Raw genomic sequence first — 56,096 nt, forward strand, 5'->3', positions numbered from 1 at the left:
TGCCTGGGCACCATGACCTTCGGCGGCGATGAGGACATCTGGGGGCTGATCGGCCAGTTGCAGCAGGAACAGGCCGACGAACTGGTGAAGATCGCTCTGGAGGCGGGAATCAACTTTATCGATACCGCCAACATCTATGGTTTCGGCGCCAGTGAGCGCATTGTTGGCCAGTCCCTGAAGAACCTGGGCGTTCGCCGGGAAGATGTCGTGCTGGCCACCAAGGTGCTCGGCCCGATGGGCGAGGGCCCCAATGCCCGTGGTGCTTCCCGCGGCCACATCATGAGCGAATGTAAGGCGAGCCTGGGGCGCCTGCAAACGGATTATATCGACCTGTACCAGATCCACGGGTTTGACCCGGCTACGCCGATCGAGGAAACCCTGGAGGCACTGAACACCCTGGTGCAACAAGGCCATGTGCGTTATGTGGGTCTGTCCAACTGGGCCGCCTGGCAGGTGATGAAAGCCATCGGCATCAGCCAGGCCCGCAACCTGTGCCCGATCATATCCCTGCAGGCCCACTATACCCTCGTGGGTCGCGACCTGGAGCGGGATATTATTCCGATGCTGGAATCTGAAAACGTCGGGCTGATGGTGTGGAGCCCCCTGGCAGGCGGTTATCTGTCCGGTAAATATGAGGGGCCGGACGTGTCCGAGGAAAACCGGCGTGCCAAGTTTGACTTTCCGCCCGTCGACCGTGAGCGGGGCAGCAAAGTCATCAAGGTGATGCGGGAGATTGCCGACGGAAAGCAGATGGACGGCGAGCCGGTTACCGTGGCACAGATCGCCCTGGCGTGGCTGTTGCACCAAAACGTCGTGAGCAGCATTATCGTTGGCGCCAAGCGGCCGGAGCAGCTGAAAGCCAATATCCAGGCAGCGCAGATCCGGTTGTCTGGCGAAGAACTTAATGCGCTCGACGAGGTGAGCCGTATACCGGAGGAGTACCCAGGCTGGATGATGAAAATGATGGCCGGGTACCGAGACTCTACCGAGTCCTGATTCCGAAACCAACCCAATCGTCACAGCGTGCTGCGCCCCGGCGGCGCAGCGAAGCTATTCAACTGGAGAATCCGTTTATGTTGTCGAAACCAGAACGTCGGTGGCTACTGGCCGCTTCCACGACTCTGTTGGTCGTTTCAACCCCGAGCCTGGCAAACACGCAGTGGGATGCCAGCCTGGGAGCCGGTGTGCTCTATGCTCCGGACTACCTTGGCAGCGACGATTATGAAACCAGGGTCTGGCCGACGATCAATGTGAGCTATGGTGACCGTTTCTACTTTAACATTCGCGATGGTCTTGGCTGGAACCTGATTCGCCACGGCAACTGGAAGCTGTCGCCCTTTATTGGATACACTCCGGGGCGCGATAATGATGAGGATCTCGAACGCCTGGACAAGATTGATGGCGGCGCGATCGCCGGCTTGCGCGTTGCTTACACTCACGACGCATGGTCGTACAGCGCAGCTGTCCAGTCTCCCTTCACCGGCGATGTCGATGGCTATCAGGTGGTGCTTAAGGCGCGATGGCGGAACCAGCTCAGCGATCAATGGTCTGCCTCCCTGGGTCCAAACCTGACCTATAGCAGTGATGACTGGACGGACGATATGTTTGGTATTTCCGATACGGAAAGTGCCCGCTCCGGCTTGGCCTCCTATAGCCCTGATGGCTATGCCCGGTATGGCCTGACAGGCAGTTTAACCTATTCGTTGTCTGCGCAATGGTCGGTCACCGCGACCGCTGGGGTGTCACAATTAACCGGCGATGCAGAGGATAGCCCGATTGTCAGTGATATCGGGGAGGCTACCCAAGCCTACACCGGTGTTTTTATGAGTTACCGATTCTGACTGTCTCCGGGTCCTTATCCTGCCCTGTCATGGTCGCCACCAGATCAAGGTCGCGCCTGGCCAGTGCTGTGTTGCAGGGGGCGGCTGAACCCGATTGCGTGAGCAGCAAGATAAAGGGTGTCAAGCGCACAGCACATGCAGGTGTCCCGATCGGCAAAATCCAGGTGTGGTTATCAGTTCCCGCGCCATCCAGACAAAGCAAGCTGCAGGATGGCATCGCGAACGGTGTTGTTCTGCTCCATGGGCAGAAAATGGGTTGTACCTGCAACCACCCTCACGTCAGCCGAAGGCAGCAGGGTCTGCAGGCGTTTTTGCGCCGCCGGCGAGAAGGTTGACCCGTGTTCCGCAGCCAACGCGATAACCGGGCACCGCAACTGACGAATACCCGGCCACGGGTTGTGTTCGGTATGGGCAAACGTCGTACTTTCCCACTCTGGGCTACACGCCAATTGAACTTGGTCACCCTGCGGCACGAAGGCGTGCTGGACGTAGGCTTCCAGCCATGCTTCGGGCCAGGTTTTGAAACCACCGCGGCCACGATAGTTGTCCAGCGCAGCAGCGTGCGAGTCGAATACCCTGCGCCGACGTGCCGCTCCGGCGGCCAGTGACAACCGATGTGACTGACGCAGCAGCTTGGCCCCCCACAACTTAAGGCCCTGCACCGGATCCATGATCACCGGTTCCGCCAGAATCAGACCCAGCACTTTGTCAGGCCGCCGGGCAGCGGCCATGATGCTGGTGGTGGCACCGATGGAATGGCCGGCAAGCCAGACCGGCTCGTCCTGGCTATCCAGCAGAGCCGTCATATCGCGATAGTAGGTTTCCCAGCCCCGGAATGTCGAAACGTTCGCCGCACCGGCGCTGGCCCCATGCCCCCGCATGTCCCAGGCCAGGACATTGACGTCCGTGGCAAGCTCGTCAAGGAGAGGGCGATACAGGCGGCCATGGAAACCCGTGGCATGTGCCCAGTGCAGCGTGGGGCGCGCTTTGGATTGCGGCCAGCGCCACAGTGCGATATCGGCGCCATCCGTCGCCCGGAATTCGTCGCGTTCAGGTGTGTTGTGCTTAATGCCCATGTCGGTCTTCTTGTTGGGCCGCCATTGTCGGGAGCAATAACTGAACCTGACCAGTGGCGATCGGTTTGTTCTCATCGCCTTGCCAGCAGGTCACCTGGACCAGGCTGGTCCGCCTGCCTTGCCGGACAATGTCGGCCCTGGCGAACGTCGATCGGGCTTTAGCGGAGCGGAGGTAATTGATGTGGCTGTCGAGAATGCGCGGGCAACGTGTCTCCGTATCCTGGCTTTGCGCAGCCACCCGCGCGGTGAGTTCGATCAGGGCCCCAAGCACACCGCCATGGAGGGCAGGTAGCATGAAGTTGCCAATCAGTGCTTCACGACACGGCAAATGAACCAATACACCTGCATCACCGCGCTGAACCTCAAGCCCGAGGTGCCGTGCGTAGGGAATACGCTCCAGCAGAGCCTGCCAGTCAGGACATTCTTTCCCACTTTCCCCAGCGCCTGAGATGGGTTGTGCCGAATCGCCAGTCGTGCTCATGCGCTCTCCTTTCCCCGTCCACCGGCATGGAATTGCTGGCCCTGGGTGTTACGCATGAAAGTGGCGTTTGCTGTCGCCAGCAACTCACGATTGCCCTCGCTAAGGATGTCACAATGAATAAACGCGACCTCGTCCGTTAAATGTCGACAGGTAGCCACCGCTAACAGGGCCTGGTCGCCGCTGGCAGGGCGCAGATAATCCATGCGCAGATCCAGCGTGGCAATGGGCATCAACTCAAGGGCCCCCGCGAATACCGCCAGGCCTCCGGCGGAGTCTGCCAGCGAGTAAAGTACGCTGGTGCAGATTTCTTTCGTATCCTCCTGGGAGAACATCCATGACTGTGGCGTCAGACGCATACAGACCTGGCCCTGGTCTACCGAGACAACCTGCATACCCAGCTCCCTGCCGTGGGGAACCTGCTCGGTGAACTGCCACGCCGTCGCCACAGCGTTACTGTGCTGAGCTCTGTTCGGCTTGGTCATCAGATCTGCCCAGCCTGGCATGCCTTTCGTACCGGGGCGGAGGTGATGGGAAACCACTGATTTTCATCGATCATTGCCATGTCATTGTCTTCCGAATAGTATTGTTGCTGGATTTTGGTTGGGTAACCAACCAAAAGTCAAGGCTATGTTTGCGGACCAATGGCACGCCGCCTGGGTCATGGCGTACGATCAGTGCAGCAAGTCTGGTGGCGACCGCTCTGATGAATAATAAATGGGCTTGCTGAGGAGATACTTAAGCGATGGTTAACAGACAGATTACTTCCGCAGGCAAACCGGGCGACCAGGGCGACGTTTTGTCTAATGCAGCCCGGCTTTTTCGGGAGAAAGGGTTTGAAAGGACGTCGCTCAAAGAGATTGCCGAGGCCTGCAATATGCTGCCTGGAAGTCTGTATTATCGTTACAACAGCAAGGAAGCGCTGCTTGTCGAGCTGATGCGTCGGGGAGTCGACCTGGTGACCGCAGAGGTCGAGTCGGCTTACGCCAGCTCGGACGACCCGGTTGAGCGTTTGCGTCTTTGTATCAACGCACATCTGCGAGCCCTGTTGTTAGATTCGGATGCGGTTTACGTGCTGTTGTTTGAATGGCGGGCGCTGGGCCCGGAGGCTCGCGAGGAAATCATCGAACTGCGTGACCAGTACGAGTCCCTGTGGGCCGGTATCCTCGAAACAATGATTGCGCAGGGCGTGGTCCGGAAGAATGTTGACGGCCGTTTGCTTCGCTTGATCGGCCTTGGGGCGCTCAACTGGGTTGCAACCTGGTTCGACCCGAACGGGGCACAGTCACTCGACGCCATTGGTGATTTGATCTGGCAGATCGCTATGGACGGTGTGATCAATAAAGGTGTCCAGGCATAATCGGGATTCTCCGGCATGGACGTACCAGCCAAAGCAACAGCGCTACCGCCAGCAGTCGCGCTGGCGGTGTGCCAGCGGTCAGATCAGCCGCCGTCTATCAGGGCGGATCAGTTATCGCTGCTGTCCGGCAGGTAGGCGCCGTCCTCGTCATGAACTTCCTGGCCGGTCACCGGCGGGTTGAAGGCGCAGATCAGGCGCATGTCCTCGGTGCCACCGTACAGGGTGTGCTTGTCGTGGTTGTCCAGGGCGTAGAGGGTACCGTCGGTAATCTCGTGAACTTCACCCGTGGCGAGGTCCTTGATGCGCCCGTTACCGGCAACGCAGTAAACGGCTTCCAGGTGGTGCTTGTACCAGAAAGTGTGCTCGGAGCCTGCCTTGATGATGGTTTCGTGGAAGGAAAATCCCATTCCGTCCTTCTTGAGCAGCAGGCGGCGGCTGGTCCACTGCTTGTCGCTGACTTCACGCTCGGTACCAATGATGTCCTGAACTTTAACGATTTTCATGGGCGTATCTCATGGTTGGTTGGTCAGAATCGGGTGAAACACCTTTACAGTATAAACATTAGGCATCTATATAGTTCAAGCGGCCCTTTCCTCCCGCCACTGGTTATACCACCCCTCCGGGGCGCTTTGGATCGGGCCCTGCAGCTGCTCCGTGGCGCTCGATGGCGCACCTTGCGATGGCGGAAAAGATTCTTCACGACATGGAACGGATGTTCCACCTTGGCACGAATCTGGGCTTTGACTTGCTCGCGGCGGGCGACCAGTGTTTTGCGCGGGGCTTCTGGCATCTTCAACAGCTTGCCGCGCTTTTCGGCTACATACCAGGTGACTTCTGAGTCCTGAAACTCGGGGCGCTTGGCCATGCCGGTATAGCCTGCGTCCGCGTAAGCCTCAATTTCATCACCGTGCAACAGGTGTTCGAACTCGGTGATATCCGCGACATTGGCGGTCGTGCCCGTCAGGCCAGTGCATCCGCAGCATGCGCTTGAGGGGAATCGGGGGCACCACCTGTTCCATCTCGGTCAGAAATGGCTCGCCTCGGGTTGTCTTTTTCTTGGCGGCAAACCCAACCTGGGCGAAACTCGTCTGCTTCATGGTCATTTCTGGTCGATGCGGCTATGATTCGCTTTTACCAAAGCATGGTTTCAAGCGGAATTGATCAGTGTATCCTTAGACATCTCGCTCGGTTGCGAGAACCCGATGAAAGAGTGGCGCATAAGGCACGGCGGGAGGATCCGGTTCTCTCTGCTGTGCTGCTTGTTTGGCTTGTTGACGGGGTGCACCACCCTGCCGGCTCTGGACGGCCGTAGCGTTTCCAGCGCGCTGGGCGATGAGGAGGCCAGGGCCACCCCGCTTGGCCGGGCGATTGCGCCGCGGGTGGAAGAGCATCCCGGCAAGAGCGGTATCTATCCGCTACAGAATCCGCTCGATGCCTTTGCCGCCCGGGCACTGCTGGCGCAGGTTGCCGAGCGCACCCTCGATGTCCAGTATTATATCTGGCAGGGCGACACCACCGGCACTCTGTTACTAGTGTCCCGTCTGGTTAATTCGCTGACCTACTGAGCCACTGAGAGCGTTGAGAGCAAGGCGTGCTAATGAAGGTATGGTGGTTCCATATCGAATTAGCGCAACGCAGCTATCAACGCTCTCAGTGGCTCCCGAAGGGCGTAGCTCTGGGATTCCTGGCCGGTGTTGCCAGCGCTTGATGTGGAACCACCACACCTGCACACTGGCGCCTTGGCCAGAAATCCCAGAGCTACGCAGTAGATCAGCGAATTAACCAGACGGGACACTAGCGTCCGCACGGCGGAAGTGGCACCTGGTTCGCTTCAGACTTGGCTCTTCGCGGAGGGCACCGCCCGTGCGATAGAGCGGGAGTTTCTGAGTTTCGAAAGTGCCGGTCGCATTGCCTATGTCGACGCTGAGCTCAAGGAAGGGGATTCCATCCGCCAGGGGCAGACGATTGCGTATCAGCAGCAGGATCGCCCTCAGGCAGAGTTGGCAAGCGCCCGCGCCGGTGTCGTTGAAGCCCAGTGTGGGGCGACGCGTCTGCGCCCCATCCTCACCACATCGATCACCACCGTGGCGGGTCTGTTGCCGCTCGCCATTGGCAGCCCCATGTATGCGCCGCTGTGCTACGCCATCATTTTCGGCCTGGTCGCCTCGACGCTCCTCTCTCTCATGATCGTGCCGTGCCTGTATCTCCTGCTTACCCGGGAAAGTCAGCGCAGCGCCAGTGTTCTGGATTGAGGTCGTATGAATGGCTCATAATCCCTGTCCAGCGCCCTAAACAGGAGACACTGATGTCATCACTTGAGACCCAATTCCTTCCCCTGACCGAACATCACGACCGCTATGACGCCATCGACCCGCGCACGGCGCTGAAAGACAGCGCCACGGGCAAGGTCGTCTTCATCACCGGCGCATCACGGGGAATCGGCCGCGCCACCGCTGTCGCCTTCGCCGAGGCAGGTGCCAAGGCGGTTTACATCACGGCACGATCAGAAGAGCAGCTTAAAGAGGCAGGCGAGCTGATCCAAAAGGCCAACCCGAACACGCAATGCGCATGGTCGGCCTGCGACGTCACCAGCGCAGCCCAGGTCGAAGCCGCCGTTGCCGACTGCGTGGCAAGATTCGGGGGCATCGACGTGGCCGATGCGAATGCCGGCTATCTCGACCACTGGGCCAAAATCGGCGAATCCGATCCACAAAGCTGGTGGCACAACTGGGAAGTGAACGTGAAGGGGGCCTATCACGTGATCCGCTTCTGCATGCCGCATCTCATCGAGTCGGCGAAAAGGCGGGCCACCGACGGATCAAGCGGCGGTCATCTGATCCTGCTGTCGTCGGTGGGTGCGCAGATGCTGACCCCGACGGCATCCGATTACCAGACCTCCAAGCACGCGATCAATCGCTTGTGCGAGTTCGTCAACGTGGACCATGGCGAAGACGGCATCAAGTGTTTTGCCATCCATCCGGGCGGTGTGGCCACCGCGCTGGGGCAGAACATGCCCGAGCAAATGCACGCCTATCTGACCGACAGCCCCGACCTGGCAGCCGGCTTTATCGTCTGGCTGGCCTCGGGCAAGGCGGACTGGGCCAAAGGCCGCTATCTCAGCGCGAACTGGGATGTTGAGGAGCTGAGCTCGCGCCGGGACGAGATCCTCAGGGATGATCTGTTGGTGAACCGCCTGCGGACCAAGGCGTGAGAGGATGGGGGAGCCAGCTCCCCCTCCTGCTCTGCCCGATGCTTTAAGCCGTCATTCGGCGGTCAGTAGCATCTTGATCGCCTTTTCCTTCGCCGCCTGGCCGAAGATGTCGTAGGCTTTTTCGATCTCGTCAAGCCTGAGTTGGTGAGTCACCAGCTCCTTCGGCTTCACATCACCACTCTCGACCACTTTCATCAGCACAGGGATGGTGTTGGTGCTCACCAGGCCGGTACGCACCGTGATGTTCTTGATCCACAGGTCCTGAAGCCGGAATTCAACGCTCTTGCCGTGTACACCGATGTTCGCGATGTTGCCTCCGGCGCGGATAATGCTCTGGCAGATATCGAAGGTCTCGGGGATGCCGACCGCCTCCATGGCCACGTCTACACCCTCGCCATTGGTCAGTTCTTTGATGGTTTCGATCGGGTCTCTGGCGATGGTGTCTGTGGCACCCAGCATCCTGGCCATTGCCAGGCGGTTCTCATCGGGATCGATCATGATGATCCGTGCAGGGGAGTAGAAGCGGGAGGTCATCACTGCGGCAAGCCCGATAGGGCCCGCGCCGACGATGGCCACCGTGTCTCCGAGTTTTACTTCACCATTCAGGGTGCCGATCTCATGCCCTGTGGGCAGAATATCACTGAGCATCACCGCTGCAGCGGGATCCATTCCGGATGGTAGTGTATACAGACTGTTGTCTGCATGGGGGATGCGTACATACTCGGCCTGGGTGCCATCGATTAAATGACCAAGGATCCAGCCGCCGTCCCGGCAATGGGCGTAGATGCCGCGCTTGCAGTAGTCGCAACGACCGCAAGAGGTGACGCAGGAGATCAGCACCTTGTCGCCAACCCTGATGTTGCTCACGCCGTCACCAACTTCTTCGACCACTCCGACACCTTCGTGGCCGAGAGTACGGCCTTCTGTGACGGCTGGTACATCACCTTTCAGAATGTGAAGGTCGGTACCACAGATGGTGGTATGAGTGATGCGAACTACCGCGTCTGTGGGCTTCTCAATGGCAGGCTGTGGCTTGTCTTCCCAGCTGCGCTTTCCCGGTCCGTGAAAAACCAGTGCTTTCATGATGCTTTCTCCTTAAAAGTGCAAGGCCACCGATACCATGTATGGCAACTTTAGCCTTGCACGGACTGCGCTGAGCGTTACTGACTCATATCAATACAGGCGGTTATTGTCAAATCCGCTGTATGGCCATCTGGCGGCTGTTGCCACACCTCTTGTTCTTATGGGGTTCTCGCTTTACGGCTACCACCACTACACGGCGGTTCAGCTTGAAAGCACTCTGTTTATTACCGCCTGCAAAGGAGGCTGCCGATGCTTCCGGGGAGGGGCTGCCAACCACACTGGACATGCCCGAGATGGATCTGCAGGACATCAGCGGCCGGGGCTGCCGCATCGGCTGAAGGCGATGCGGCGGCTTTTGCCCTCAATGCATTTGTCCGGGTGGCACCTGACAATACCGTGACAGTCATGATCAAGCACATTGAGTTCGGCCAGGGTCCGGCCACCGGCCTTTCCACTCTGGTGGCTGAAGAGCTGGACGCTGACTGGGGGCAGATGCGGGCAGAGCTTGCTCCGGCGGATACCGAGAAATACGTCAATCACCTGTTTGGCCTTCAGGGCACCGGCGGCTCCACCGCCATGGCCAACTCCTACGAACAGATGCGCAAAGCCGGCGCCGCAGCGCGCGCCATGCTGGTTCAGGCCGCCGCCAATCGCTGGCGTGTGAATGCTGACGAAATTACTGTCAGCAAGGGCACCGTCAGCCACGCCGCCAGCGGAAAAAGCCTCAGCTTCGGCGACCTGGCCGGCGAAGCCGCCAAACTGGAAGCTCCGGCCGACCCCAAGCTGAAAAGCCCGGACCAGTTCAACCTGATCGGCACCTAGGTCCGCAAGCTGGACACCCTGGACAAGACCAACGGCACGCAGATTTTCACCCTGGATCTGTATCCTGAGAACATGGTCATCGCCACCATCCTGCACCCGCCGCGGTTCGGTGCCACCGTTGCCTCGGTGGATGACAGTAAGGCACGCAAGATCAAAGGCGTCATTGACGTCAAGACTGTGCCGGCGGGTGTCGCCATCTACGCCAACAACACCTACGCGGCCCTTAAGGGCCGCAAGGCCCTGGAAGTGACCTGGAATGCCAGCAAGGCCGAAATCCGCTCCACCCGGCAGATGGAGCAGGATTACAGTAAGGCCGCACAAAAACCCGGTCTCAATGCCAGGAACGACGGCGATGTAGAGAAAGCCCTGGCGAAAGCAGATACGGTGATTGAGGCAGAGTATTTTTTTCCGTTCCTTGCCCATGCTCCCATGGAAACCCTGGATGCCGTCATGCAGTTCAAGGATGGCAATATCATCGGCTGGCATTGCCAACCTGCGGGTTGGCCAGCACCTTATGGAAAACGGTGTCAGTGCGCTCTGGTGGCGCTCGGTAGAGCACACCCACAACGCTTACGCCAACGAAACCTTTCTCGATGAGCTTCTGGAAAAAGCCGGCAAGGACCCCGTCGAGGGGCGCCTTGCGCTGCTTGGCGACAAGCATCCGCGTCACCGCGGCGTCCTTGAAAAAGTCGCGAAAATGGCTGATTCCGCCGGACCAGTTTCTTCCGGGCGCCAGCGCGGCGTTGCCCTGCACAAGAGCTTCGGCTCCTTTGTCGCCCAGATCGCAGAAGTCTCCGATAACGGTAACGGCGAACCCAGGGTTCACAAGGTGTGGTGCGCCGTGGACTGTGGCGTTGCGGTCAACCCGGATGTGATCGCCGCGCAGATGGAAGGGGGATTGGCTTTGGTATAGGCGCGGTGCTTTACGATGCCATCACCCTGAGCGAAGGCGGCTACGTGGAACAGTCCAACTTTGACCGCTACCGATCCCTGCGCATCAACGAAATGCCGGACGTCGAGGTGTCGGTCATCCAGTCCACGGAAGCGCCCACCGGCGTTGGTGAGCCGGGCACGCCGCCCTCCGGGCCGGCAATTGCAAACGCCTGGCGACGCCTGACCGGCAGGAGCGTTTATCGTCTGCCTCTTGTCCCCATCAACGTCTGAGGAGCTGACACCATGCAACACGCAGTATATTCACTGGCAGGTGCCGGCCTTGTTGCGGCCATGGCATTTTTGACCCTGGGCGCGGCCAACGCCGCGAACGAGAACGGCATCAGTAACGAAACCCTCAGCTCGCCGGAGGCGTTCCAGTCCATCAGTCACCTTTACGGGTAGCGAAGGCTCCATACCCGGCCACGCAGTCTGGCGACTCGCTCCGCCCGAGCAGGCCTGGATCGAGACCGGGGCGGAGTGCCCGGAAGTCTGATCGGCAGGCCTCTGAAAAGTCAGTGGCACGCCGACGGTCGTAGCCGATAGCCCACGCCGGTCGCTGTCTCGACCAGCGTGGACTGGCTTCCCAGTTTGCGCGCCTCCACATCCAGCAAGGCAGGAGCTCGCTTAACCCCGAGTTCCGCCTCAGCAAGATCCGCCTCGAGACCACAAAACAAGAGATCGAGTCCGCGCATCGTCCGCTTCCCCGAGCCACGTCGTCAGGCGATGGCCCAGCCGGCGTCATCCATTGCCGCCCTGGCGGCCTCGGCTCCCGATAGCTCTTCCCTCCATCGGGAGGCGTCGAGGCGTCGTCCCGTCACCCCGTCCGACGCGTCCGAGGCAAGCCAGAGAAGCGGCGGGACAATGACCGCGGGATCGAGCAAGCCGGTTCGCGCCTCTTGCGGGAGACCGTCCGGGATCATGCCTGTCGCCGTCGCGCCGCCGCATGGTGGCGTGATTCATCGTGATATTGACGATGCGTCCGCGACCGGCGTTGTTCACAAGCATGTCGAGCCGCCCGAAGCGGTCACGCGCCATGGCGCCCACCGTTTCCTCGATCGGCGTGTTCGGGTCCACCCGGTGCTGGTAATAGAGGTCGATATGGTCCACCCCGAGCCGCTTCAGCGATGCATCGCAAGCCTGGCGCACATATTCCGCGTCGCCGCGAATGCCGAGAAATTCGCCGTTCTTGCCGCGGACGTTCCCGAACTTGGTCGCCAGCACGACCTTGTCGCGGCGGTCGGCGATTGCCTTGCCGACCAGAACTTCGTTGGTGAATGGGCCATACATGTCGGCGGTATCGAGGAATGTGACGCCAAGATCAAGCGCGCGGTGGATGGTCGCGACCGCCTCGGCCTCGTCGCGACCGCTATAGAATTCCGACATTCCCATGCAGCCTAGGCCGAGGGCAGAAACCTCGAGCCCCTGCGAACCGAGCTTGCGCGTCTGCATCTGTGTCTCCTTTTCCTTTGTGTGTTGCGTACAATGACAACCTGGCCAGAGACGTTCCTGTGGCGGGGTACGGTTATCAGCCAGCGATTTTCGCCAGTCATGATGTCATTCTAACCCCCGTGGCGGCCTCGCTTTCAAGGGCTTTCTCCTCGGCCTAGCCGGCGAAGACCTTGATGAAGACCCTGCGACATATTCCTTGACAACTACCGGTCCGCGACGGCCACCAGCAGGCTGCATGGCGCGTGGGCGAGCAGCGAAGCGCCGACGGAGCCGTGCCACCACCGGGCCAGCGCGCTCTGTTCACGGTGACCGACCACGACCAGATCCGCGCCGACCTCGTGCGCCATTCGGCCGATCTCCTCGGCGGGGTTGCCCGCGGCGAGGCGCGTGTCGACGGAAAGTCCCGCCCGCCGCAGCGCTTCCGCGCCCTCCGTCAGCATGCGGCGCACTTCCTGATATTCTCGCTCCGGCAGGTCTGAGGGGGCCGCCGCTTCAGCGAGCGCGACACCCAGTTCATGGGCGACGACGGCGAGGAGATAGACACGAGCCTGGCAAAGCGAAGCCAGCTCGGCCCCCTGATCCAGCGCCTCACGGCCTTGCCGGCTGCCGTCATAGGCTAGGAGGATCGTCCTGTACATCGTGATGCTCCTTTCTGTGATCGGGATGGAACGCCTTTCCCGGCCCTCTGCTCTAGACAGTGCTGCCTTCGGGGCTACATCCCTCGCCATTTGATACTTAGCTATCTATTGATTATAGTACAGCTACAAAATGATGCAGGCAATGCGATGACCAAACCTCTCGACGATCAGGAACAGTTCGGACTTCGCCTCGGGCTGGTTGCCCGACTGTGGCGCGCCGAAATCGACCGGCGGCTGGCCACCTTTGGCCTCACCGAGTCCCGCTGGTTGACCCTGTTACATCTCTCTCGCCTGCCCCAGGCGGCAACCCAGCGTGAATTGGCCGAGGCGGTCGGAGTGCGGGGGCCGACCCTGGTACGCGCGCTGGACCGGCTGGAAGCGGAGGGGCTGATCGAACGCCGCACGGAAGCCGCCGACCGGCGCACCAAATCGGTTCACCTGCGTGCGGAGGCTGCCCCTGTTCTGGAACGGATCGAAGCTACCACAGCGGCGGTGCGGGCGGAAATCTTATCCGACCTGTCCCATGCCGAGGTGGCGACCTGTCTGAAGGTCTTCGAGAAGATCGCCGACAAGCTGGGCGGCACCCCAAGGGCGATGCAGCCTGTGGACAAAAACTGATGAGAGCTAGAGCGTGAACCAGCATATGACCCACCGGGAACACCAGGACGACGATCAGGAAACCGATCTACGCACCGCCCCCGACAAGAAGAGGGAGGCTGAGTCAACGGTGGCTTTACCTCCTGCCCGCCCTCGGCCATGGCGATGGTATGGCGCGATCCTGGCGACGCTGATCGTTCTCGGAGGTGGCGGCTGGTGGCTGTATCAGCAGCTCACCCATGTCGTTGTGACGGATGCCCGTGTCGCCGCCGACATTGTTGCCATGAGCAGCCGGGTTCCCGGTTGGGTGACGGTACTTGAAGTGACCGATGGCGATGCCGCGCAGAGAGGCAGGGTTTTGATCCAGATCGACGACCGGGAAAGCCGTCTCCGTGTCGAGGCGCTTGACGCGCAACTCGCCGGGATTGCCCGCCGCCGCGAGGAGATCGAAGCGCGCATCGCACTCACCGACCGTCAGACACAGAGCCGCATTACCGCCAAACAGGCAGCGGTGAGGGCGGCAGAGGCCAGGTTGGCAGCAGCGGCAGCGCAACTCGATCTTGCCAGACAGGAGAATGACCGGGCGGAGAAGCTGGCGCCGAGCGGTGCCATCAACCGTGCGCGCCTGGACCAGACGCGGGCGGCGCTGGAGACGGCAAAGCAGCAGACATTGAGCGCCCAGGCGGACCTGGAAAATGCCCGCGCCGCCCTGGCCGAGGCTGAAGCCGCGCGCGGGGAACTCACGGTGCTGCGCACCCAGCTCGCCGAACTCGGCCCGGAGGAGCAGCGGCTACGTGCACAAAAAGCCCAGGCCGAACTCGACCTGGAAGATCGCACCATCGTCATGCCATTCGACGGCGTGGTGGACCGGGTATTTGTGGACAAGGGCGAATATGTCACCCCCGGCCAACGCCTGCTGATGGTGCATGATCCCGAGCGGGTGCGTGTCGAAGCGAACGTCAAGGAGACCGACATCCGCTTCTTCCGGCCGGGAAAGAGCGTGATGATCACTGTCGATGCCCTGCCGGGGCGGCGCTTTGAGGGCAGGGTCACGCGCGTCGGGCAGTCCGCCACCAGCGAGTTCGCCCTGCTGCCCAACCCCAACCCGAGCGGCAATTTCACCAAGATCACCCAGCGCCTGCCAGTGCGCATCGCGGTGCAGCAGGACGGCGGCGAACTCAAGCCGGGTATGATGGTGGAGCTGGAGGCGAAAGTCAGTGACTAGCGCGCCCCGGCCGGACAGTATCGAGGGGCTATTCGCCCGTTTCGGCCCGTCCTATCGCTGGCTGGTCACAGCGACGGTCATGATGGGCACGATCGCCACTATCCTGACCGCGACCATCGTCAATGTAGCCCTGCCGGATATCATGGGCGCTTTCGGCATGGGCCAGGACAAGGCGCAACTTCTCTCCACCGGCTTCCTCGCCGCGATGACCGGGACCATGCTGCTCAATGCCTGGATGGTCGATACCCTCGGCCAGCGCGCGACCTTTATGTTGGCGATAACCATCTTTATCGCCGCCTCCATCATGGGTGGGCTCGCCCCCACCGAAGGGGTGCTGATTCTAGCCCGTGTTTTACAAGGCGGCGCGGCCGGCATCCTCCAGCCGCTCGCCATGCAGACGATCTTCCAGGTCTTTCCGCCGGAGAAACGCGGGTCGGCCATGGGAATTTACGGCATCGGCGTGGTGCTGGCCCCGGCGCTTGGCCCGACGCTTGGCGGCATCATGGTCGACAGCTTCAGCTGGCGCTATGTCTTCTTCATGGCCGTGCCCTTCTGCTTCATCGGCCTGTTTATGGCCGCGATCTTGATGCCGGGGCGCGCAACCTCCGGTCCGCCGCGCAAATTCGACTGGATCGGCTTTGGACTGATGACGGTGTTTCTCGTGACCCTGCTCAACGGGTTGTCGAACGGGCAGCGTGACGGCTGGATCTCCGACCCCATCCTGCGCGACTTCGCCATCGCCCTGGTCGCGGGCATCGGCTTCATCGTCTGGGAGCTGCGCACGTCCGCACCCATGCTCAATCTCAAGCTCTTCACGAACCGGGTCTATGCGGGCGCCTCCGTCGTGGCCTTCATTTTCGGAGCAGGCATCTTCGGTTCGACCTTCTTGATTCCGCTGTTCGTCCAGACGATTCAGGGCTACACGCCGACGCGCTCGGGCCTACTGCTGATGCCAGCGGGTCTGATTCTGGCCCTGGTCTTCCCCATTGCCGGGCGGCTGACCGACAAGACGCCGGCCTATGCCACGGTCATGGTCGGGCTCGCGGTTTTCGCGGTGTCATCGTTTCTGATGACCGGCGTGGATACCAATACCTCGTTCTGGCTGTTCGCCTGGTGGATCATGCTGGGGCGTATCGGCCTTGGTTTCATTATGCCGAGCCTGAACGCCGGCGCCCTCAAGGCGCTACCCATGACGCTACTCGGTCAGGGCTCCGGCGCAATCAACTTCGTGCGCCAACTCGGCGGGGCGTTTGGTGTCAACCTGCTCTCCATCGCTCTGGAGCGGCGATCTCAGCTCTACGTAGACAGCTTCACGGCGGCACAGCATGCAGGCAACAGTGCAACGACCGCTATGCTGCACGAAGTAACCGGCTTGTTTGCACAGGCTGGCGTGCCGGAGGCGATACGCCAGGCCGGGGCGATGAACTATCTTGGCCGCGTGATCTACAGCCAGGGCAACATGCTGGGGTACCGGGACAGCTTCTTTATCGTCGGCGCGATCTTCCTGGCCGCCCTTGTTCCGGCGCTGATGATGCGCCGGAGGTCCACGCCTCCGGCGCTGCCGGCCAGCGAGGCCATGCGTCACCCGCCATCGTCGCAGGACGCGCTCCAGCAGAGTCGGTGACGCACGTGTCTAGACATGATGTTTTGGGTCTGTGCACTGTGCGGGCATCCGGTGACGGAGGAAACAGGTTGGCACGACCATCACGTCATTCGGCGTGTGGACGGCGGACCAGATACCTTGGACCAGATACCTTACAGAATCGGGTACTCCTGCACCCCATTTGCCATGTCCAGGTTCACAGCCGGGGCTGTGTAAAGGTGACTCTGAAGTGGAGCGGCATTAGAATGCGTTCCATTAAAGAAAGTACGCCGGTCAGATGAACCTCTGACTTTAATAGGCTTGAGCCGTATGCCGGTAAACTCGCACGTACGGTTCTGAGGGGGGATGGGCCAATAATAGCTCATCCCTACCCGACATTCTGTTGCCGGGTTATCCCGCTGCCATCAAGGCTGCCAGGGAAGCCGGGTCCCGGAGAAAATCCCGGTTCCGGGTCGGGCAATACAAAGTAAGCCGGTGGCAGACACGGCTTCCGGGTACAGCGGTCATGCTCTGGCTGGTTGACTGCCCGCCATTATTCGAGCGGCCGGGCAACCCCTACCAGAACGAAGAGGGAAAAGACTGGTGGGAAAATGCACACCGGTTTGAGCTGTTAGGCAGAGTCGGCGCGATGATGGCCGCCGCCCTATCAGGACGGATCAGTTATCGCTGCTGTCCGGCAGGTAGGCCCCGTCCTCGTCATGGACTTCCTGGCCGGTCACCGGCGGGTTGAAGGCGCAGATCAGACGCATGTCTTCGGTGCCACCGTACAGGGTGTGCTTGTCGTGGTTGTCCAGGGCGTAGAGGGTACCGTCGGTAATCTCGTAAACTTCACCCGTGGCGAGGTCCTTGAGGCGCCCGTTACCGGCAACGCAGTAAACGGCTTCCAGGTGGTGCTTGTACCAGAAAGTGTGCTCGGAGCCTGCCTTGATGATGGTTTCGTGGAAGGAAAATCCCATTCCGTCCTCCTTGAGCAGCAGACGGCGGCTGGTCCACTGCTTGTCGCTGACTTCGCGCTCGGTACCAATGATGTCCTGAACTTTAACGATTTTCATGGGCGTATCTCATGGTTGGTCAGAATCGGGTGAAACACCTTTACAGTATAAACATTAGGCATCTATATAGGTCAAGCGGCCCTTTTCTCCCGCTACTGGTTATACCCCTCCAGGGCGCTTTGGATCGGGTCCTTCAGCTCCAGCAGATCCCCTCTGGTGAAGGTTGTGGTCGTGAGGGCAACTCAGGGCGGACAACACAGACCTGACCATCGAAATGGCACCGAATGAACGTCACCTGAGGTATATGGCGCCTTACACGCAAAACTGATTCATCCGTTTTAGGGGCAGCCTACGGGCTGGCCCTGTTTACCTTTGAAGGCGAAACCACCTCAACCGGCGTGTACCCGGCGCAACTCCACGTTGCCATGCGTCAGGTCCGTCAGGCCATGGTGCTGAGTGTTCGCCGGAAGCGGGTCAGGGCCAAGCCAAAAAGGGTACTCCCGATAACGGCGATGGCCAGAAATTGCGGCCACACGGTGGCGAGGCCCGCGCCACGGTAGAGAATAGCCTGGGCCAGCATTACAAAGTGGGTGTTGGGCGCCGCGAGCATGATGTACTGGACGGCCTCCGGCATGCTCTCGCGCGGCGTCGAGCCCCCGGAGAGCATCTGCAGCGGCAGCAGCACCAGCATCAGCAGCAAGGCGAACTGCGGCATGGACCGGGCGACGGTGCCGAGGAAGATGCCCATTGAGGTGGTCGCGAACAGATGCAGCGCAGTCCCGACCAGGAACAACGCGAGCGAGCCTTCGATCGGCACGGACAACCAACCCTGCACCACCGCAGTCAGTGCGAAGGCGGTGGCGGCAAGGACGACCAGCGCCATCGCCCATACCTTGCTGCTCATGATCTCGAAAGGCGTGACCGGCATGACCAGCAGATGCTCGACGGTGCCGTGCTCGCGCTCGCGTATCAGTGCCGCGCCGGTGAGGACGATGGAGAGCATGGTCACGTTATTGATGACCTGCATGATCGCGCCGAACCATGACTTGTTGAGCTGGGGATTGAAGCGCACCCGCAGTGCCAGATCGACCGGCAACTCCGGAACTTCACGATAACGCTGCACAAAGGTGCGTACCTCATCGCTCACAATGGCCTGGATATAGCCGCTGCCGGTAAACGCCTGGCTCATGCGAGTGGCATCGACGTTGAGCTGGACCGTGGGCCGCTGCCCTGCCAGCAGGTCACGCTGGAAGTTGGGCGGGATGTCGAGGGCGAAGGTGTCGAGGCCGGCATCCATGCGGGCGTCCATCTCGGCCTGGTCGATCACCTCGGGGAGAACAAAGTACGGCGGATAAAAGGCGCTGACGATACGCCAGGACAGTGGCGAGCGATCCTCGTTCACCACCGCGATCGGCGCCTTGTTGAGGGTCTCCGGCATAGCCGTGGCCGCCGTGTAGACGGAAACGGTGAAGGCGTAGACGATCAGCACCAGCATGATCGGGTCGCGGACCAGGCTGCGCAGCTCCTTGACACCGAGATGGCAAATATTGGCAAGGCGCATGGACTATCGCTCCTGTTTTTTGAGCAGCGCGGCGGACAGCCCGATCAGGACCGGTAAGGCCAGCGCCAGCGGGAGAAAGGCGGCATGAAGGTCAGAGAAGTTGAGGGCCTTCGAGAAGGTGCCGCGCGCGATCGTCAGGAAATGCGTGGTCGGGTAGATCTCGCCGATCAGCCGGCCCACCCCTTCCAGGGACGAGACCGGGTCGATCATGCCGGAGAAATTCGCCGCCGGCAGGATGGTGAGCACCGCCGTGCCGAAGATCGCCGCAATCTGGCTGCGCATGAAGGTGGAGATCAGCAGCCCCACGGCCGTGGCGGCACCAACATAGAGCAGCGCACCCGCCGCCAGCGTCAGGAAGCTGCCCTTCAGCGGCACGCCGAAGACGGTCACCGCCAGCAGCGTGAGCAGCAGAAAGCTCAGGAAGGACAGGACCACGTAAGGGAACTGCTTGCCGATCAGAAATTCGAGCCGCGTGGTCGGCGTGACGTAGAAGTTGGTGATCGAGCCGAGTTCCTTCTCGCGCACCACGCTGAGCGCCGCAAGCATGGCCGGGATCAGCATGAGCAGCAGCGGGATCACCGCCGGTACCATCGCCACCAGGCTCTTGACGTCCGGGTTATAGCGGAACCGGGTCTCGATATTGACGAGCCCCGCCACAGCCTCGCCGTAGCCGGCCTCGCGCGCCCTGGTCGCCAGCCAGTGGGCGTGAATTCCCTGCACATAGCCGCGGACGGTCTCGCCCCGTGTCGGCATGGCGCCGTCGATCCAGGCGCCGATCTCGACCCGCCGGCCCCGGGCGATGTCGCGCGCGAAGCCCGGCGGGATCTCGATCGCCAGACTGATGTCGCCTTCGCGCATTCGCCGGTCAAGATCGGCATAATCGGTGATCGGCGGCCGCTCGACGAAGTACCGGGAGCCGCTGAGGTTGAGCGTATAGTCGCGGCTGACGGTGGTCTGGTCGCGATCCAGCACCGCAAAGGTGAGATCCTCAACATCGAGGCTGATCCCATAGCCCATCACGAACATGAGGATGACGCTGCCGAGCAGCGCCAGCGTTAGCCGGATGGGATCGCGGCGCAGCTCCAACCCTTCACGCCGGGCGTGGCTGATCATGCGCCGGGGATCGAACATGCGCCGCCAGCCCTGAGGTTCGCGATGACCTCCCGACGCGTTAACCGTATCGAGCGACGCTGTTTGCTCCTCTCCCGCTTCGCCCTCCCCCGACGCCTCCTCCAGATGCGCGACGAATGCCTCTTCCAGGGTCTCTGCGCCCCGCTGCTGTACGATATTCGCCGGCGTATCGGTAACCAGCACCCGGCCCGCATGCATCAGCGAGATGCGGTCGCAGCGCTCAGCCTCGTTCATGAAGTGGGTGGAGATGAAGATGGTCACCCCGTCACGGCGCGACAGCTCGACCAGCCTGCGCCAGAAAGCGTCGCGCGCCACCGGGTCGACACCTGAGGTAGGCTCGTCGAGGATCAGCATCTCGGGCTTGTGGATCATGGCCACCGCCAGCGACAGGCGCTGGCGAATGCCCAGTGGCAGCTTGTCCGGCAGGGTGTCGATCACCGTGGCCAGATCGAATCGCTCGACCATCTCGTCCGCCCGCCCTGGAATCTCGGCGGCGGGCACGTGGAACAGCCGGGCGTGCAGCTCCAGGTTCTGACGCACCGTCAGCTCGGTATACAGCGAGAAGGACTGCGACATGTAGCCGACGCGGCGACGGGTCGCGAGGTCGTGCGGGTCCACCTCGTGTCCGAACAGCCAGGCCCGGCCTTCACTCGGCGGCAGAAGGCCGGTCAGCATCTTCATGGTCGTGGTCTTGCCGCAGCCGTTGGAGCCGAGAAAACCGAAGATCTCACCCCGTGGGACACGCAGGTTCACATGATCGACCGCAGTGAACTCGCCGAAGCGCATGGTCAGATCCCGGACCTCGATCGCGGTATCGCCATCGTCTTCCGGCCGCGGCGGAATCTCAACGGCCCGATAATCCCGGCGCTTGTCTTCCGGCAGCAGCCGGATGAAGGCTGCCTCCAGCGACTCCGCTCCCGTGCTGTGCAGCAGGCCTTCGGGCGTGTCGCTGGCCAGCACCCGCCCATCGTCCATCGCCGCGAGCCAGTCGAAACGTGCCGCCTCCTCCATATAGGCGGTGGCCACCAGCACACTCATGCCGGGCCGGGAACGACGGATGCCGGCGATCAACTCCCAGAACTGGCGTCGTGAGAGGGGGTCGACACCGGTGGTCGGCTCGTCGAGGATGAGCAGGTCCGGGTCGTGGATCAGCGCGCAGCAGAGGCCGAGCTTCTGCTTCATCCCGCCGGATAGCTTGCCCGCCGCCCGATCGAGAAACGGCCTGAGCCCTGTGGCCCCGGTCAGCGCATCAATGCGGCGCGCCCGTTCGCCGCCGTCATGCCCAAACAGGCGCCCGAAGAAGTCGAGGTTCTCGGACACCGTGAGTGTCGGATAGAGGTTCCGCCCCAGGCCCTGCGGCATGTAGGCGATGCGCGGGCCGACTCCGCGGCGATGGTGCGCATCAGCCATGTCGCCGCCGAGCACCGCGACCTGTCCCGTCTGGACCGCGCGGGCGCCGGCGACCAGCGCCAGCAGGCTCGACTTGCCGACCCCGTCCGGGCCGATCAGCCCGGCCATGCAGCCCGCCGGGATATCGATGGTAACCTCGTCGAGCGCACGCACCTTGCCGTAGCGCAGGGACACATCCCGCAGGCGGGCAACCGGCGCGCCCCCGCCATCCTCGATCTGTGCATGCACATCACGGCTCACTGCGGCAGTCTCGTCTGCAGTTCAGGCGGCCAATCCACCCGCGGGTCGAGCTGCACATAGGCCATGCCCGGCAGGCCGGTCTTGACCTGGAGGAGGTGCTCCCTGAGCAGGTCCGGGGCGATCCGCGCCTTGATGCGGAACATCAGCTTCTGGCGCTCTTCTTGCGTCTCCACCGTCTTGGGTGTGAACTGCGCGACGTCCGCGACGAAGGAGATTTCGGTCGGGATCACGTATTGCGGGGCGGCGTCGAGCACGAGCCGCGCCTCGGCCCCGAGTGCGATCCGCCCGGCCTGTTCCGTCGGCAGGAAGAATGTCATGTACACATCGGTGAGATCGACCATGTTCAGTACCACGCCGCCCGGGGAGAGGACTTCGCCAGGCTGGGCGACGCGGTACTGGACACGCCCGTCACGCGGCGATTTCAGTACGCTGTCGTCGATATCCGCCTGAATGCGCTGGAGGGTGGCCCGCGCCGCCTCTACCGAGGCCTCCGCAGCAATGACATCCGACCTGGCCCGCCCTATGGCGGCTTGCGCGGCCGCCGCCTGCGCCTCCGCGGCACCGACCGCAGCCTTCGCCGCCGCGGCCGCGGCACGGTCGTCATCGAGCTGCGCCTCGGAGGCGGCATTTTTTGAGGCGAGCTCCCGGGTGCGGGCAAGCCGTTTTTGCGCGGCGTCGAGCTCGGCCTTCCTCTGGGCTATAAACGCCTCGGCGGCCTGCTTCTCGGCCTCGCGCTGGGTCACCAGGCTTTGCGCGGTCTCGATGCCGATGAGCGCCCGTTGCAACTGCGCCTCGGCCTCCCGGAGCTGCGCCTCCAGGACGGCCGTGTCCATTTTCGCCAAGACCTGGCCGGCGCGGACGAAGTCGCCCTCGTTGACCAGGATCTCCCGAATACGGCCTGCGGTCCTGGCCGCGATATCGATCTCGACCGCCTCGATCCGGCCGTTTCCGGCGGCGAATCCGTCGGGCAAGTCCTGCGGTTGAAAATGCCACCAAGCCCAAACGCCCAGCGCAATGACAATCGCAGCGGCGACGCCTCGAATACCTGCTTTCATGAATTTTTTCACGTCTTGGATTGCTCCACGCCAGTTGGCTCACTCATTCTTGACCATTGAATTCAGGCTGAGCGCGATCTTTGTAGACCCACATCTTAAGCTATACCTTACGCACGAATCACAGCAATTAGGCTGACCCACATCATTTTAACAAATCTCCGGGCGAGATTCCCTGTTTCCCTATTATCCCAGTTTATAATCATGGGTAGTAACTACGCGGACTGCTCAGAGATAGAGTTTCTATCCATGGGTAGTAAAATGGGTAGTATTGAGCGGCGATGGCTGTGAAAAATACACCAAGTAAATGTTTATAAATGCTTTTTAATTTTTATTCGTCGAGCAGGTGCAAAACCTGGAGTGATCCTCCCGAACTCGTGGTTTTATCGGAGGGGAGCGGTAGCCTGCGCCCCGAGGTGCGGATGCCGGTCAAACCCCGTATAATCGCGCGTTTTCTGAGGGGTGTTGGCCCCGTAACACGTTTCTATTTAGGTGATCGGGAAGAGTAAGCCATGAATCATGCCGGTGAGCAGGGCACCCTGTATGTAATTTCTGCACCATCCGGGGCGGGCAAGACCAGTCTGGTCGCCGAAATGCTGCGCCAGGATGCCCGCTTGGGGGTTTCCATCTCCCATACCACCCGGCCCATGCGCGAGGGTGAACAGGACGGTGTGAATTACCACTTTGTCGACCGGGGTGAATTCGAGGCGATGATTGCCCGGGGGGACTTCCTCGAACACGCGGATGTTTTCGGCAACTACTACGGCACCTCCCAGGTGTGGGTGCGGGAAACCCTGGCCAAGGGCCAGGATGTGATCCTGGAGATCGATTGGCAGGGTGCCGAGCAGGTGCGGCGGTTGATTCCCGAGTGTGTGGGCATTTTCATTGTGCCACCGTCGGAGCAGATCCTGCGTGAGCGCCTGGTGGGCCGGGGCACCGACGCGCCAGAGGTTATTGAGCGCCGTCTGGCCGAAGCGGAAGAGGAATGCCGTCATGCCATCGAATTTGACTATCTTGTGGTCAATGACGATTTCGAGCAGGCCCTGTCAGAGTTGCTCTGTATTGTTCGCACCCAGCGCCTGAGTATGGCCAACCAGCGGGTGCGCCACGAGGGCCTGCTGGCGGAGCTTTCCGGTCGTCGGTGATGGCGTTTTTTTCTGTATACAAAATGAGCCGTGGGCAGTACACTACGCGGTCTTTCACCAGTATTTGTTATTTTCGGGGAACATAATGGCACGAGTTACCGTTGAAGATTGTCTGGAAAACGTAGATAACCGCTTCCAGCTGGTCATGCTGGCAACCAAGCGCGCGCGCCAGATCGCCACCAAGGGTGCTGACCCTATGGTGCCGGAAGAGAATGATAAGCCAACGGTTATCGCGTTGCGTGAAATTGCAGAAGGCAAGGTCACCCGTGATCTGCTCAAGGAGCAGGAAGAAGACTGAGTCTTTGCCTGCTGGCCTGGCCTAAAGCGGGTGCAGGCACGTCGAAGGCATTGAAATCTGCCTCCGCAGTTTATAGTGTACTCTATAGCAACCTGCTGGAAGGACACGGAAAGCCCGGATGCATGCATTCGGGCTTTTTTCGTTCCAGCGTTCAGAGATTTGGTGGAGGCGCGGTGTCGAGAGAGGCGACGGTAGAAGACCTGACCTCAGTGTTGGGTTCTTATCTGGATAACAACCGTATCAATCAGGTACGGAGGGCGTACTATTACGCCGAGCAAGCCCACGAAGGCCAAATGCGCAAGAGTGGGGACCGCTATATTACCCACCCGCTGGCCGTTGCCGGAATCCTCGCCAACCTGAAGCTGGACCATCAGAGCCTGATGGCCGCGATGCTCCACGACGTGATTGAAGACACCGGCATCCCCAAGGATGCCCTGGCCGAGCAGTTTGGTGACGACGTGGCCGAACTGGTGGACGGTGTCTCCAAGCTTACCCAGATTGAATTCCGCACCCGCGCCGAAGCCCAGGCCGAGAACTTCCAGAAAATGACCCTGGCCATGGCCCGGGATATCCGCGTGATTCTGGTCAAGCTGGCGGACCGACTACACAACATGCGCACTCTGGGCCCTATGCCCTACGAAAAGCGCTTGCGCATTGCCACCGAAACCCTCGATATCTACGCCCCCATCGCCAACCGGTTGGGTATGCATGCGGTCTGTACCGAGCTTGAGGACCTGGGCTTTTCCGCGCTCTATCCGATGCGCTCGAAGTACATAGCCAAGGCCGTGGATAAGTTGCGGGGCAGTCACCGGGAAATCATCGATGACATCCGTGGCAAGCTGGAGGAAAAGCTCGAGGAGCGGGGGCTGCCCGGCAAGATCATGGGGCGGGAGAAGCACCTGAATTCCATCTACAACAAGATGAAGTTCAAGCACAAATCCTTCCATGAGATCATGGATGTTTACGCCTTCCGCATCATTACCGAGACCGAAGACGACTGTTATCGCATTCTCGGCGCCGTCCACAGTCTCTACAAACCTCTGCCGGGGCGCTTCAAAGATTACATTGCCATGCCCAAGGCCAACGGCTACCAGTCGTTGCACACCACGCTGTTTGGCATGCACGTGAATATTGAAATCCAGATCCGTACCGAGGAGATGGAGCACATCGCCAATAATGGTATTGCGGCTCACTGGATGTACAAGAATGAGGATTCCGGGGTCACCACGGTTAACCAGAAACGAGTGGACCGCTGGGTGAAGGGCTTGATGGAAATTCAGGAACGGGCTGATGACTCCATGGAGTTCATCGAGCATGTGAAAGTGGATCTGTTCCCGGACGAAATCTACGTGTTCACACCCAAGGGCCGGATCATGGAATTGCCCAGTGGTGCCACGCCGGTGGACTTTGCCTACGCCATTCACACGGATATTGGCAACGCGGCGGTCGCCTGTCGGATCAACCGGAACCTGGCCTCCCTCAGTCAGCCGTTACAGAGTGGCCAGACGGTGGAGGTCATTACCGCGCCAGGCGCCCGGCCCAACCCTGCCTGGTTGAGTTTTGTGGTCACCGGCAAGGCACGCAGCAGTATTCGCCATGCCCTGAAAACCCGTCAGCGGGCCGAATCCCTGGAACTGGGGCGGACGCTGCTCAAACGTTCCCTGAAAGGCTTTGGGGCCAGGCTGAGTGATATCAGTGATGCCCAGAAACAGGTGGTGGTTAACCACAACCAGGTGAACAATTTCGATGACCTGGTCAGCGACATTGGCCTGGGCAACCGCATGGCCTATCTGGTGGCCCGGCAACTGGTGTCTGGCACCGAAGGCATGGACCAGTCGCCGGCCAACCTGGAAAACACCGGCGAGGGCAAATCCGGTGCGGTCACCATTCGGGGAACCGAAGGTCTGCTGGTGAAATTTGCCTCCTGCTGCAAACCGATTCCGGGCGACCCGATTGTGGGTGTGATGGATTCCGGCAATGGTATGGTGATTCACTCAGATACCTGCTCCAAGCTGCCCGAAGACTCCGAAGGGCGGGCACGGCTGACCCACCTGAAATGGGCCAAGGACATCACTGATGAGTTCTCCGTGGAGCTGCGCGTAGAGCTGGAACGCCAGCGCGGCGTGATTGCCGAAGTGGCCAACGCCGTGGCCATGGCCGATGGCAATATTGAACGGATTGGCGTCGAGGAGCAGAACGCCAAGTTCGGTATCGTGAACCTGGTGGTGCATGTAAACGGCCGTCGCCATCTGGCGCGGGTGATGCGCCGGGTTCGCAACATTCGTGCGGTTACCCATATTGGTCGGGTGCGCCACTGATTCGCGGCAGTTGACAGTAGCGCCACCTAAGGGCGAGCATTGCCGTTTTGATAGAGAGGAAATTGAAGGTCATGACCAACAAATCTGTTATCCAGACCGAAAACGCGCCGCAGGCGATTGGCACCTACTCCCAGGCGGTCAAGGCCGGAGACACCGTGTACCTGTCTGGCCAGATTCCGCTGGACCCGGAAACCATGGAAGTGGTGCCCGGTGATTTTGCCGCCAAGACCCGCCAGGTATTCGAAAACCTGAAAGCGGTGTGTGAGGCCGCCGGCGGTGAACTCAAGGACATCGTCAAGCTGAACATCTACATGACCGACCTGGCCAACTTCGGCACGGTCAACGAGATCATGGCCACCTACTTCCAGGAACCGTACCCGGCTCGTGCCGCCGTGGGTGTGGCGGCACTGCCCAAGGACGTGCCGGTGGAAATGGAAGCGGTGATGGTGCTCAGCTAAGCTTGCTGATCATCTCCAGGTACCCTGCCTTGTAGTCGGGGTACCGGAATTCAAAGCCGCTATTAAGCAGGCGCTGATTGTTGCAGCGCTTGCTGCCGGCTCTCCCTCCTTTTCGCGCGCCTTCCACCGGTGCCTTGCACGGCACCTGCTGCCGAACCCAGTCCACCACGTCATCCAGTCGCACCGGCTCGCAATCACTGGCTATGTAGAGATTCTCAATAGCATGACCGGCCAGGGCCTGTTGGGCCAGCCAGGCGACAGCGTGAGCGGCGTCGTGTTCGTGAATCCGGTTGCTGTAGGGGGCTGGAGGCTGCGGGTTCATCCGGCCTTCAAGCACTTCTTCCAGAAAGCGCTGACGGGTGGGGCCATAGATGCCGCTGAAACGAACGACGGTGGCCGGGTGGCCGCTGTTAAGGGCGGTCTGCTCGCCCTGCAGGATCTGCTGGCCACTGAAACGGTCCGGCTCCGCGGGGCTGGTTTCGTCCACCCAGCTGTCGTCGTCCTGGGCGTAGACACTGGTGCTGCTGACAAAAAACAGCCGCGTCAGTGGTTTGTTGCCAATCGCCTTCAGCAGATTCTGCAAACCGGTGACGTATGCCTGGTGATAGCCCTGCTCGTCATATCTGGAGGGCGTGAGACAGTAGATCACCACATCCAGCGATTCCGGCAGCTTGTCCTTAAGGGTTTCGGGCTGGGTCAGGTCCGCTCCGATGCCGGTCACGCCAGTTGGCACCCTGTCGGGGTTTCGCCGCAAGCCGTAGACCTTGGCGTTGTCGGTCAGGGCAGAGGCGATGGCCCCGCCCAGCTTGCCGCAGCCGGCCACCAGTATTTGTGCGGGCTGGTTCAGATCTGTCCTTGTCATAGACAATTTCAATCCTTATGCTTTGGCTGATAAAGTGTTTGAAAACATTGTCCGTTTCAGTTGACCGGAGCTTTCCATGACTCTCACCGAGTTACGATACGTTGTTACTCTTGCCCGGGAAAGGCATTTTGGTCGCGCCGCAGAGCGCTGTCATGTCAGCCAGCCGACCTTGAGTGTGGCGGTTAAGAAGCTTGAAGACGAGCTGGGCATTCCCCTCTTTGAGCGCAGCAAAAGCAGCATCCGCGTCACCGAAACCGGCCAGCGCATTATTGAACAGGCCCAACGGGTTCTGGATCAGGTGGGTGTCATCCGGGATATGGCCCAGGACGGCAAAAACCAGCTGAATTCGCCGCTGAAGGTCGGTGCTATCTACACCATTGGCCCCTACCTGTTCCCGCACCTGTTGCCGGAATTGCGGCGTGCGGCACCGGAAATGCCGCTGTATATCGAAGAGAACTACACCGCCAACCTGCGCCAGAAACTTCGTCACTCGGAACTGGACGCCATTATTGTGGCCCTGCCCTTTGATGAGCCGGAGGTGGTGACCTTGCCGCTCTATGACGAGCCTTTTGTGGTGCTGCTGCCGGCCGACCATCCCCTGACCAAAAAAGATCAGGTGACGCCCGAGGAAATGGCCAAGGAACAGCTGTTGTTGTTGGGTCCGGGCCACTGCTTCCGGGATCAGGTGCTGGAAAGCTGTCCGCCATTGGTCGAGGCCATTACCAAGCGGGCCGATGCTGGCCGACCGGAGCTGGTAACCGAAGGTAGCTCCCTGGAAACCATCCGGCACATGGTGGCCTCGGGATTGGGTATTACGGTATTGCCGTTGTCCGCCGCCACCGCCATGAAATACCAGGAAGACATCCTGGCGGTCAGGCCGTTTGCTGCGCCGGTTCCCTTCCGAACCGTGGCCCTGGCCTGGCGCGTGACCTTCCCGCGGCCCAAGGCCATCGATGTGCTGTCGCTGGCGGCCAGTCAGTGCCGGGTGATCGAGAAAGCCAGGGACGATACCCCAGCGGCGGCCGAAAGCGCCTGAACGCCCCATGACGTCGCTGGAGGACATCTGTGTAACCCAGCTCAAGGGCGTAGGTAGCGCCCTGGCCGGCAAGCTGGAAAAGCTGGGCATTCGCTCGGTGCAGGACCTGCTGTTCCACCTGCCGTACCGTTACGAGGACCGCACCCGCGTGGTGCCCATTGGCAGCCTGCGAATCGGCGACGTGGCGGTGGTCGAAGGCGAGGTAATGAAAACCGACCTGGTGATGGGCCGGCGCCGAAGTCTGCAGGTTACCCTCAGGGACGACAGCGGTTTTCTGGTGCTCCGGTTCTTTCACTTCAACGCCAGCCAGAAAAATCAGTTAAGCGAAGGCGCCCGGGTACGCTGCTTCGGCGAGGTTCGTCCGGGCCGGGCGGGGTTTGAGTTCTATCACCCGGAATATCAGGTAAACCCGCCGCCCATGCCTCCGGCCAACCAGGCCACGCTCACACCGGTCTATCCCCTGACCGAAGGCATCCAGCAACCCCGGGTTCGCAGCCTTTGCCAGCAGGCCCTGAGCTATCTGAACCGCTTTCCCATCAAGGATTGGCTGCCGCCCGAGCTACTGGCGGATTATCAGTTGCCGTCGATTACCGAGGCGGTTCGCCTGGTGCATTCACCCCAGGCGGGAGCTCCAGTCCATCTGTTGATGGAAGGACGTCATCCGGCGCAGCAACGGCTGGTGATGGAAGAACTGCTGGCCCATCAACTCAGCCTGCTGCAGGTGCGAGAACAGATACAGGCCCGGGAAGCCCTTCCACTACTGCCGACCGGAGATCTCGCCGATCGTTTCCTGGATCAGCTGCCATTCCAGCTGACCGGCGCCCAGCGCCATGTGATGAGCGATATCCGCCAGGATCTTAGCCAGCCTTTGCCCATGCTGCGTCTGGTGCAGGGCGACGTGGGGTCTGGTAAAACCGTGGTGGCCGCGTTGGCGGCTTTGCAGGCCATTGGCGCGGGAGCCCAGGTGGCATTGATGGCGCCCACCGAAATCCTGGCCGAACAGCATTACCAGAACTTCCGGGGTTGGCTGGAGCCGCTGGGCATCCGGCTGGCGTGGGTATCGGGTAAAGTGAAGGGAAAGGCTCGCAAAGAGGCCCTTGCTGAAGTGGCCAGTGGTGAGGCCCAGGTAGTGATTGGCACCCACGCCCTGTTCCAGGATGATGTCGAATTCCAGCGCCTGGCTTTGGTGATTGTTGATGAACAACACCGCTTTGGGGTTCACCAGCGCCTGGCGTTGCGGGAGAAAGGCGTGGGTGGCTCACTGGCGCCCCACCAGCTGATCATGACTGCGACGCCGATCCCCCGGACCCTGGCCATGAGCGCCTACGCCGATCTGGACACCTCAGTGATTGATGAGTTGCCTCCCGGACGAAAACCGATCGAAACTGTGGTGGTGTCTGACAGCCGCCGGGATAAAATCGTTGATCGCGTGCGTCAGGCTTGCCGGGAGGGGCGCCAGGCCTATTGGGTCTGTACCCTGATCGAAGAATCCGAGGCACTGCAATGCCAGGCTGCGGAGGTGACGGCGGCGGAACTGGCCGACCGGTTGCCGGATCTGAAAGTCGGCCTCGTGCATGGCAGGCTGAAAGCCGCTGAGAAGGCCGAGGTGATGGAGTCCTTCAAGAACGGCGAGCTGGACCTGCTGATTGCCACGACGGTGATCGAGGTGGGTGTGGATGTGCCCAATGCCTCATTGATTATTATCGAAAACCCGGAGCGCCTGGGTCTGGCCCAGTTGCACCAGCTACGTGGTCGGGTTGGCCGGGGAGAACAAGCCAGTTATTGCGTACTGCTGTACCATCCGCCACTATCAAGTAATGGCAAGGCCAGACTGCAGGCCTTGCGGGACAGCCAGGATGGCTTTTTCATCGCGGAGAAGGATCTGGAGATTCGTGGCCCGGGGGAGGTATTGGGAACCCGGCAAACCGGAATGATGCAGTTCCGGCTGGCGGATTTTGAGAGAGACAAAGGCTGGATTGAGCCGGTCAGGGAAATGGCGCCAGGCTTGATGGCTCAGTCGCGAACGGTGGAAGCATTGATTCGCCGTTGGCTGGGAGAGAATATTCGGTATGGAGACGTATAATTCTGTCGCGTAAGCGCAAAACCTTGAGGTAATCCTATGCAGCTGCCGGTTGTCATACAGGAATCCCTGGCAGACAAGGCTAAGGCCGTATCCCTGCGGAGCATTAGCCAGATTGACCCAAAGCATGCATTGCGGATGGTGCTGTTAAGCGATGGTGAAGGCAAGCTACAAGCCATTTGCCGGCGAGATGACCTGCTGGATCTGGAAGCCCTGAATAAACAGCTGGGGCGAAATTTACGCATGATGCCCATCGGCGACCAGGTACGCACACGCCAGCGGGTGGGGCTGACCGATTTGCCGGCCATGCCGTCCCTGACAGGATGGCCTTCGGTGATCGACACCCGGTTGGATGAGCTGGATTACGTGGCCCTGGAGCTGGCGGACCAGCAGTTGGCGGCCGTGATGCCAACGGCGGACTTTGCCGAGCTGACAGGCAAAGCGATCCGGAAAAGCTTTGCGGTGGATACAGGCTCCATCTCGGTAAACCTGAGCAATCCCCAGGCCGACCGGGAACAGCTGCATTCCGCGATTAATCGTTTCACTGGCCTGCGTATCCAGCAGCGCCTGGAAGATACCCTGGAATTGCCACCCCTGCCGGAAACGGCGCAGCGCATCATTCATTTGCGTGTGAACCCCAACGCGGTGATGGGCGATCTGGTGGACATTGTTGAAAGCGACCCCAGTCTGGCCGCCCAGGTGGTCAGTTGGGCTTCATCCTCGTTCTACGCCGCCGCCGGGCAGGTCCGGTCGGTTTACGATGCGGTGTCACGGGTGCTGGGTTTTGACCTGGTCATGAACCTCGCCATGGGGCTCGCACTGGGTCGCGCGTTACGCCAGCCTTCGGACCACCCGGATGGTTATGTGGACTACTGGCAGCAGGCTATCTGGCAGGCCCAATCCGCCGGTATCCTGGCCGGCATGATGAAAGGGCCCCGTCGCCCGGTATTTGGTCTGGCCTATCTCGCCGGGCTGCTGCACAACTTCGGGCACCTGGTGTTGGCCCAGGTTTTCCCTCCTCATTTCCGGTTGGTGTGCCGGTCGTTGGAAGTGAACCCAAACATCGATTCCAGCGTGATTGAGCACAAACTTCTGGGCATCACCCGGGAGCAGATCGCGGCCCAGCTAATGGAGAACTGGGGCATGCCGGAGGAGGTCAACACCGCCATCCGCTATCAAAAAAATCCGGCCTTCGACGGCGAGCACTATGCCTATGCCCGTACCCTGTGGCTCGGGCGCCAGTTGCTGACAGAGAAAGGCATTGCCCTGGGGGCGGGTGAGCCCATTCCGGACGCGGTGTTCGAAGAGCTGGGCCTGAACCGGGGGAAAGTTGACGAGCGTTTCGAAGACCTGGTTCAAAGCAAGGACAGTGTGATGGCGATAGCGGGCATGATGAATCAGGGGACATAAAAAAACCGGCCCTGAGGCCGGTTAGGTCCACCCGCGTATCGCAGTGTCATCAAAAACTCGTCAGGAGAAAACAACTCAGGAGCTGGTTGTAAAGATACTAGACAGCTCCTGATTGAAATATAGCCAACATTTGGCAAAAAGAAAGTCGCGACGTCAATCAAATCGATAATGCCGAAGAGTTGTGGCTGCCTCCCGGATTTCTTCAGCGAATTCCTGCTCCACCTCATACCGCTCCTGGTCAAGCTGGGTAAGGGTTTCGGAGTCCGTTTTCTTCCTGGCCCGGTGCGTGGGCATGTGGCTGATTTTGTCATGGACCTGCTGGAATACCCGGAACGGCGGCTTCTCCAGCAACTCCGGCGCCACGTGTTCCAGTAGCCCTTTCAATCGCAGGCAGGCCTCGGAGTATTCAACCTGGTCGGCTTCCACCGCCATGGCGATCACCCGGATGCTTTCCACCATCTCGTCCCGGCGCCGGGCCTGGAACTCCTGGGTTTTCTTCTCTCGCAGCCGCTGCTCCGACAGCAGGCGTGATTGCCGCCAGATATAGACCAGAAGCACGCCAATAACCACCAGTGCGATGGCGATAAACACCAGTTGAAGGCCTCTGGGCATGATTGCTGTCTCCGTTGTGTCAGTCTGGGCGGGTTGGCCAAAAAGCTATGGCGAACTTTGACATCTGCGGTTGGGGCTTTCAACAGAGAATCTTGGCGGGGAGTATAGCTGGGCTAGTTAGATACCGCCCCGGCGTGTACCGGGGCGGTGTGTTGCCAGTGCTCAGGCTGCAACCATGGCGGCGCGACGGCGGCGAGCCAGGCCCAGGCCGAGCATGCCCAGACCGAGCAGGGCGATGGAGCCAGGCTCCGGAACGTAAGTCGGAGGCTCACTGTCGTAGAAAGCGATGTGTGAGAGTTCCTTCTCACCCGGGGTAAACCAGGTGCCTTCGGTCACTACCTCGGCCAGGTTCAGGCAGGCCAGGGTATAGGTGTTACCTGAGCAGGTATCGGCATTGGCGTCGTCGATGTACCAGAACAGGTTGAACCCGTTACCTGCCTTGGCGGCCCAGTAACGGACACCCGGGTCGTCTTCACCCATGATGTAGCTCCAGCTGCCGACTGCATCACCGTCGATGGTGATTTCACTGCCATCGAAACTGGTATAGTCGCTGTTAAATTCATCGACATCCCCGTTCGGGTTGTACTTGGCAATGAGTGGTGAAATCTGGATGGGCTCTCCAGATTCGTCGTTTACAAAAACTTGGCATACCTCGCCGCCTGTGCCACCGAAGTAGCCAGCACAGTCGTTGCCTTCAAAGGAATGCCAGATCAATCCCGCAGAGGCGGGGAGTGCGAACAGGCCGGTAACCAGCGCTGCTGCGATGTAGATAAAGCGTTTCATGATAAATACCTCCAGATTGTCCTTTTCCGGTGAACCGGCTCCACTGCAGCTCGGTGCCTGATGGTCCTTTTGCGACAGTGTCTGTTTTGGAGGCTGCATAAAATCTGCCACTTTTTAAGTGGCTGATAAATGGAGCGTTATTTTGGGGCGGGTTTCGAGCTTGTAAAAAAGCTGGACGCTTGAACCTCCCGGGGCGGCCCTGGCCTTGACACGGAGAGGTAGCCCCCTAATATAGCGCGGGTCGTCGGTCGGTTATTTCACGGGCTGCAGCGGTGAACGTCTGCATTTCTTCCACAGGATGCTACCGCGAATCACGTTTTATTTTTTATCAGTAACAAGGTGCATCCATGGCTGTGGCGTTACCGCCTGAGCTGGAAATCAAGCTCAACAAACTCAGCATCAAGAAGCCGTTCATCAATCGGTTACTCGCTGTCATTTTTATGCCCTTCATCGCCCGCAGTGGCCTGAAGGTGAACTACGACCCAAAGAATTTTTACGCCTACCTTCCCAAGAAACGCTTCAATTCCAACTGGTATGGCACCCAGGCAGGTGCGGCCATTCTGGGTAACAGCGAGCTGGCGGCTGGTTGCTATCTGTTCCTGCGAACCGAAGGCGAGTACCGCATGGTGTGCACCCGCCTGGATTATCGCTTCCTGCTGCCAAGTACCGACCCGGTGATCTACAAAGTAGAGCTTGATGAAAACGAGCTGGAAGAGAAAATCGCGGCTGGCGGCAAATTCATGATGGATTTGACCATCAAACTGTATCGGGCCAAATCCAAGTCCACCACCGGCAAGCGCATCGGCTCGGGCCATATCAGTTTCAAAGTATGGCCGGTGGGAGGCTGACCGTGCCGGCCTCACTGCAGCAGGCGTTTTACCTCGCTTCTTCCTGGCTCTGGTGCATCGGCGCCTTCCTGCCCGTGCTCCTGCTGCGTGACTACGGATGGATCACCCTGACGGCCTTTACCCTCGCCAACGTAATCGGCGCCGCCGCCTTCGGATGGGTGATGACCCGCAACCGCCAGCCAACGTTCCTGGCCAGACACCGGCGGATGCTGCAGGTGTTTTCCCACGTCACGATCGCCTTTCAGCTGTTTTTCGTGGTCTGGCTCAGCGCGCTGGTGGGCTGGTGGCTGCTGCCGGTCATGCTAATGCTCGTGGGCCTGTTCTACCGAGCGGACAGCGTGATTGGTTGGGTAGCGGTTGGCCTGTTTATCCTGTCCATGGCCTTCTTTGGCGGCTACCTGATCGCCGAGCCCCCAATGGCAACGATCACCGCCCAACCGGGCTGGTGGCACACGCTCCTGCCCCTGGTGCTGGGCTTCGGCCTGTCACCCTACCTGGACCTGACCTTCCACCGCGCCTTGGAACGTAGCCCCAACCCCCGGTTGAGCTTCACCCTGGGCTTTGGCGTGTTCTTCCTCACGTTGCTGGTATTCGTGTTCGTCTATAGCGGCGGTCTCCAGGCTATGGCAGCCGGTAAGGGCTCACTGGATGTATCACTGCTCTGGCCCGTGATTGCCTTCATCGTAATGCAAACCGCCTTCACCGTCGCCGTTCACCTGAAAGAAGCCCAGCGCCATCAGCCCAAACCCTGGCGTTCCCGCCTGGTGGCCTATGGCGCCTACCTGGTCGGCCTCTCTGTGCTCCTGGGGCTCGGCACAACGGCCAGGGTGCCCTGGCTGGACCTGCCCATGACCGAACTGCTCTACAAGGGCTTCCTGCTCTTCTATGGGCTCGTGTTCCCGCTCTACCTGCTGCTGGGCAAGCGCCCGGCTTACTTCTGGGGTGCGCTGCTTGTGGCAGTGGTGCCTTACAGTGTGGGTTTTTTGGTTGGTGGGGATGCCCTGGTGGCGCTGAGTGTCAGTATGGTGTTTGTGGCTGGTTTTGTGGTGGTGCGGTTTGTTCGAGGTGGTGATCGGATTACAGCTCAATCGACGAAGTGACCGAAGGCTGGATCGAGGTAGGGATGTGCTCGCTAACAGGAATGGTGGGCCCAGCTGGACTCGAACCAGCGACCAAAGGATTATGAGAGCCTTGCGGCGGGTTATCGTAAAACCACACAGGTTCACAACGTCCCATAAAACAATTGCTTGGGAATTCTTAGGTGCACAGTAAACCACAGATAACCGCGCGCCTGTTGACGCGTTGTTGACACCTTTGGGCAGGCGCCTGATTGCGAAGTGGCTTCCCCGAGAAATTTAACGGTAGAAACTCTTGATAATTGCAGCCTAAAAGTCCTAAATACTTGTCACCGGGTGGCGGCCCGGTGACAAAGTATCCTTAATTGGTTGCTTTAATCTGGGGTTGAACGGTAGTGCTCTCGGACTTTCGTCCTTTTACCGTTCTTCCCTTTTCTTTCATGTGATGGCACATGTACCTTCTTTTTGCCTTTCTTTGTCATCGCCATGTTAGCTTTCTCCTAATAGACGTAGACGTTTAAGTTTTCATGAATCCACTGCCAGGCCTTTTTTGGTAGCCATCCTGCGTACTCATCTGTCGCTCCGATTACGAGCAGGTTGTCGTTTTTGTCTATCTTTGGGAGTAGCCTTTGAGTTACTTCCTTAGCCGATAGCGTCGTTGATACTAGCCATGTAGAGTCCAGGTAATGCCACCAATTACCGCATGACTTAATTGCCGAGTGCAGGGGCTCGTAGTTTTGCCCTGGTGAGTTCAGGTCGTATGTCACAATGTATGCAGACATGTCTTTTCCTCTTCATCGTTTTCGGTTTACGTCTTGGTATCACATATTGTGGTGACGCTCTGAGAGGATAACAGGATATTGTGTTCTGTGAATAAGAGAGGAACTATTGCCCAGGTGTTCCGGGCAAGGAAAATCAATGGAAAAAGACTTGAATTGTCGGTGAGCCCTGTAAAACGGGTAGTCGCTGGAAACCGGGGCGACCGTTTTTTCTCTCGTGCATACCAAAATTTAGGTGTGCTTCTGGGTTTTGTGTTGAGACACTAATGATGCGGGCTGTCTATTAAGCTTTCTAATACTGATTCAAGGGAATGAAGAATGTCTTGGTTGAAAATGTATTCGGCAGTCCTAGCCGCTATCCTTACCGCCTGGGTAATCATCTCGTTGGTTACCCTGGCTATCTGGTCGGCTTACCTTGATCACCAAATGGCGTCATTAAAAAGCCACTTCGAGCAATTCCGGGAAGAGATGTCTTCTGTTACCGGCGGTGACGGTTCACCCCAGTTTGGTGTTGTAGAGAGAACGCCGACCCCGGCAACAGAGCCTGATCAGCCGCCGGAAACAGAACGCTCAAAGCCAACGACTTCAGCCAGCGCAGTACAAACCAATAAAAAGATGTGTGAGTTCTGGCGGGCTGAGTACCAGAAGGATGCCACTTGGCAAAATGAAGGCTTTATGGAAATGGCGTGTATTCGGTACCGCAAGAGCTTGAGGGAGCTGCGTCAGTAGAGGAGATTATGCCGGTATGGCGGGTTTGTGCGAAATCTCGCACGTATACTGGCGAGATCGCCCCTCAAAATCCTGACTGAGCCCGGATGAATCGAGTCCACTGACCAGAACGACCGGGGGGGGCAGTGCCGACAGGATGTGTTGGCGAGCGCGACACCTGCGCACTGGTGTGATTACAGGGAGAGGTCTGCAATGTTCCGCTTTCTCCTGCATGGCGTTATTCCATCCCTCTCCTGGTGCTGAGTCGGCGCTTTAGCGTAGTATTGTCGGCTCAATGGATTTGAGTTAGGAGCTGCATTTTTGAAGAAGCAAGGCTTTGATGACCGTATAAGGCAACAGCGGATCGCTCGCGACCGCTACAAGCGAAGATTTCGGAAACTGCCTTCGTCAAAGCGTACCGGAGGTCTGTTGCCATCTTGGCGTATCGGTAATTCTGAGGTGATAGCCGCTCCTTCAAAATTAGAGCTAAACTCAGAGTACGTTCGTAGCGTATGTTTAGACTTTGTTTCAAAAGTTGAAGATTCCCTGAGTAATAACCGTGTTTATATTGACTTCTCCAGGTTAGAGGAAATAAGTGCTCCCGTTATTGTTTACCTTTACGCAAGATTCGAAGGGTTGAAAGAAAAATATGGTGGGGATTATTTGAGGTTGCATAAACTACCTCGACATAAATCAGCTAGAAACCATCTTTGTTGGTCTGGTCTCGAGTCATTGCTTAGAGGGAATGAGTTAGTTGTCGATTTTAATAGTAAAGACGTGATTCCGGTTTTCTCGGGCTTTGATACACGTCACGATGATATTGTTACATATGTAAATGCAAAAGTTTACGATGGTGAAATGCCTGCTACAGACCAGTGGGTTATGGGTGATGCACTATCTGAGGCATTTAATAATGTATTTCAGCATGCTTATCCTAATTATGCTGAGGATAAGAGGAAATGGTGGGCCATTTGCAATGTTATCGATAATCAACTCTTTCTTTCTATTTATGATGATGGCATCGGTATCCCTAATTCAATATTAAGACCTAATTCATGGATAAGGAAGATTTACAGCCTTGAGCACTTGATGGCAATTAAGAAGCATTCCCGTAAGATTAAGCTGGCAATGCAGTCTGGTGAGAATAGAAGGGACGAAGAGAAGCATGGTCAGGGTAGTGAAAGTTTTCGTCAGTTAATTAAAGAAAATCCAGAGGGAGAGCTTTGGGTTTTGAGTGGGAAAGGAATGTATATTAACTTCCAAGACCAGGGTAAGGATGTTGAAGATATAGCGGAATTTAAGAGGCCGTTATCAGGAACTCTGGTTCAATGGAATATTAAGGTAGGACGAAGTCATGCCTAAAGACTTTTTGATAGTTGTTGTTCGCGATTTTAGTACGCGACCTTATGGGCGCTACTATAAGGATGGTGATAGGAGTGGGGCCAAGTTTCGCGATGAATTTTTGTTGCCTGCATTGCAGAACAATGATCACGTTACTGTTGATTTAACAGGTTACAATCTATATGGAAGGTCGTTTATTGACGAGGCTTTCGGCGGACTGATACGGGAGGGTGGGTATTCATTATCCGATTTACAAGATAAGTTAACTATTCGTCACGATGATGTGCCCCCAGTTGTTGCCTTGGCATGGTCAAGGATAGCCCATGCGTCAAAGTCAAAAAAACGGTAAGGGTAGAAAGGTGAGTAAAGAAGTTTTTTACTTTATCAGTTGGGTGTTGGTCGCCTTTGGTTGGATGATATCGTTTTACTTGGCATATACAGCATTCAAAAGAGGGGAGGTTAGAAAGGCCGTCGATGCAATTGTCGAGAATATTGAGAAGTGCGCTAAGCTTTCATCTGATGCTTGGAAGGGAGAGGGTAAATCGGAAGTAATGTTTGAGCAGGAAATTAGCTCATTCGTTTCAAGGGTCAACATCTATAACAGGATAATAGAGAAAAAGTGTGGGGTTTTGTTTGTTGAGGATCGTCACTTCATTGACTTGTATGATCTGAGTTCCGGGTTTTCAGAAGATGAAAAAGATATTGATGTAGCGTCTAAGATTCATGAGTCTGATATTTTTTGTGGTGAGTTGATTTATGAGGTTGAACATAAGTATTATGAGTACTCCATGTCTAGGCGTTGGGCGGTGGCGTTAAGGAATTTTCCAGAAAAATATCCTGACTATTTTGGCGCTATAATTGTTTTTACTGCTTTAGGTTTCTTGTATTTGATGGTCCATAAGTTCGTGTGAATTTTGATTGTTGATAGTTCTCCCTGTTAATTCTGTAATTCCCTTTTTCGGTCCCCCTTGCCGAGCCTGGACGATCCTAGCCGCCAGGCAGAAATCTATCCGATTTTCAGGCTGCTCTCTGAACGAGCTTTTCCATATCCAGGCTAGTTTGCCCAGCCTCCGGGATCGTCTTTCCAGTCATGATCTGAGGGAAGACCTGGTTTAGAGCTTCCAGGTAGCACTCGTTCACCTTCTGTTTTCTTCCCCGAATATAGTCCCACTGTACCGGTTAATCTCGGTCAGCCCCTCATCTTCTTTGGCACCAGCTCTAATGCGACGAAGATTTCCATTGTCGGCTCTCTGATCACAAGCACTTTAAAATAGTGAAATATAATCACTCTTCCGGAGCAAGCAATGGGCATCTTGAGTAATTTCGTGGTTTGGGGTGCGGAATAGTGGACGGGCAGAGGCATATCATCGCTGATGACAGCGCCGTTCATAATCCAGGAGTGAAATGTTTGGCTAAATGGCCTCATGGAAAGGCAGGTAAAGGGCCTTTGAGAATTAAAGGCGTTGGGAAGGAAAGCGAAGGTATAAGTCTGTAAGTGGTGGGCCCAGCTGGACTCGAACCAGCGACCAAAGGATTATGAGTCCTCTGCTCTAACCAACTGAGCTATAGGCCCTTTTTCTTTCAAATTGCCCGGGAGGGCAGAAGCGGGCGCCATTATACCCATGAGTGGGGGCGCCCGCTACTGTGTTGGCAGCTTAGGCGCTGCCCTGGTCGTCTATGAAGCCGCGCAGGTGATCGGAGCGGGAAGGGTGGCGCAGTTTGCGCAGGGCCTTGGCTTCGATCTGGCGGATACGCTCACGGGTGACGTCGAACTGTTTGCCGACTTCCTCAAGGGTGTGGTCGGTGTTCATTTCGATACCGAAGCGCATGCGCAGTACCTTGGATTCGCGCGCGGTCAGGCCGGAGAGCACGGAGCGGGTGGCTTCGCGCAGGCCTTCGGCGGTGGCGGAATCGACAGGTGACAGGGCCTGGATGTCCTCGATGAAATCGCCCAGATGGCTGTCTTCGTCGTCGCCGATCGGGGTTTCCATGGAGATCGGCTCCTTGGCGATCTTCAGCACCTTGCGGATCTTGTCTTCAGGCATTTCCATGCGCTCGCCCAGCTCTTCCGGTGTGGGCTCGCGGCCCATTTCCTGGAGCATCTGACGGGACACGCGGTTGAGCTTGTTGATGGTCTCGATCATGTGCACCGGAATCCGGATGGTGCGGGCCTGGTCCGCAATGGAGCGGGTGATGGCCTGACGAATCCACCAGGTGGCGTAGGTCGAGAACTTGTAACCGCGACGGTATTCGAACTTGTCGACGGCCTTCATCAGGCCGATGTTGCCCTCCTGGATCAGGTCCAGGAACTGTAGGCCACGGTTGGTGTATTTCTTGGCAATGGAAATAACCAGACGCAGGTTGGCCTCAACCATTTCTTTCTTGGCGCGGCGGGCCTTGGCTTCGCCGATAGAGACGCGACGGTTGATTTCCTTGATGTCGGCCACGTCCAGGTCCACTTCAGTCTGGACGTTCTGGATGCGCTTTTGCAGGCGGACGATGTCGTCCAGGCGCTCGCCGATGGCGGCGGCGTAAGGCTTCTTCATGCCGGCGATTTCAGGCGCCCATTCCAGATCGGTCTCGTTGCCGGGGAACCACTTGATGAAGTCCTTGCGCGGCATTTTGCACTCGCGCACGCAGATCTGCATGATGGTGCGTTCGTTCTCGCGAACCAGGTCGTTGGTGGAGCGAACCACGTTCACCAGCTCTTCGAAGGCTTTGTTGGCCAGTTTGAACGGCGCGAAGACTTCACCCAGCTCGTTCAGGGCGTCCTGGGTTTTCTTGTGGCCACGGCCATGCTTTTCCAGGGCCGCATCTGCAGCAGCCAGCTTTTCTTTCAGCAGCTCGAAGCGCAGGCGGGTTTCTTCTGGATCCGGACCGTTGTCGTTTTCGTCTTCGCTGTTGTCATCGTCGTCATCGCTGTCGTTGTCAGACGCGGTGTCGGTGGCCGTTTCTTCTGGCATGAAGGGCTCGGCACCATCCGGGTCAAGGAAGCCGGTGACGATGTCGCTGATGCGGCCTTCGTTTTCGATGATGCGGTCGTAAGCCTGGATAACAGTGCCGACGGTGCCGGGGAAGTGAGCCACGGCGGCCATGACATCGCGGATGCCTTCTTCGATGCGCTTGGCGATAACGATTTCGCCTTCGCGGGTCAACAGCTCCACGGTGCCCATTTCGCGCATGTACATGCGAACCGGGTCGGTGGTGCGGCCAGCGTCGGTTTCAACGGCGGCGAGCGCGGCGGCGGCCTCAGCGGCAGCGGCTTCGTCGGCGGTGGAATCGCCTTCGGTCATCAACAGGGTATCGGCGTCCGGTGTTTCTTCGCACACCTGGATACCCATGTCGTTAATCATCCGGATGATGTCTTCTACCTGATCCGGATCCGCGATATCTTCCGGCAGGTGGTCGTTTACCTCGGCGTAAGTCAGGTAACCTTGTTCCTTGCCCCTGGCGATGAGGTCTTTCAAACGTGATTTTTGCGAATTGCCTGACATAGACACCCTGTGAACTCGCTTTTAAAAAGGAAAAAGTTAAACAGCCATTATAGCTGTCACGTAGTTTTGCTGCCACCAAGTGTTTAGATGGTGATCAGTTGCTATAGTTTCAAGTTATAGCTGCTCCGATGCGGCTTTTACTGACCGCCGCTGAGCGTTCTCAGCTCTTCCCGTTCCTCGGGGCTGAGCTTGGCCAGGTTCCGGAGCAGGGTTGCCAGTCGTTGCTGGCGCGCGGCTTCTTCGTTCGGGGTCAGCAGTTCTCTGGCAGCGGCCAGTGTGCTCTCCCGAGCCGGGATGTGCTCCAGTCCGTCGAACAGGTTGTAGAACCGGTCGCGGGCCTGTTTGTCCAGTGCCAGACCCGCCACCAAAGCCTTGCGGGTCTGTATGTTCTTGTCCTGTAGCCATCGGGCCAGTTGGCCGGCCTGGGGCAGTTGTCGGGTCCCTTCGGCCAGGGCGCCGACTTCGCGGGCCAGCTCGGGCGCTTCCAGCAGCGCCAGGCACAAGGTGTTGTCCTTGCTGAGCTTGACCTCCACCCGCTCCTCGGTCGGGCGTTCGGCCCGTTCGCCCCGCCAGCCCCGGTATTTCTTGCCGGAGCCGCGATTCTGCCACTGGCCCCCGTTGCCGCACAGCCGTAGCATTTCCTGCCACATGGCGTTGCGCAACGTGGTGCGCGGCATCTTGTTCAATAGCGGTTCTGCCCGGGCCCTGAGCTCGCTCCGGCCTTCCGGCAGTTGCAGGTCGAGCCCTTCGCTTTGCCGGTCGAACAGGTAGCGCGACAGCGGCGTGGCACCAGCCACGCGTTTTTCAAACGCCTCCCGGCCTTCTTTTCGCACCAGTGTGTCTGGATCTTCGCCATCCGGTAGCATCAGGAACTGGAGGTGCAGGCCGTCGGCCATGAGTTCCAGTGCATTTTCCATGGCCTTGTCGGCCGCCCTATAACCTGCCTGGTCACCATCGAAACAGAAAACGATGTGGCGCACGTGCCGGAGCAGGGCTTTAAGGCTGTCCTGGTTGGTGGCGGTGCCCAGTGTCGCCACTGCGTAGTGAATGCCGTGCTGTGCCAGGGCAATCACGTCCATATAACCTTCGACCACCAGCAGCCGGTCCAACTGGCGAATGGCCTGCCGGGCCTCGTGCAGGCCGTAGATCTCCCGGCTCTTGTGAAAGACATCGGACTCCGGGGAGTTGATGTACTTTGCCTTGTCATCGCCCAGGGTGCGGCCGCCAAAAGCGACGGTTTTGCCCCGGCCGTTCCGGATCGGAAACATGACCCGGTTGCGGAATAAATCCCGCGGGCGGCCGTATTTGTTGGAAACGGTGCCGGTTTCGATCAGCGGTGCTTTCAGGTCTTTCGGGGCGGCGTCGAACAGTGCCGTACCGGTACCCGGGGCGAAGCCCAGCTGGTATTGCTGGATAATGGCGTCGTCCAGCCCGCGTTGTTTCAGGTAATCCCGGGCATAGGTGCCTTGTTGGCTGGCCAGGGCTGAATGGTAATAGCGGCTGGCGAAATCCAGCGCGTCGGTCAGCGTTCTGGCCTGCTGGATGTCTTCCTGGGCGGCGCGATCGTAAGGCACTTCCAGCCCGGCCAGCTTGGCCAGTTCTTCCACGGCTTCGGTAAACCCCAGGCCTTCGAATTCACGGACAAAGCTGATGGCGTCGCCGCTGGCCCCGCAGCCAAAGCAATGATAGAAACCTTTGTCGGGACGAACATTGAACGACGGTGTTTTTTCGTCGTGAAACGGACAGCAGGCCTTGTAGTTGGCGCCGGCTTTTTTCAGGGTGATGCGGGATCCGATCAAGGCTGCCAGATCGGTGCGATCAAGCAGGTCTTCCACGAATCGTTGAGGGATCATTCCGCTCATCTTGGCTCCACATCGCCCAGGTGCCCTGGAAGTCGGCTTTCGCCATAGCCAAAAATGCCGCCGAAGCCAGGCCCCGGCGGCATTTTCAGTATACCGATAGAGGTGCTGGCCTCTGCCGGTAATCAGTTACTGCGCTAACGCTCGCCTGAACTCAGTACAGACGCTCGAATTTGCGCTGCTCCCGCTGAAGCTTCTTGAGATGACGCTTAACGGCGGCAGCTGCTTTACGCTTGCGAACAGCGGTCGGCTTTTCGTAGTGTTCACGACGACGTACTTCAGACAGTACACCGGCCTTTTCGCAGGAACGCTTGAAGCGACGCAGTGCTACGTCAAACGGTTCATTCTCTTTCACTTTAACAGCTGGCATTCGAAAATCACCTACCTGATAGATTCGGTTTCAATTTGTTCCACCCGGAATGATTCGGGCGGCTCGATTCCTGGTCAGATTGGCTAAAACTCGACCAGCGAATGATTAAGGTCGGCAATGATAGCGGTTGGGCAGGTTCAGGTCAATCATTGTTCAGCGAAACTGACGGAGCCTTTCGGGTTTCTGCTAAAATGCCGACTTTCCATTTCTCAGCCCTCGGACAAGCCCTGACTATGCTGATTCTCGGTATTGAAACCTCCTGCGATGAAACCGGTGTGGCCCTGTTGGATGATGAACAGGGGCTGCTGGCTCACGCTCTCTACAGCCAGGTTGATCTGCACGCGGATTATGGCGGCGTGGTGCCGGAACTGGCTTCCCGGGATCACGTGCGCAAGCTGTTGCCGTTGTGTGACCAGGTGCTGGCCGAGGCCGGGAAAACACGGCAGGACCTTGAAGGTATCGCCTATACCGCCGGCCCCGGCCTGGTGGGCGCCCTGATGGTGGGTGGTTCGGTGGCCCATGCCCTGGGGTTTGCGTTGGGCATTCCCGTGCTGGGAGTTCATCACATGGAGGGGCATCTGCTGGCGCCCATGTTGGAGGACAACCCGCCGGCGTTCCCGTTTGTGGCCTTGCTGGTCTCCGGCGGGCACACCCAACTGGTGCGGGTTGATGGCATTGGTGAATACGAAATGCTGGGTGAATCGGTGGACGATGCCGCCGGTGAAGCCTTCGACAAGACTGCAAAAATGCTGGGGCTGGATTATCCCGGTGGCCCCCGAGTAGCGGCATTGGCGGAAAAAGGTCGGGAAGGGAAGTACCGGTTCCCCCGCCCGATGACCGATCGGCCCGGCCTGGATTTTAGTTTCAGTGGCTTGAAGACCTTTACCCTGAATACCGTCAATGCCGCAAAAGACGAGGGGCGATTCGATGAGCAGGTTCAGGCCGACATCGCCCTGGCGTTTGAGTCTGCGGTGGTGGACACGCTGACCATCAAGTGCCGCCGGGCGCTGGAGCAGACCGGTTGCAAGCGTTTGGTGATTGCCGGTGGTGTGAGTGCCAACAAGCGTCTGCGCGCGGGGTTGGAGAAGATGGCGGAGAAACAGAATGCCTCGGTGTTTTACGCCCGCCCGGAATTCTGCACGGATAACGGGGCGATGATTGCCTACGCCGGGGCTCAGCGCCTGAGGGGCGGGCAGCGCGATGGTGAGCGCATTGTGTCGGTGCCCCGGTGGCCGATGAATACGCTGCCGCCAGTTCATCAGCCCCGAGCCAACGGCCTGGTGGACTAAAGCCCCGTCTCACGCCCCTGGGCCAGGCGAATCAGGTTGTTGCGGTGGCGCACCACGATCAACAGTGCCAGTAAGCCGAACAACGGCAGGGTCTCCGGTTCCAGCAGGGCGCTGATCACCGGGCCACTGACGATGGCAATGATCGAGGCCACGGCGGAAATGCGCCAGCGCCACATGATCACCAGCCACAGCGCGGCCATGATCAACGTGGTTAACGGGGCGAGCGCCAGGCCGGCCCCCAGGGCGGTGGCCACGCCCTTGCCACCCTTGAAGCGGAAGAAAGCCGGGATCATGTGCCCGGTGACTGCGCACAAAGCGACCATGGCCTGCACCAGGATCGAAAAATCGGCCAGGTGCGCCAGCCAGACCGGCACCCACCCCTTCAGTGCATCCAGCCCCAGTGTGATGGCGGCGGGCTCCCAGCCGCCCACCCGGTAGACGTTGGTGGCGCCTGGGTTACCCGAGCCCAGTGCCCTGGGGTCCGGCAGTTTCAAGTACCGGCAGACCACCACCGCAAACAGCACCGAGCCGACCAGGTAGGCGGCGATGCAGAGCATGACAATCAGGATCGGGTTGCTGTGTACATCCATGGTCTGTTTGGGGTGGCGCAGACGCCAGCGGGTATTCTGTGAGAAAATCGTGAGCATTAATTGCCACAGGAAGGCCATACACTAGCCGGTACCTGTGCACTATTCAATCAGCCTTGAGTGTGAGACAACGGGAGCCCGGTTTGGCAGACAGCGTATTTATTGACGGCCTGGCGGTCGAAACGGTGATTGGCGTTTATGACTGGGAACGGGAAATTACCCAGCGGTTGCTGGTGGACCTGGAGATGGCCTGGGATAACCGGGTGCCAGCCGCCAGTGACGATGTGGCCGATGCCCTGGATTACGCGGCGGTCAGTGAACGGGTGACTCAGCGCTTGCAGGCCTTGAAGCCGGAACTACTGGAAACAGCGGCGGAAGTACTGGCGCAGATGCTGATGGAGGAGTTTGGTGTGCGCTGGTTGCGCCTGACGCTGAATAAGCCCGGCGCGGTGCCGTCGGCACGGAATGTCGGTATCCGCATTGAGCGGGGCGAGCGTCCGTGAGCCGGGTGTACATCAGCATTGGCAGTAACATTGAGCGCTACCGACATGTGACGGCAGCGCTGGATGCATTGGCGGACTGGTTTGGGGAACTGCTGATATCACCGGTCTACGAGACCGAACCGGTGGGGTTTAACGGTTCCAATTTCCTGAATCTGGTGGTTGGTATTGATACCGACTGGTCCGTGGGGGAGTTGAGCCGTCGGTTCAAACAGCTCGAGCGGGACAACGGCCGGCAGGTGAACGCGCGCAAATTCAGCCCCCGCACGCTGGATCTGGATATCCTGACCTATGACGATGCCGCCGGTACCGTTGATGGCGTGTCGCTGCCCCGGGCCGAAATTCTCAAGAACGCTTTCGTGCTCCAGCCCCTGGCCGATATTGCCCCGGAGGAGCGGCACCCGGTATGCGGGCAGTCCTATCGCCAGTTGTGGCAGGCGTACGACCAGGAACAAAGCCTTTGGCCGGTTGCCTTCAATTGGCAGGGACAGCTCATCTCACGGCCGGTTGGCTGCACGGAATAGGTTGATCAGGTTATCGGTGGCGCTGTCGCTATCCGCCGAGGCCTGCGCACCGTCCGTCAGGCGGGGCAGAATCTCGTTACCAATCTGCTTGCCCAGCTCCACACCCCACTGATCAAAGCAGTCGATGTCCCAGATCACGCTCTGGACGAACGTGCGATGTTCGTAGAGGGCAATCAACGCGCCCAGCGTCTTGGGTGTAACCTTATCCATTAACAGGATGTTGCTTGGCTGGTTGCCGGGGATGACCTTATGGGGCGCCAGCGTTTCTGCCGCCGCCTCTTCCATGCCGCTGTCCAGTAACTCCTGTTTGGCTTCCGCCCGGGTCTTGCCCGCCATCATGGCGCGGGCCTGGCTCAGGCAGTTGGCAAACAGGTTGGCGTGGTGTTCGTTCACCGGGTTGTGGGACTGCAGCGGGATGATGAAATCCGCCGGTACCAGTCGGGTGCCCTGGTGAATCAGCTGGTGGTAGGCATGTTGTCCATTGGCGCCAACGCCACCCCAGAGGATCGGCCCGGTGGCGTAATCCACCGGCTGGCCCTGCTGGGTGACCCGCTTGCCATTACTTTCCATGTCCAGTTGCTGCAGGTGGTCGGGCAGGAACTGCAGGTACTCATCGTAGGGCAGCACGGCGTGGGTTTCGGCGCCCCAGAAGTTGTTGTACCAGACGCTGAGCAGGGCCATGAGTACCGGAAGGTTTTGCGCTGTGGGCGCCTCGGCAAAGTGTCGGTCCATGTCGTGGGCACCTTCCAGCAAGGCATGGAAGTGCTCCATCCCGAGCGTCAGCGCGATGGGCAGGCCGATGGCGGACCATAGCGAATAGCGGCCCCCCACCCAGTCCCACATGGGGAAGATGTTGTGTTCATCGATGCCAAAGTGTTTGGCGTCTTTGATGTTGGTGGTGACCGCGAGGAAGTGCCGGGCAATAGCTGCGACGTCGCCACCGTGAGTAAGGAACCACTCCCGTGCCACCAGGCTGTTGCTCAGGGTTTCCTGGGTGCGGAAGGATTTGGATTGCACCAGAAAAAGCGTGGTTTCCGGGTTCAGTTTCTTCAGGGTTTCCTGGATGTCGGTGCCGTCGATGTTGGCCACAAAGTGGCAGTTCATGCCTTCGCGGGCATAGGGCGCCAAGGCTTCGACCACCAGTTTGGGGCCCAGGAAAGAACCGCCAATGCCAATGCTGACAACGTCGGTAAAGGGCTTGTCGCTGTAGCCGGTTCGCTCACCCTGGTGTACGGCTTTAACCAGCGTTTCCATGCGTTCCAGGGTGGCCTGGATTTCCGGCACCACATTCTGGCCGTTCACCCGTACCTCGGAGCCTGCAGGCTGGCGCAGGGCGGTATGCAGGGCCGGGCGGTTTTCGGTGGGATTGACGATGTCACCACGAAGCAGGGCTGCGCGACGCTCCGGCAGGCCGCAGGCGCCGGCCAGGGCGTCCAGTGCCTGGAGTACCTCATCGGTCAGGCGGTTGCGGGAGAAGTCCAGCGTCAGGCCTGCGGCGGATGCCAGGTAGCGCTGCGCACGCCGAGGGTCGCGGTCGAACAGGTCGCGCAGGTTTGTTTGCGCCAATTGGTCCCTGAGTGCGGTCAGCGCCCGCCACTCTGGCCGCTGGGTCAGCCCCTGAAGTGTGTGCGGCATCAGCGTGTCCTTTTTATGATTGTCAGCGGCTGAGGGAAAGGTTGTCGATCAGCCGGGTGGTGCCCAGGAAAGCGGCAACCAGCAGCGTCAGTTCCCGGTCTTCGTCGGTAGCCGGCTTGAGAGTCTGGCTGCTGACAATGTTGAAGTAGTCAGGGCGCAAACCCGCTTCCGCCAGCACGTTCTGTGCTTCCTGCTCCAGTGCCTGAAAATCGGACCGGCCCTGTTGCAGTTGTTCCGCCACCCGGTTCAGTGTCTGGAAGACGATGGGGGCGGTCGCCCGCTCTTCTTCCGACAGGTAACCGTTGCGAGAGCTCTTGGCCAGGCCGTCTTCTTCACGCACGGTAGGCGCACCCACCACATTGACGGGGATCATCAGGTCGCGGACCATTTTCTTGATCACCGCCAGTTGCTGGAAGTCCTTCTCGCCAAACACGGCCACATCGGGCTGGACCATGTTGAAGAGCATGGCCACCACCGTTGCCACCCCTTCAAAATGCCCGGGGCGGCTGGCACCGCAATGCCCTTCACTCACTTCCGGCACCAGTACTTTGGTCTGGCGGGCCATACCTTCAGGATAGACCTCGTCCACAGACGGCGCGAATACCAGGGTGTTGCCGGCTTCGGCCAGCTTGTCCTGATCTTCCTGGAGGGTCCGGGGGTACTTGTCCAGGTCTTCGTTGGCGCCGAACTGCATGGGGTTCACGAAGATGCTGGTGACCACAATATCCGCCGCCTCGCTGGCTTTGCGCACCAGCGAAATGTGGCCTTCGTGCAGGTTACCCATGGTAGGCACCAGGCCAATGGTTTTGCCCTGCTGGCGATAATTACGCAGGATCGAACGCAGTTCTTTCAGGGAATGTACGGTTCTCATGCCTTGAACGTATGCTCCTCAGCGGGGAATGAGCGCGCTTTCACGGCTTGGGCATAGGCGGCGATGGCCTCCGGAATGGAAGCGGTCTCCGCCAGGAAATTCTTCACAAAACGTGGCTTACGGCCCGGGGTCAGACCCAGCATGTCGTAAACCACCAGGACCTGGCCATCGGTGTCGGAGCCGGCGCCAATGCCAATCACCGGGGCTTTTACAGCCTGGGTGATGCGGGCGGCCAGGGGCGCCGGCACGCACTCGAGCAGGATAACGTCGGCCCCGGCGGCTTCGAGCTCGCAGGCGTGTTCGATCATCGCCTCGGCGGCTTTTTCATCCCGGCCCTGGACCTTGTAGCCGCCAAACTTGTTCACGAACTGGGGCGTCAGGCCCAGGTGGGCGCATACTGGCACGCCGCGTTCGCTCAGGGCTTCGATGGTGTCCCGCATCCAGTCGGTGCCTTCGAGCTTGACCATGTGAGCGCCGGCACGCATCAGTTCGGCGGCGTTGTCCAGCGCGTCGGCCACCGTGCCGTACGACATGAACGGCATGTCGGCCATGATCAGCGAGCCCTTGTTACCCTGGGCCACACAGCGGGTGTGGTAGACCATGTCGTCCATGGTGACCGGGATGGTGCTGTCCTGGCCCTGTAGAACCATGCCCAGTGAGTCACCAATCAGGATTACATCGACGCCCGCTTCACTGACTACCTGGGCGAACGTGGAGTCGTAGGAGGTGAGGGCGGAAAAGGCTTCGCCCTTCTGTTTGTATTCCCGCAGGGTATTGATGGTAACTGCCATAAGATCCTTGCCTTTTGGGTGGATGGGCCGTCAGCAGCCGGGGTTGCCGGCGTTTTAAAGTTCTCTAGATTAATACCCGGTCTGGGCGGAAACAAGAGCATGGCTGTGGCACGACGGCCTGTTCAGTTACGCGCCAGGGGCGGTAGTTTGCGCAAGCCGTTGTCCGGACACTGCAGGCGCAATTCTCGGATGGCCTGCCCGCATGGCAGGGTAATATCCGGGGCCAGGTCCAGCAGCGGCTGCAGGGCAAAATCCCGGTTGGCCAGCTCAGCATGGGGTACGGTCAGGCGTTCATCCTGGATGCAGTCATTGCCGAACACCAGGATGTCCAGATCCAGGGTGCGCGGTCCCCAATGCTGGAGGCGTTCCCGGCCATGGGCCTGTTCGATGTGTTGCAGGTGGTCCAGCAACTGGTGGGCCGTCAATGTGGTGACAAGGTGGACGGCGCCGTTGATAAAGTCCGGCTGGTCCTGCGGGCCCACGGGCCGGCTGGCGTAGAACGGCGACTGCGCCACCAGGGTGGTTTGAGGCAGCATGGCCAGCTCGCTGATGGCCCGGGCGAGTTGTTCGGCTGGGTCCGCCAGATTACTGCCCAGGCCAATGTAGGCGTCAGTGCTCATTGCTGCGGCCGTTTATGGGATGGCTTGCGTTTCTTGCGTTTCTTGCGCGGGGCACTGGTGCCCAGCTGGGCGATCATTTTGGACTGCCCGGATTCGTCGGCATTCTGGAAGTCTGTCCACCACTGGCCGAGGCCGGGTTCAATTTCACCAGCTGATTCGCGTACCAGCAGGAAATCGTAGGCGGCGCGGAAACGTGGGTGGGTGAGGGTACCGAACGCGCGCTTGCCCTGACGCCGTGGCAGTCGCATCTGGAGCTCCCAGATTTCCTTCATGGGTCCGGAGAAGCGCTTGGGAATGGCGGTGGAGTGCACCTGCTCGCCAATCACGCGGGCGATAGCGCCATGTAGTGCCGGTTGTACCGGGTCGCCGTGATCCTGTCGCCGGCGCCATTCCGCCTGGAGGGCAGGCCATAGCATGGCGGCGAACATGAAGTAGGGGGTAACGGATTTGCCGCGGGCAATGCGGGCATCGGTATTGCGAAGGGCCTGGCGGATCAATTCATCCGATTCGCCGGCATCAATGGCCGCAGCGGTTTCCGGGAACAGTGGCGCCAGCAGATTGTATTCCCGTAGCAGGTCATAAGTAACCTCCCCATGCCCGGCAGAGAGGAGTTTCAGCACCTCATCAAACAGTCGGGCCGGGGGGATGTTTGTCAGCAGCGGCGCCATCTCCCGGATCGGTGCCCGGGTTTCCGGTTCGATTTCAAAGCCCAGTTTGCCGGCGAATCGAATCGCCCTGAGCATGCGCACCGGGTCTTCCCGATAACGGGTTTCCGGGTCGCCAATCAGACGAATCAAGCCGTTTTTAAGGTCCTGCACGCCGTTGGCGTAATCGATAACGGTGAAGTCTCGAATGCAGTAGTACAGCGCATTGATGGTGAAATCACGACGCAGCGCATCCTCTTCCTGGGAGCCGTAGACGTTATCGCGCAGTAACTGGCCGTGTTCCGAAGTTTTGTGCTCATGGTCGCCGACTTCGTCCTCCACGTCCTTGGCATTGCCCCGGAAGGTGGTTACTTCAATCACCTCCCGACCAAAAATGACATGCACAATTCGGAACCGGCGGCCAATCAGGCGGGAGTTGCGGAACAGGTCGTGCACTTCTTCGGGGGTGGCGTTGGTGGCAATGTCAAAGTCCTTGGGCTTGCCGCCCAGAAGGATGTCCCGCACGCCGCCACCGACCAGGTAGGCTTCATACCCGGCTTTATTGAGGCGATGCAGCACTTTTTTGGCCGGCTCGCTGATCATCGAGCGAGAGACATTGTGCTGATCTCGCGGGATCTCCTGCCGCTGGTATTGTCTGGCTTTCTTCTTACCGTTACCGGGCATGAATGAGCGGATTCTTTCTACAAGTCGATTTGGCATGGAAGTCCGTGATTGCTCTGAGCAAAACGGGAAGTTTACCGGTTTGGACAGGATTTGCCCATGTCTGGAAGGTTTCGGTCACGGAATCGGGCGCCATGGGCGGGAAAATGGAAGGGCCAATAATTAAAAGGCGGGTCCGCTTTCGCGAACCCGCCCTGAAATGGTTGCCGATCTGCATTGTTCTTGTTTTTGCCGGGCTTTTTGTTGTTGTTCCCGTTATTTGCCCTTTTCGGGCATTAAGCAGTGCAAACGGAAAGCTTTGAATACGCAGAGTGGTCAGTAGCAGGGTGCAAGCTGAGGATTAATGTAGCGCTGCCTTCAGGCATTTATTTTTCTCTACACTGTCCACTTGCAACCGCCGTGGGATCACTAAAAAGCATAGTACCCAAAACGCTCAGTTCGCTTACGCCCTATTTTTGTTTTTGTTACCGGGCGCTCGGTGCAGCTTTTTGTTTTTATTGTGTCGCTGCGTTGTCACTTTTGTTTTTGTTGTTGTGCGCTTAATCGTCTGCAGAGCGTGTGCCAGTTTTTGTAAATCGTTAAAAATCAGTGAGTTAATATTTTTGTGGAGGTAAGTGTTACCCCGTATACGAGGGGATGTGTTACTGGCGGGCCGGTGTTACCGGAGGAGTTGTTACCGTGAGGAACAGGCAGGTAACAGTGGGCGGGAGCCGTCTGGTCAGCTCCCGCTATTGCCTGATGTTTTTTTTCGAGGAATACCGAGCCGCTGCCGGCGTTCCCAGAGCGATTTCCGGCTGATGCCCAGTTTGTGGGCCAATTCGGTTTCGCTCATCCGGTCCTGGTTCTCCAGGACGTAGTGCTGGAAATAATCTTCCAGTGACAGGTCGTTTGCCGGTTCCGGGGTGGCTGGCGACGTGGCTTCGTTGCCACCTTCGACGAGAGTTTCCGGAATAAACTCGTCGTCCGGTTCGCTGTCCAGATCCAGGACGGCCGGGGTGATGACATCGCTGTCTGCCAGGATGGAGGCCCGTTCAATGGCATTTTCCAGCTCCCGCACGTTGCCTGGCCAGGGGTAACGTTCCAGCAGTTGCATGGCTTCCGGGCTGAGGTTGAGTGTGGGCCGCTCCAGTTTGTCGGCCTGTTGTTGCAGGAAGCGCTGTGCCAGGCCAAGGATGTCGGCCCGCCGCTCACGCAGTGGCGGGATGCGAATCTGCATCACATTCAGTCGGTAATAGAGGTCTTCCCGGAACTCGCCGGTGCGGGTCATGGCCTTCAGGTTGCGGTGGGTGGCCGCAATCATGCGCACATTCACCTTCCGGCTCTGGGTGGAGCCGACCCGGCGAATCTCGCTTTCCTGCAATACCCGCAGCAGGCGCGCCTGGGCTTCGGCAGGGAGCTCACCGATCTCGTCCAGGAACAGGCTGCCGCCATCGGCGGCTTCAATCAGCCCGGTGCGGGCCGATACGGCACCGGTGAACGAGCCTTTCTCATGGCCGAACAGTTCCGACTCGATCAGGCTCTCCGGAATGGCCGCGCAGTTCACCGAGATTAACGGTTTGTTTGCCCTGGGGCTGAGCAGGTGCAGGGCGCGTGCGGCCAGTTCTTTCCCGGTTCCGGATTCGCCCTGAATGAGTACCGTGGATTCGGTCGGTGCCACCTTGCGAATCAGGGTGAAGACTTTCTGCATGGCTTCGCATTGGCCATACATGATGCCCGACGGGTCGTTCTGCTGGCTGTTCGCCGCGCCGGTATTGCTGGTTTCGGTTGCGGCCGGAGTGTCTCCGGTCTTGCGCGCGAGGATGCTTTCCACCGCCGCCAGCATTTCGTCGTGGTCAAACGGCTTGGCGATGTAATCCACCGCACCCATCTTCATGGAATCGACCGCCGAGCGCAGGCTGGCGTAACTTGTCATGATCAGTACGGGGGTGTTGGGAGCCCGGTTGATCATTTCCGTACCGGCGGCGCCCGGTAGTCGCAGGTCGGTGATGATCAGGTCAAAGTTTTCCGGTTCCTGCTCTTCCGCAGCTTCCACTGAGACGGCGTCAGCGACCTCATAACCGGCATGTTGCAGCAGTTTGCGCACGGCTGAGCGAATGATGTCTTCGTCTTCAACAATCAGAATGCGGGGCATAGGGCGTTCAGGACCTTTCGTTCGGGCTGCTGTTACCGGTATCGGCTTCAGGTTCGCAGGCTGGCAGGCGGAGCCTTACGCAGGTGCCCCGCCCGGTAACGGTGTCGGCGGGGCTTTCAACCTGAATGTGGCCGTAGTGCTCTTCAACAATACTGTAGACCAATGACAGACCAAGCCCCGTTCCCTTGTTGGGTGGCTTGGTGGTGTAGAACGGCTCAAACACATGCTCAAGCTGCTCGGCCGGGATGCCTGAGCCGTCATCAATGACTTCGATAATAGCGGAGTAGCCGTCGCTGTTTCCACTGATCCGCACGTTGCTGCCTTCCGGTGACGCATCCCGGGAATTGGCCAGCAGGTTCACGAATACCTGAACCAGGCGCTGCTCGTCGCCCATGATGTAAAGGTCCTCCGGGCATTCGTTCAGGAAGTGGATGCCCATGCCCTTGTCGCTCAACGACAGCAGGTTGATGGATTCAGCGACGCACCGGTGCAGGCTCACCGGTTCATAGCGGTTGGCCTGGGCATGGTTGCCGGTGCGGGCAAAGTTCATCAGCGATTGCAGGATGTTGGACACCCGCCGGGTCTGCTGCTGGATATGGTCGGCCGTTTCCAGGATGGCAGGGTCGGTGGTCTCGAATTTCAGGTTTTGTGCCAGCGATGAGATGCCGGTCACCGGGTTGCCAATCTCATGGGCCACACCGGCCGCCAGCCGGCCGACGGAGGCCAGTCGCTCACTGTGGATCAGCTCGTCCTCCAGCAGGCGGGTTTCGGTCTGGTCCTCCACCAGAATAATGGAGCCGCCTTCCGGGTGGTCCGGGCCGCTGAGTGCTGCCTTGTGCAGGTTCAACCAGTGGGGTTTGCCCCGCAGGTCCAGCCGGTGTTTATGCCGGTGCAGGTCATCGCCGCTGTTGAAGTCTTCCAGCAGCAGGTACCAGTGTTCCGGCAGGGCCTGCAGGCGGGCACCCACGACTTCATCAGCAGGAATGCCGGTGAGCTCCTCCATGGTGTGATTCCACATCAGGATTTCACCGTCATCGCCCACCGAACAGGCAGGAATGGGCAGATTCTGCAGGGTTTGGCGGTAATGTCGGCGCAGGTTGTCCAGTTCCCCGGCAAGGCCGGTGAGCTTGTTCTGGTAGTCCCCCAGGGCCCGTTCCACATAGCGGATATCCTGACCGGTGTGCTCGGAGGTTACCGGCTTGAAGCCCAGGTGGCGCTTGACGATATCCCGGGCAATGGACGGCCCCAGCAGGCCGGACAGGTTGACCTCAATCTGGTCTCGAAGCCGGCGTAATTGGTAGGGGCGGAACTCGACGGGAGGCAGTCGAAGTTGCGACAAGGCGCGCTCTACTTCCCGGCGGGCAACGTGATTGCCAAGCGGGTCGGTCAGCTGTTGGATGAATTCATTGGAGGAGGTGGCCTCCAGTTCCCTTCGTTGAGGTCGTGACAGCGCGCCGATGGAGCAGGATTGGGCGGCGCTGGCCTCTTCGGGTGAGGTTTTGCTGAACAGGGAAACCAGGATGAATACGCTGGCGTTGATGGCCAGGCTGAAGAACGTGGACAGGTGCCAGTCATCCTCGGATGGGCTGACCGGTAATTGCATGGCCTGGAGCAGGTCGGCGGTGTAGGAGAAGGGCAGAACCA

The 56,096-nt window shown here is 59.2% G+C and carries 55 protein-coding genes, 1 tRNA gene and 5 pseudogenes (1 of these 61 running past the window's edge); 34 read left to right on the forward strand and 27 right to left on the reverse strand.

All coding sequences use genetic code 11. The annotated features are described in order from the left end of the window. Positions 1-996, forward strand: a 996-nt coding sequence (locus BY454_RS09285) for an aldo/keto reductase (RefSeq protein WP_104416272.1), incomplete at its 5' end; no start/stop codon positions are given. 77 nt (positions 997-1,073) lie between these two features. Continuing rightward, positions 1,074-1,841 carry a MipA/OmpV family protein gene (locus BY454_RS09290; RefSeq protein ID WP_023011700.1) on the forward strand — a complete coding sequence of 256 codons (768 nt, stop codon included), beginning with the start codon at positions 1,074-1,076 and terminating at the stop codon, positions 1,839-1,841. 173 nt (positions 1,842-2,014) lie between these two features. On the opposite strand, the gene BY454_RS09295 is transcribed toward BY454_RS09290, so the two are convergent. Genes BY454_RS09295 through BY454_RS09305 form a run of 3 tightly spaced genes read right to left on the reverse strand, consistent with a single transcriptional unit; the run spans position 2,015 to position 3,880 of the window. Beyond that, positions 2,015-2,917 (reverse strand): alpha/beta fold hydrolase, encoded by a 903-nt coding sequence (locus BY454_RS09295; protein WP_091703146.1) that lies wholly within the window; start codon positions 2,915-2,917, stop codon positions 2,015-2,017. Next, on the reverse strand, positions 2,907-3,398 hold the full coding sequence (locus BY454_RS09300; protein WP_104416273.1) for a PaaI family thioesterase: 492 nt from the start codon (positions 3,396-3,398) through the stop codon (positions 2,907-2,909). The genes BY454_RS09295 and BY454_RS09300 overlap by 11 nt, the downstream gene beginning before the upstream one ends. Further along, entirely contained in the window at positions 3,395-3,880 is a 486-nt protein-coding gene (locus BY454_RS09305) for a PaaI family thioesterase (protein ID WP_104416274.1), read from the reverse strand. Before BY454_RS09305 ends, BY454_RS09300 begins: the two co-directional genes overlap by 4 nt. 260 nt (positions 3,881-4,140) lie before the next feature. On the opposite strand from BY454_RS09305, the gene BY454_RS09310 reads away from it, so the two are divergent. Next, entirely contained in the window at positions 4,141-4,755 is a 615-nt protein-coding gene (locus BY454_RS09310) for a TetR/AcrR family transcriptional regulator (RefSeq protein WP_104416275.1), read from the forward strand. 107 nt (positions 4,756-4,862) lie between these two features. Here BY454_RS09310 and BY454_RS09315 read toward each other — a convergent pair whose 3' ends face one another. Then, the gene (locus tag BY454_RS09315; protein ID WP_091703156.1) at positions 4,863-5,258 is read right to left on the reverse strand and encodes an ectoine synthase; all 396 of its coding nucleotides are present in this window, start codon (positions 5,256-5,258) and stop codon (positions 4,863-4,865) included. Between the two features lie 158 nt (positions 5,259-5,416). Then, positions 5,417-5,710, reverse strand: a pseudogene (locus tag BY454_RS09320) (transposase); the annotation flags it as partial. Positions 5,711-6,014: 304 nt separating this feature from the next. Here BY454_RS09320 and BY454_RS09330 point away from each other — a divergent pair. From BY454_RS09330 to BY454_RS09340, 3 genes are all read left to right on the forward strand, one after another. Next, positions 6,015-6,320 (forward strand): hypothetical protein, encoded by a 306-nt coding sequence (locus tag BY454_RS09330; RefSeq protein WP_181049677.1) that lies wholly within the window; start codon positions 6,015-6,017, stop codon positions 6,318-6,320. Between the two features lie 249 nt (positions 6,321-6,569). Beyond that, complete coding sequence (locus BY454_RS09335) at positions 6,570-7,007, forward strand: efflux RND transporter permease subunit (RefSeq protein ID WP_104416276.1); 438 nt, start codon at positions 6,570-6,572, stop codon at positions 7,005-7,007. 53 nt (positions 7,008-7,060) lie between these two features. Next, complete coding sequence (locus BY454_RS09340) at positions 7,061-7,966, forward strand: SDR family NAD(P)-dependent oxidoreductase (protein WP_091706669.1); 906 nt, start codon at positions 7,061-7,063, stop codon at positions 7,964-7,966. Positions 7,967-8,017: 51 nt separating this feature from the next. Here the strand turns inward: BY454_RS09340 and BY454_RS09345 are convergent, their stop codons facing one another. Next, positions 8,018-9,049, reverse strand: coding sequence for a zinc-dependent alcohol dehydrogenase family protein (locus BY454_RS09345; RefSeq protein WP_091706667.1), 1,032 nt, complete (start codon positions 9,047-9,049; stop codon positions 8,018-8,020). Between the two features lie 206 nt (positions 9,050-9,255). Here BY454_RS09345 and BY454_RS17040 point away from each other — a divergent pair, with 206 nt between their 5' ends. From BY454_RS17040 to BY454_RS16870, 6 genes are all read left to right on the forward strand, one after another. Next, a complete protein-coding gene (locus BY454_RS17040) occupies positions 9,256-9,387 on the forward strand; it encodes a hypothetical protein (RefSeq protein WP_258075616.1) in 132 nt (43 codons plus the stop codon). Next, positions 9,347-9,871 carry a molybdopterin cofactor-binding domain-containing protein gene (locus BY454_RS16935; RefSeq protein ID WP_258075615.1) on the forward strand — a complete coding sequence of 175 codons (525 nt, stop codon included), beginning with the start codon at positions 9,347-9,349 and terminating at the stop codon, positions 9,869-9,871. The genes BY454_RS17040 and BY454_RS16935 overlap by 41 nt, the downstream gene beginning before the upstream one ends. Before the next feature lie 72 nt (positions 9,872-9,943). Continuing rightward, complete coding sequence (locus tag BY454_RS16940) at positions 9,944-10,468, forward strand: molybdopterin cofactor-binding domain-containing protein (RefSeq protein WP_219820623.1); 525 nt, start codon at positions 9,944-9,946, stop codon at positions 10,466-10,468. After that, positions 10,386-10,784 carry a molybdopterin cofactor-binding domain-containing protein gene (locus BY454_RS16945; protein ID WP_218141261.1) on the forward strand — a complete coding sequence of 133 codons (399 nt, stop codon included), beginning with the start codon at positions 10,386-10,388 and terminating at the stop codon, positions 10,782-10,784. The genes BY454_RS16940 and BY454_RS16945 overlap by 83 nt, the downstream gene beginning before the upstream one ends. A gap of 5 nt (positions 10,785-10,789) precedes the next feature. Next, positions 10,790-11,035, forward strand: coding sequence for a hypothetical protein (locus BY454_RS16950; protein ID WP_218141260.1), 246 nt, complete (start codon positions 10,790-10,792; stop codon positions 11,033-11,035). Between the two features lie 12 nt (positions 11,036-11,047). After that, positions 11,048-11,206: a hypothetical protein gene (locus BY454_RS16870; RefSeq protein WP_177187098.1), complete on the forward strand. Its 159-nt coding sequence runs from the start codon at positions 11,048-11,050 to the stop codon at positions 11,204-11,206. 627 nt (positions 11,207-11,833) lie between these two features. Here BY454_RS16870 and BY454_RS17045 read toward each other — a convergent pair. After that, a pseudogene (locus tag BY454_RS17045) lies at positions 11,834-12,253 on the reverse strand (aldo/keto reductase); the annotation flags it as partial. 203 nt (positions 12,254-12,456) lie between these two features. After that, positions 12,457-12,891: a universal stress protein gene (locus BY454_RS09365; RefSeq protein WP_104416278.1), complete on the reverse strand. Its 435-nt coding sequence runs from the start codon at positions 12,889-12,891 to the stop codon at positions 12,457-12,459. 147 nt (positions 12,892-13,038) lie between these two features. Between BY454_RS09365 and slyA the strand changes: the two genes are divergently transcribed. The 5 genes and pseudogenes from slyA to BY454_RS09390 all read left to right on the forward strand — a co-directional run. Then, a complete protein-coding gene (gene slyA / locus BY454_RS09370; RefSeq protein WP_091706665.1) occupies positions 13,039-13,509 on the forward strand; it encodes a transcriptional regulator SlyA in 471 nt (156 codons plus the stop codon). A gap of 13 nt (positions 13,510-13,522) precedes the next feature. Beyond that, positions 13,523-14,713: an HlyD family secretion protein gene (locus BY454_RS09375; protein WP_258075611.1), complete on the forward strand. Its 1,191-nt coding sequence runs from the start codon at positions 13,523-13,525 to the stop codon at positions 14,711-14,713. Beyond that, complete coding sequence (locus BY454_RS09380; RefSeq protein ID WP_091706659.1) at positions 14,706-16,337, forward strand: DHA2 family efflux MFS transporter permease subunit; 1,632 nt, start codon at positions 14,706-14,708, stop codon at positions 16,335-16,337. The genes BY454_RS09375 and BY454_RS09380 overlap by 8 nt, the downstream gene beginning before the upstream one ends. A 27-nt stretch (positions 16,338-16,364) precedes the next feature. Further along, positions 16,365-16,597 (forward strand): annotated as a pseudogene (locus tag BY454_RS17180) (HNH endonuclease); the annotation flags it as partial. A gap of 59 nt (positions 16,598-16,656) precedes the next feature. Further along, positions 16,657-16,968 (forward strand): annotated as a pseudogene (locus BY454_RS09390) (glycogen/starch synthase); the annotation flags it as partial. 4 nt (positions 16,969-16,972) lie between these two features. On the opposite strand, the gene BY454_RS09395 reads toward BY454_RS09390, so the two are convergent. From BY454_RS09395 to BY454_RS09410, 4 genes are all read right to left on the reverse strand, one after another. Continuing rightward, on the reverse strand, positions 16,973-17,368 hold the full coding sequence (locus BY454_RS09395) for an ectoine synthase (protein WP_104416280.1): 396 nt from the start codon (positions 17,366-17,368) through the stop codon (positions 16,973-16,975). Between the two features lie 379 nt (positions 17,369-17,747). Then, positions 17,748-18,869: an ABC transporter permease gene (locus BY454_RS09400; RefSeq protein ID WP_091706430.1), complete on the reverse strand. Its 1,122-nt coding sequence runs from the start codon at positions 18,867-18,869 to the stop codon at positions 17,748-17,750. Positions 18,870-18,872: 3 nt separating this feature from the next. Further along, a complete protein-coding gene (gene rbbA, locus BY454_RS09405) occupies positions 18,873-21,650 on the reverse strand; it encodes a ribosome-associated ATPase/putative transporter RbbA (RefSeq protein ID WP_104416281.1) in 2,778 nt (925 codons plus the stop codon). Next, a complete protein-coding gene (locus BY454_RS09410; RefSeq protein ID WP_091706434.1) occupies positions 21,647-22,705 on the reverse strand; it encodes an HlyD family secretion protein in 1,059 nt (352 codons plus the stop codon). Before BY454_RS09410 ends, rbbA begins: the two co-directional genes overlap by 4 nt. Before the next feature lie 509 nt (positions 22,706-23,214). Here BY454_RS09410 and gmk point away from each other — a divergent pair. The 4 genes from gmk (at position 23,215) to BY454_RS09430 (ending at position 26,921) form a co-directional block, all read left to right on the forward strand. Continuing rightward, positions 23,215-23,847, forward strand: a complete 633-nt coding sequence (gmk, locus tag BY454_RS09415; protein ID WP_104416282.1) for a guanylate kinase — start codon at positions 23,215-23,217, stop codon at positions 23,845-23,847. 85 nt (positions 23,848-23,932) lie between these two features. Then, positions 23,933-24,145 carry a DNA-directed RNA polymerase subunit omega gene (gene rpoZ / locus BY454_RS09420; RefSeq protein ID WP_104425555.1) on the forward strand — a complete coding sequence of 71 codons (213 nt, stop codon included), beginning with the start codon at positions 23,933-23,935 and terminating at the stop codon, positions 24,143-24,145. A 173-nt stretch (positions 24,146-24,318) separates the two neighbouring features. Continuing rightward, positions 24,319-26,463: a RelA/SpoT family protein gene (locus BY454_RS09425; RefSeq protein WP_104416325.1), complete on the forward strand. Its 2,145-nt coding sequence runs from the start codon at positions 24,319-24,321 to the stop codon at positions 26,461-26,463. 71 nt (positions 26,464-26,534) lie between these two features. Beyond that, on the forward strand, positions 26,535-26,921 hold the full coding sequence (locus BY454_RS09430; protein ID WP_104416284.1) for a RidA family protein: 387 nt from the start codon (positions 26,535-26,537) through the stop codon (positions 26,919-26,921). Here BY454_RS09430 and BY454_RS09435 read toward each other — a convergent pair. Continuing rightward, complete coding sequence (locus BY454_RS09435) at positions 26,914-27,783, reverse strand: NAD-dependent epimerase/dehydratase family protein (protein ID WP_104416285.1); 870 nt, start codon at positions 27,781-27,783, stop codon at positions 26,914-26,916. The two genes, BY454_RS09430 and BY454_RS09435, sit on opposite strands and share 8 nt — an antisense overlap. 76 nt (positions 27,784-27,859) lie before the next feature. Here BY454_RS09435 and BY454_RS09440 point away from each other — a divergent pair, with 76 nt between their 5' ends. Genes BY454_RS09440 through BY454_RS09450 form a run of 3 tightly spaced genes read left to right on the forward strand, consistent with a single transcriptional unit; the run spans position 27,860 to position 32,309 of the window. Further along, entirely contained in the window at positions 27,860-28,819 is a 960-nt protein-coding gene (locus tag BY454_RS09440) for a hydrogen peroxide-inducible genes activator (RefSeq protein WP_104416286.1), read from the forward strand. 7 nt (positions 28,820-28,826) lie between these two features. Beyond that, positions 28,827-30,902 (forward strand): ATP-dependent DNA helicase RecG, encoded by a 2,076-nt coding sequence (gene recG, locus BY454_RS09445; RefSeq protein WP_104416287.1) that lies wholly within the window; start codon positions 28,827-28,829, stop codon positions 30,900-30,902. 36 nt (positions 30,903-30,938) lie between these two features. After that, positions 30,939-32,309, forward strand: a complete 1,371-nt coding sequence (locus BY454_RS09450) for an aminoacyl-tRNA deacylase and HDOD domain-containing protein (RefSeq protein ID WP_104416288.1) — start codon at positions 30,939-30,941, stop codon at positions 32,307-32,309. A gap of 153 nt (positions 32,310-32,462) precedes the next feature. On the opposite strand, the gene BY454_RS09455 is transcribed toward BY454_RS09450, so the two are convergent. Together BY454_RS09455 and BY454_RS17185 are read right to left on the reverse strand one after the other, a co-directional pair. Further along, on the reverse strand, positions 32,463-32,921 hold the full coding sequence (locus tag BY454_RS09455) for a DUF2489 domain-containing protein (RefSeq protein ID WP_104416289.1): 459 nt from the start codon (positions 32,919-32,921) through the stop codon (positions 32,463-32,465). Between the two features lie 162 nt (positions 32,922-33,083). Next, positions 33,084-33,182: pseudogene (locus BY454_RS17185) on the reverse strand (PEP-CTERM sorting domain-containing protein); the annotation flags it as partial. A gap of 869 nt (positions 33,183-34,051) precedes the next feature. Here BY454_RS17185 and BY454_RS09465 point away from each other — a divergent pair. The 6 genes from BY454_RS09465 (at position 34,052) to BY454_RS09495 (ending at position 39,367) form a co-directional block, all read left to right on the forward strand. Further along, positions 34,052-34,552 (forward strand): hypothetical protein, encoded by a 501-nt coding sequence (locus tag BY454_RS09465; protein ID WP_104416291.1) that lies wholly within the window; start codon positions 34,052-34,054, stop codon positions 34,550-34,552. A 2-nt stretch (positions 34,553-34,554) separates the two neighbouring features. After that, positions 34,555-35,652 carry a hypothetical protein gene (locus tag BY454_RS09470; RefSeq protein ID WP_146082701.1) on the forward strand — a complete coding sequence of 366 codons (1,098 nt, stop codon included), beginning with the start codon at positions 34,555-34,557 and terminating at the stop codon, positions 35,650-35,652. 1,073 nt (positions 35,653-36,725) lie between these two features. After that, positions 36,726-37,136: a hypothetical protein gene (locus BY454_RS09480; protein ID WP_104416294.1), complete on the forward strand. Its 411-nt coding sequence runs from the start codon at positions 36,726-36,728 to the stop codon at positions 37,134-37,136. Positions 37,137-37,436: 300 nt separating this feature from the next. Then, complete coding sequence (locus BY454_RS16775) at positions 37,437-38,477, forward strand: hypothetical protein (RefSeq protein ID WP_146082702.1); 1,041 nt, start codon at positions 37,437-37,439, stop codon at positions 38,475-38,477. After that, positions 38,470-38,805 (forward strand): STAS-like domain-containing protein, encoded by a 336-nt coding sequence (locus BY454_RS09490; RefSeq protein ID WP_104416296.1) that lies wholly within the window; start codon positions 38,470-38,472, stop codon positions 38,803-38,805. Before BY454_RS16775 ends, BY454_RS09490 begins: the two co-directional genes overlap by 8 nt. Further along, positions 38,780-39,367 (forward strand): hypothetical protein, encoded by a 588-nt coding sequence (locus BY454_RS09495; protein ID WP_104416297.1) that lies wholly within the window; start codon positions 38,780-38,782, stop codon positions 39,365-39,367. Before BY454_RS09490 ends, BY454_RS09495 begins: the two co-directional genes overlap by 26 nt. Positions 39,368-39,952: 585 nt before the next feature. Here BY454_RS09495 and BY454_RS09505 read toward each other — a convergent pair. From BY454_RS09505 to rpsU, 4 genes are all read right to left on the reverse strand, one after another. After that, positions 39,953-40,029 (reverse strand) — tRNA-Ile (locus tag BY454_RS09505). Between the two features lie 82 nt (positions 40,030-40,111). After that, on the reverse strand, positions 40,112-41,950 hold the full coding sequence (rpoD, locus tag BY454_RS09510; RefSeq protein ID WP_104416299.1) for an RNA polymerase sigma factor RpoD: 1,839 nt from the start codon (positions 41,948-41,950) through the stop codon (positions 40,112-40,114). A gap of 137 nt (positions 41,951-42,087) precedes the next feature. Continuing rightward, a complete protein-coding gene (gene dnaG, locus BY454_RS09515; RefSeq protein ID WP_104416300.1) occupies positions 42,088-43,812 on the reverse strand; it encodes a DNA primase in 1,725 nt (574 codons plus the stop codon). 151 nt (positions 43,813-43,963) lie between these two features. Further along, entirely contained in the window at positions 43,964-44,179 is a 216-nt protein-coding gene (gene rpsU / locus BY454_RS09520) for a 30S ribosomal protein S21 (RefSeq protein WP_007153483.1), read from the reverse strand. A gap of 233 nt (positions 44,180-44,412) precedes the next feature. Between rpsU and tsaD the strand changes: the two genes are divergently transcribed. Beyond that, positions 44,413-45,468, forward strand: coding sequence for a tRNA (adenosine(37)-N6)-threonylcarbamoyltransferase complex transferase subunit TsaD (tsaD, locus tag BY454_RS09525; RefSeq protein WP_104416326.1), 1,056 nt, complete (start codon positions 44,413-44,415; stop codon positions 45,466-45,468). Here the strand turns inward: tsaD and plsY are convergent. Then, positions 45,465-46,058: a glycerol-3-phosphate 1-O-acyltransferase PlsY gene (gene plsY, locus BY454_RS09530; RefSeq protein ID WP_104416327.1), complete on the reverse strand. Its 594-nt coding sequence runs from the start codon at positions 46,056-46,058 to the stop codon at positions 45,465-45,467. The genes tsaD and plsY overlap by 4 nt on opposite strands. Positions 46,059-46,198: 140 nt before the next feature. Here plsY and folB point away from each other — a divergent pair, with 140 nt between their 5' ends. Both folB and folK (BY454_RS09540) read left to right on the forward strand, forming a co-directional pair. Next, positions 46,199-46,558, forward strand: a complete 360-nt coding sequence (gene folB / locus BY454_RS09535; RefSeq protein WP_104416301.1) for a dihydroneopterin aldolase — start codon at positions 46,199-46,201, stop codon at positions 46,556-46,558. After that, positions 46,555-47,079 (forward strand): 2-amino-4-hydroxy-6-hydroxymethyldihydropteridine diphosphokinase, encoded by a 525-nt coding sequence (gene folK / locus BY454_RS09540; protein ID WP_104416302.1) that lies wholly within the window; start codon positions 46,555-46,557, stop codon positions 47,077-47,079. The genes folB and folK (BY454_RS09540) overlap by 4 nt, the downstream gene beginning before the upstream one ends. On the opposite strand, the gene pgi is transcribed toward folK (BY454_RS09540), so the two are convergent. The 5 genes from pgi to pcnB form a co-directional block, all read right to left on the reverse strand. Next, positions 47,053-48,714 (reverse strand): glucose-6-phosphate isomerase, encoded by a 1,662-nt coding sequence (gene pgi / locus BY454_RS09545; RefSeq protein ID WP_104416303.1) that lies wholly within the window; start codon positions 48,712-48,714, stop codon positions 47,053-47,055. The two genes, folK (BY454_RS09540) and pgi, sit on opposite strands and share 27 nt — an antisense overlap. 22 nt (positions 48,715-48,736) lie before the next feature. Further along, positions 48,737-49,585: a pantoate--beta-alanine ligase gene (gene panC, locus BY454_RS09550; protein WP_104416304.1), complete on the reverse strand. Its 849-nt coding sequence runs from the start codon at positions 49,583-49,585 to the stop codon at positions 48,737-48,739. Then, the gene (gene panB, locus BY454_RS09555; protein ID WP_104416305.1) at positions 49,582-50,376 is read right to left on the reverse strand and encodes a 3-methyl-2-oxobutanoate hydroxymethyltransferase; all 795 of its coding nucleotides are present in this window, start codon (positions 50,374-50,376) and stop codon (positions 49,582-49,584) included. Before panB ends, panC begins: the two co-directional genes overlap by 4 nt. 122 nt (positions 50,377-50,498) lie before the next feature. Continuing rightward, complete coding sequence (folK, locus tag BY454_RS09560) at positions 50,499-50,996, reverse strand: 2-amino-4-hydroxy-6-hydroxymethyldihydropteridine diphosphokinase (protein ID WP_104416306.1); 498 nt, start codon at positions 50,994-50,996, stop codon at positions 50,499-50,501. Next, positions 50,993-52,360, reverse strand: coding sequence for a polynucleotide adenylyltransferase PcnB (pcnB, locus tag BY454_RS09565; RefSeq protein WP_104416307.1), 1,368 nt, complete (start codon positions 52,358-52,360; stop codon positions 50,993-50,995). Before pcnB ends, folK (BY454_RS09560) begins: the two co-directional genes overlap by 4 nt. Between pcnB and BY454_RS16875 the strand changes: the two genes are divergently transcribed. Continuing rightward, positions 52,327-52,623: a hypothetical protein gene (locus BY454_RS16875; protein WP_181049679.1), complete on the forward strand. Its 297-nt coding sequence runs from the start codon at positions 52,327-52,329 to the stop codon at positions 52,621-52,623. The two genes, pcnB and BY454_RS16875, sit on opposite strands and share 34 nt — an antisense overlap. 416 nt (positions 52,624-53,039) lie before the next feature. Here BY454_RS16875 and BY454_RS09575 read toward each other — a convergent pair whose 3' ends face one another. Together BY454_RS09575 and BY454_RS09580 are read right to left on the reverse strand one after the other, a co-directional pair. Further along, entirely contained in the window at positions 53,040-54,452 is a 1,413-nt protein-coding gene (locus tag BY454_RS09575; RefSeq protein WP_104416308.1) for a sigma-54-dependent transcriptional regulator, read from the reverse strand. Between the two features lie 7 nt (positions 54,453-54,459). Beyond that, positions 54,460-56,096, reverse strand: partial view of a sensor histidine kinase gene (locus BY454_RS09580; RefSeq protein ID WP_104416309.1) — the 3' portion only. It continues 1,312 nt past the right edge of the window; only the last 1,637 of its 2,949 coding nucleotides appear in the window; the start codon falls outside the window, past its right edge; it ends in the stop codon at positions 54,460-54,462.

Origin of the sequence: Marinobacter persicus (genome assembly GCF_002934325.1) — a bacterium.
Taxonomy (GTDB): domain Bacteria; phylum Pseudomonadota; class Gammaproteobacteria; order Pseudomonadales; family Oleiphilaceae; genus Marinobacter; species Marinobacter persicus_A.

Excerpts from the sequence above, each read along its gene's own strand:
- BY454_RS09365 (WP_104416278.1), bottom strand. The coding sequence starts at position 12,891 with ATGTACAGGACGATCCTCCTAGCCTATGACGGCAGCCGGCAAGGCCGT.
- tsaD (WP_104416326.1), top strand. The coding sequence starts at position 44,413 with ATGCTGATTCTCGGTATTGAAACCTCCTGCGATGAAACCGGTGTGGCC.
- BY454_RS09435 (WP_104416285.1), bottom strand. The coding sequence starts at position 27,783 with ATGACAAGGACAGATCTGAACCAGCCCGCACAAATACTGGTGGCCGGC.
- BY454_RS09490 (WP_104416296.1), top strand. The coding sequence starts at position 38,470 with ATGCCTAAAGACTTTTTGATAGTTGTTGTTCGCGATTTTAGTACGCGA.
- BY454_RS09465 (WP_104416291.1), top strand. The coding sequence starts at position 34,052 with ATGGCTGTGGCGTTACCGCCTGAGCTGGAAATCAAGCTCAACAAACTC.
- BY454_RS16940 (WP_219820623.1), top strand. The coding sequence starts at position 9,944 with ATGGTCATCGCCACCATCCTGCACCCGCCGCGGTTCGGTGCCACCGTT.
- gmk (WP_104416282.1), top strand. The coding sequence starts at position 23,215 with ATGAATCATGCCGGTGAGCAGGGCACCCTGTATGTAATTTCTGCACCA.
- BY454_RS09290 (WP_023011700.1), top strand. The coding sequence starts at position 1,074 with ATGTTGTCGAAACCAGAACGTCGGTGGCTACTGGCCGCTTCCACGACT.
- BY454_RS09315 (WP_091703156.1), bottom strand. The coding sequence starts at position 5,258 with ATGAAAATCGTTAAAGTTCAGGACATCATTGGTACCGAGCGTGAAGTC.
- BY454_RS09575 (WP_104416308.1), bottom strand. The coding sequence starts at position 54,452 with ATGCCCCGCATTCTGATTGTTGAAGACGAAGACATCATTCGCTCAGCC.
- BY454_RS09310 (WP_104416275.1), top strand. The coding sequence starts at position 4,141 with ATGGTTAACAGACAGATTACTTCCGCAGGCAAACCGGGCGACCAGGGC.
- BY454_RS09395 (WP_104416280.1), bottom strand. The coding sequence starts at position 17,368 with ATGAAAATCGTTAAAGTTCAGGACATCATTGGTACCGAGCGCGAAGTC.
- BY454_RS09450 (WP_104416288.1), top strand. The coding sequence starts at position 30,939 with ATGCAGCTGCCGGTTGTCATACAGGAATCCCTGGCAGACAAGGCTAAG.
- rpsU (WP_007153483.1), bottom strand. The coding sequence starts at position 44,179 with ATGCCAGCTGTTAAAGTGAAAGAGAATGAACCGTTTGACGTAGCACTG.
- panB (WP_104416305.1), bottom strand. The coding sequence starts at position 50,376 with ATGGCAGTTACCATCAATACCCTGCGGGAATACAAACAGAAGGGCGAA.
- BY454_RS09305 (WP_104416274.1), bottom strand. The coding sequence starts at position 3,880 with ATGACCAAGCCGAACAGAGCTCAGCACAGTAACGCTGTGGCGACGGCG.
- panC (WP_104416304.1), bottom strand. The coding sequence starts at position 49,585 with ATGAGAACCGTACATTCCCTGAAAGAACTGCGTTCGATCCTGCGTAAT.
- dnaG (WP_104416300.1), bottom strand. The coding sequence starts at position 43,812 with ATGAGCGGAATGATCCCTCAACGATTCGTGGAAGACCTGCTTGATCGC.
- pcnB (WP_104416307.1), bottom strand. The coding sequence starts at position 52,360 with ATGCCAAATCGACTTGTAGAAAGAATCCGCTCATTCATGCCCGGTAAC.
- BY454_RS09480 (WP_104416294.1), top strand. The coding sequence starts at position 36,726 with ATGTCTTGGTTGAAAATGTATTCGGCAGTCCTAGCCGCTATCCTTACC.
- BY454_RS09455 (WP_104416289.1), bottom strand. The coding sequence starts at position 32,921 with ATGCCCAGAGGCCTTCAACTGGTGTTTATCGCCATCGCACTGGTGGTT.
- rpoZ (WP_104425555.1), top strand. The coding sequence starts at position 23,933 with ATGGCACGAGTTACCGTTGAAGATTGTCTGGAAAACGTAGATAACCGC.
- BY454_RS16945 (WP_218141261.1), top strand. The coding sequence starts at position 10,386 with ATGGAAAACGGTGTCAGTGCGCTCTGGTGGCGCTCGGTAGAGCACACC.
- BY454_RS09345 (WP_091706667.1), bottom strand. The coding sequence starts at position 9,049 with ATGAAAGCACTGGTTTTTCACGGACCGGGAAAGCGCAGCTGGGAAGAC.
- folK (WP_104416306.1), bottom strand. The coding sequence starts at position 50,996 with ATGAGCACTGACGCCTACATTGGCCTGGGCAGTAATCTGGCGGACCCA.
- BY454_RS16875 (WP_181049679.1), top strand. The coding sequence starts at position 52,327 with ATGAGCGGATTCTTTCTACAAGTCGATTTGGCATGGAAGTCCGTGATT.
- BY454_RS09340 (WP_091706669.1), top strand. The coding sequence starts at position 7,061 with ATGTCATCACTTGAGACCCAATTCCTTCCCCTGACCGAACATCACGAC.
- BY454_RS09300 (WP_104416273.1), bottom strand. The coding sequence starts at position 3,398 with ATGAGCACGACTGGCGATTCGGCACAACCCATCTCAGGCGCTGGGGAA.
- BY454_RS09430 (WP_104416284.1), top strand. The coding sequence starts at position 26,535 with ATGACCAACAAATCTGTTATCCAGACCGAAAACGCGCCGCAGGCGATT.
- BY454_RS16870 (WP_177187098.1), top strand. The coding sequence starts at position 11,048 with ATGCAACACGCAGTATATTCACTGGCAGGTGCCGGCCTTGTTGCGGCC.
- slyA (WP_091706665.1), top strand. The coding sequence starts at position 13,039 with ATGACCAAACCTCTCGACGATCAGGAACAGTTCGGACTTCGCCTCGGG.
- plsY (WP_104416327.1), bottom strand. The coding sequence starts at position 46,058 with ATGGATGTACACAGCAACCCGATCCTGATTGTCATGCTCTGCATCGCC.
- BY454_RS09295 (WP_091703146.1), bottom strand. The coding sequence starts at position 2,917 with ATGGGCATTAAGCACAACACACCTGAACGCGACGAATTCCGGGCGACG.
- rpoD (WP_104416299.1), bottom strand. The coding sequence starts at position 41,950 with ATGTCAGGCAATTCGCAAAAATCACGTTTGAAAGACCTCATCGCCAGG.
- BY454_RS09400 (WP_091706430.1), bottom strand. The coding sequence starts at position 18,869 with ATGCGCCTTGCCAATATTTGCCATCTCGGTGTCAAGGAGCTGCGCAGC.
- BY454_RS09440 (WP_104416286.1), top strand. The coding sequence starts at position 27,860 with ATGACTCTCACCGAGTTACGATACGTTGTTACTCTTGCCCGGGAAAGG.
- BY454_RS09410 (WP_091706434.1), bottom strand. The coding sequence starts at position 22,705 with ATGAAAGCAGGTATTCGAGGCGTCGCCGCTGCGATTGTCATTGCGCTG.
- BY454_RS09495 (WP_104416297.1), top strand. The coding sequence starts at position 38,780 with ATGCGTCAAAGTCAAAAAAACGGTAAGGGTAGAAAGGTGAGTAAAGAA.
- pgi (WP_104416303.1), bottom strand. The coding sequence starts at position 48,714 with ATGCCGCACACACTTCAGGGGCTGACCCAGCGGCCAGAGTGGCGGGCG.
- recG (WP_104416287.1), top strand. The coding sequence starts at position 28,827 with ATGACGTCGCTGGAGGACATCTGTGTAACCCAGCTCAAGGGCGTAGGT.